The organism is Kribbella sp. WER1 (assembly GCF_054189145.1).
Window position 1 is genome coordinate 6,724,081 of the sequence record NZ_CM135186.1, and the last position, 55,171, is coordinate 6,779,251.

Annotated in this window: 58 protein-coding genes (2 of these 58 running past the window's edge); 24 read left to right on the plus strand and 34 right to left on the minus strand. The window is 69.5% G+C overall.

The window, feature by feature from the left end:
• A protein-coding gene (locus tag ACXJJ3_RS32985; protein WP_458165776.1) for a DUF2231 domain-containing protein crosses the window boundary here: on the plus strand, positions 1-223 show its 3' end. 257 nt of this gene lie to the left of the window's left edge; the window shows 223 of its 480 coding nt (coding positions 258-480); the start codon falls outside the window, past its left edge; it ends in the stop codon at positions 221-223.
• Here ACXJJ3_RS32985 and ACXJJ3_RS32990 read toward each other — a convergent pair whose 3' ends face one another.
• From ACXJJ3_RS32990 to ACXJJ3_RS33015, 6 genes are read right to left on the minus strand one after another with little or no spacing between them, the layout of a single operon-like run.
• Positions 224-970, minus strand: a complete 747-nt coding sequence (locus ACXJJ3_RS32990) for a siderophore-interacting protein (RefSeq protein ID WP_458165777.1) — start codon at positions 968-970, stop codon at positions 224-226.
• Between the two features lie 32 nt (positions 971-1,002).
• Entirely contained in the window at positions 1,003-1,974 is a 972-nt protein-coding gene (gene rsgA / locus ACXJJ3_RS32995) for a ribosome small subunit-dependent GTPase A (protein WP_458165778.1), read from the minus strand.
• On the minus strand, positions 1,974-3,245 hold the full coding sequence (aroA, locus tag ACXJJ3_RS33000) for a 3-phosphoshikimate 1-carboxyvinyltransferase (protein WP_458165779.1): 1,272 nt from the start codon (positions 3,243-3,245) through the stop codon (positions 1,974-1,976). The genes rsgA and aroA overlap by 1 nt, the downstream gene beginning before the upstream one ends.
• Before the next feature lie 40 nt (positions 3,246-3,285).
• Positions 3,286-4,395, minus strand: coding sequence for a hypothetical protein (locus ACXJJ3_RS33005; protein ID WP_458165780.1), 1,110 nt, complete (start codon positions 4,393-4,395; stop codon positions 3,286-3,288).
• A gap of 31 nt (positions 4,396-4,426) precedes the next feature.
• Positions 4,427-4,999: a DoxX family protein gene (locus tag ACXJJ3_RS33010; RefSeq protein ID WP_458165781.1), complete on the minus strand. Its 573-nt coding sequence runs from the start codon at positions 4,997-4,999 to the stop codon at positions 4,427-4,429.
• Between the two features lie 58 nt (positions 5,000-5,057).
• A complete protein-coding gene (locus ACXJJ3_RS33015; protein ID WP_458165782.1) occupies positions 5,058-5,789 on the minus strand; it encodes a DsbA family oxidoreductase in 732 nt (243 codons plus the stop codon).
• Between the two features lie 70 nt (positions 5,790-5,859).
• Between ACXJJ3_RS33015 and ACXJJ3_RS33020 the strand changes: the two genes are divergently transcribed.
• The 3 genes from ACXJJ3_RS33020 to ACXJJ3_RS33030 all read left to right on the plus strand — a co-directional run bounded on the left by ACXJJ3_RS33020 (position 5,860) and on the right by ACXJJ3_RS33030 (position 8,723).
• Positions 5,860-6,714, plus strand: coding sequence for an aminoglycoside phosphotransferase family protein (locus ACXJJ3_RS33020; RefSeq protein ID WP_458165783.1), 855 nt, complete (start codon positions 5,860-5,862; stop codon positions 6,712-6,714).
• A 104-nt stretch (positions 6,715-6,818) separates the two neighbouring features.
• A complete protein-coding gene (locus ACXJJ3_RS33025) occupies positions 6,819-7,481 on the plus strand; it encodes a DUF4097 family beta strand repeat-containing protein (RefSeq protein ID WP_458165784.1) in 663 nt (220 codons plus the stop codon).
• A gap of 18 nt (positions 7,482-7,499) precedes the next feature.
• On the plus strand, positions 7,500-8,723 hold the full coding sequence (locus ACXJJ3_RS33030; RefSeq protein ID WP_458165785.1) for a serine hydrolase domain-containing protein: 1,224 nt from the start codon (positions 7,500-7,502) through the stop codon (positions 8,721-8,723).
• 43 nt (positions 8,724-8,766) lie between these two features.
• On the opposite strand, the gene ACXJJ3_RS33035 is transcribed toward ACXJJ3_RS33030, so the two are convergent.
• The 3 genes from ACXJJ3_RS33035 to ACXJJ3_RS33045 form a co-directional block, all read right to left on the minus strand.
• Entirely contained in the window at positions 8,767-9,468 is a 702-nt protein-coding gene (locus ACXJJ3_RS33035; protein WP_458165786.1) for an alpha/beta fold hydrolase, read from the minus strand.
• Between the two features lie 114 nt (positions 9,469-9,582).
• Positions 9,583-12,117, minus strand: coding sequence for an ATP-binding protein (locus tag ACXJJ3_RS33040; protein WP_458165787.1), 2,535 nt, complete (start codon positions 12,115-12,117; stop codon positions 9,583-9,585).
• Between the two features lie 12 nt (positions 12,118-12,129).
• Positions 12,130-13,353 (minus strand): ArgE/DapE family deacylase, encoded by a 1,224-nt coding sequence (locus tag ACXJJ3_RS33045; RefSeq protein ID WP_458165788.1) that lies wholly within the window; start codon positions 13,351-13,353, stop codon positions 12,130-12,132.
• Between the two features lie 122 nt (positions 13,354-13,475).
• Between ACXJJ3_RS33045 and ACXJJ3_RS33050 the strand changes: the two genes are divergently transcribed.
• From ACXJJ3_RS33050 to ACXJJ3_RS33065, 4 genes are all read left to right on the plus strand, one after another.
• The gene (locus tag ACXJJ3_RS33050) at positions 13,476-13,940 is read left to right on the plus strand and encodes a hypothetical protein (RefSeq protein WP_458165789.1); all 465 of its coding nucleotides are present in this window, start codon (positions 13,476-13,478) and stop codon (positions 13,938-13,940) included.
• Positions 13,941-14,039: 99 nt separating this feature from the next.
• A complete protein-coding gene (locus tag ACXJJ3_RS33055; RefSeq protein ID WP_458165790.1) occupies positions 14,040-15,143 on the plus strand; it encodes a COG1470 family protein in 1,104 nt (367 codons plus the stop codon).
• Positions 15,144-15,145: 2 nt separating this feature from the next.
• Entirely contained in the window at positions 15,146-16,201 is a 1,056-nt protein-coding gene (locus ACXJJ3_RS33060) for a hypothetical protein (RefSeq protein ID WP_458165791.1), read from the plus strand.
• Positions 16,201-17,271 (plus strand): hypothetical protein, encoded by a 1,071-nt coding sequence (locus tag ACXJJ3_RS33065; protein ID WP_458165792.1) that lies wholly within the window; start codon positions 16,201-16,203, stop codon positions 17,269-17,271. Before ACXJJ3_RS33060 ends, ACXJJ3_RS33065 begins: the two co-directional genes overlap by 1 nt.
• Here the strand turns inward: ACXJJ3_RS33065 and ACXJJ3_RS33070 are convergent.
• From ACXJJ3_RS33070 to ACXJJ3_RS33080, 3 genes are all read right to left on the minus strand, one after another.
• The gene (locus ACXJJ3_RS33070; protein ID WP_458165793.1) at positions 17,258-18,112 is read right to left on the minus strand and encodes a phosphotransferase family protein; all 855 of its coding nucleotides are present in this window, start codon (positions 18,110-18,112) and stop codon (positions 17,258-17,260) included. The genes ACXJJ3_RS33065 and ACXJJ3_RS33070 overlap by 14 nt on opposite strands.
• Positions 18,112-19,395: an aspartate--tRNA(Asn) ligase gene (gene aspS, locus ACXJJ3_RS33075; RefSeq protein ID WP_458165794.1), complete on the minus strand. Its 1,284-nt coding sequence runs from the start codon at positions 19,393-19,395 to the stop codon at positions 18,112-18,114. Before aspS ends, ACXJJ3_RS33070 begins: the two co-directional genes overlap by 1 nt.
• A 250-nt stretch (positions 19,396-19,645) precedes the next feature.
• The gene (locus ACXJJ3_RS33080) at positions 19,646-22,075 is read right to left on the minus strand and encodes a sigma-70 family RNA polymerase sigma factor (protein WP_458165795.1); all 2,430 of its coding nucleotides are present in this window, start codon (positions 22,073-22,075) and stop codon (positions 19,646-19,648) included.
• Between the two features lie 261 nt (positions 22,076-22,336).
• Here ACXJJ3_RS33080 and ACXJJ3_RS33085 point away from each other — a divergent pair, with 261 nt between their 5' ends.
• Positions 22,337-23,152, plus strand: coding sequence for a hypothetical protein (locus ACXJJ3_RS33085; protein ID WP_458165796.1), 816 nt, complete (start codon positions 22,337-22,339; stop codon positions 23,150-23,152).
• A gap of 99 nt (positions 23,153-23,251) precedes the next feature.
• Here the strand turns inward: ACXJJ3_RS33085 and ACXJJ3_RS33090 are convergent, their stop codons facing one another.
• The 3 genes from ACXJJ3_RS33090 to ACXJJ3_RS33100 form a co-directional block, all read right to left on the minus strand.
• Complete coding sequence (locus ACXJJ3_RS33090) at positions 23,252-24,988, minus strand: MFS transporter (protein WP_458165797.1); 1,737 nt, start codon at positions 24,986-24,988, stop codon at positions 23,252-23,254.
• Between the two features lie 81 nt (positions 24,989-25,069).
• Positions 25,070-25,549 carry a universal stress protein gene (locus ACXJJ3_RS33095; protein ID WP_458165798.1) on the minus strand — a complete coding sequence of 160 codons (480 nt, stop codon included), beginning with the start codon at positions 25,547-25,549 and terminating at the stop codon, positions 25,070-25,072.
• Positions 25,550-25,553: 4 nt separating this feature from the next.
• Positions 25,554-26,006 carry a MarR family winged helix-turn-helix transcriptional regulator gene (locus tag ACXJJ3_RS33100; protein WP_458165799.1) on the minus strand — a complete coding sequence of 151 codons (453 nt, stop codon included), beginning with the start codon at positions 26,004-26,006 and terminating at the stop codon, positions 25,554-25,556.
• 65 nt (positions 26,007-26,071) lie between these two features.
• On the opposite strand from ACXJJ3_RS33100, the gene ACXJJ3_RS33105 reads away from it, so the two are divergent.
• From ACXJJ3_RS33105 to rsrA, 4 genes are all read left to right on the plus strand, one after another.
• Positions 26,072-26,857 carry an SOS response-associated peptidase gene (locus ACXJJ3_RS33105; RefSeq protein WP_458165800.1) on the plus strand — a complete coding sequence of 262 codons (786 nt, stop codon included), beginning with the start codon at positions 26,072-26,074 and terminating at the stop codon, positions 26,855-26,857.
• Between the two features lie 188 nt (positions 26,858-27,045).
• Positions 27,046-27,687 carry an alpha/beta hydrolase family protein gene (locus ACXJJ3_RS33110; RefSeq protein WP_458165801.1) on the plus strand — a complete coding sequence of 214 codons (642 nt, stop codon included), beginning with the start codon at positions 27,046-27,048 and terminating at the stop codon, positions 27,685-27,687.
• 103 nt (positions 27,688-27,790) lie between these two features.
• Positions 27,791-28,438: a sigma-70 family RNA polymerase sigma factor gene (locus ACXJJ3_RS33115; RefSeq protein ID WP_458165802.1), complete on the plus strand. Its 648-nt coding sequence runs from the start codon at positions 27,791-27,793 to the stop codon at positions 28,436-28,438.
• Positions 28,435-28,713: a mycothiol system anti-sigma-R factor gene (gene rsrA / locus ACXJJ3_RS33120; protein WP_458165803.1), complete on the plus strand. Its 279-nt coding sequence runs from the start codon at positions 28,435-28,437 to the stop codon at positions 28,711-28,713. Before ACXJJ3_RS33115 ends, rsrA begins: the two co-directional genes overlap by 4 nt.
• A 13-nt stretch (positions 28,714-28,726) precedes the next feature.
• On the opposite strand, the gene ACXJJ3_RS33125 is transcribed toward rsrA, so the two are convergent.
• Together ACXJJ3_RS33125 and ACXJJ3_RS33130 are read right to left on the minus strand one after the other, a co-directional pair.
• On the minus strand, positions 28,727-31,186 hold the full coding sequence (locus ACXJJ3_RS33125; protein WP_458165804.1) for a helix-turn-helix domain-containing protein: 2,460 nt from the start codon (positions 31,184-31,186) through the stop codon (positions 28,727-28,729).
• Positions 31,187-31,457: 271 nt separating this feature from the next.
• A complete protein-coding gene (locus ACXJJ3_RS33130) occupies positions 31,458-31,532 on the minus strand; it encodes a 50S ribosomal protein bL37 (protein WP_369759046.1) in 75 nt (24 codons plus the stop codon).
• Positions 31,533-31,840: 308 nt separating this feature from the next.
• Between ACXJJ3_RS33130 and ACXJJ3_RS33135 the strand changes: the two genes are divergently transcribed.
• Positions 31,841-33,157, plus strand: a complete 1,317-nt coding sequence (locus tag ACXJJ3_RS33135; protein WP_458165805.1) for an HD-GYP domain-containing protein — start codon at positions 31,841-31,843, stop codon at positions 33,155-33,157.
• Positions 33,154-34,437: an HD-GYP domain-containing protein gene (locus ACXJJ3_RS33140; RefSeq protein WP_458165806.1), complete on the plus strand. Its 1,284-nt coding sequence runs from the start codon at positions 33,154-33,156 to the stop codon at positions 34,435-34,437. The genes ACXJJ3_RS33135 and ACXJJ3_RS33140 overlap by 4 nt, the downstream gene beginning before the upstream one ends.
• Here ACXJJ3_RS33140 and ACXJJ3_RS33145 read toward each other — a convergent pair.
• From ACXJJ3_RS33145 to ACXJJ3_RS33155, 3 genes are all read right to left on the minus strand, one after another.
• Positions 34,399-35,049 (minus strand): DUF5317 domain-containing protein, encoded by a 651-nt coding sequence (locus tag ACXJJ3_RS33145; protein WP_458165807.1) that lies wholly within the window; start codon positions 35,047-35,049, stop codon positions 34,399-34,401. The two genes, ACXJJ3_RS33140 and ACXJJ3_RS33145, sit on opposite strands and share 39 nt — an antisense overlap.
• 118 nt (positions 35,050-35,167) lie before the next feature.
• Positions 35,168-36,799, minus strand: a complete 1,632-nt coding sequence (gene mctP, locus ACXJJ3_RS33150; protein WP_458165808.1) for a monocarboxylate uptake permease MctP — start codon at positions 36,797-36,799, stop codon at positions 35,168-35,170.
• The gene (locus tag ACXJJ3_RS33155) at positions 36,796-37,062 is read right to left on the minus strand and encodes a DUF3311 domain-containing protein (protein WP_380194502.1); all 267 of its coding nucleotides are present in this window, start codon (positions 37,060-37,062) and stop codon (positions 36,796-36,798) included. The genes mctP and ACXJJ3_RS33155 overlap by 4 nt, the downstream gene beginning before the upstream one ends.
• An 85-nt stretch (positions 37,063-37,147) precedes the next feature.
• Between ACXJJ3_RS33155 and ACXJJ3_RS33160 the strand changes: the two genes are divergently transcribed.
• A complete protein-coding gene (locus ACXJJ3_RS33160; RefSeq protein WP_458165809.1) occupies positions 37,148-38,116 on the plus strand; it encodes an endonuclease/exonuclease/phosphatase family protein in 969 nt (322 codons plus the stop codon).
• Here the strand turns inward: ACXJJ3_RS33160 and ACXJJ3_RS33165 are convergent.
• Positions 38,113-39,015 carry a DUF2785 domain-containing protein gene (locus ACXJJ3_RS33165; RefSeq protein WP_458165810.1) on the minus strand — a complete coding sequence of 301 codons (903 nt, stop codon included), beginning with the start codon at positions 39,013-39,015 and terminating at the stop codon, positions 38,113-38,115. The two genes, ACXJJ3_RS33160 and ACXJJ3_RS33165, sit on opposite strands and share 4 nt — an antisense overlap.
• Before the next feature lie 105 nt (positions 39,016-39,120).
• Here ACXJJ3_RS33165 and ACXJJ3_RS33170 point away from each other — a divergent pair, with 105 nt between their 5' ends.
• Positions 39,121-40,599 carry a sensor histidine kinase gene (locus ACXJJ3_RS33170; protein ID WP_458165811.1) on the plus strand — a complete coding sequence of 493 codons (1,479 nt, stop codon included), beginning with the start codon at positions 39,121-39,123 and terminating at the stop codon, positions 40,597-40,599.
• Positions 40,600-40,661: 62 nt separating this feature from the next.
• Here ACXJJ3_RS33170 and ACXJJ3_RS33175 read toward each other — a convergent pair whose 3' ends face one another.
• Complete coding sequence (locus ACXJJ3_RS33175; protein WP_130383822.1) at positions 40,662-40,913, minus strand: WhiB family transcriptional regulator; 252 nt, start codon at positions 40,911-40,913, stop codon at positions 40,662-40,664.
• A 385-nt stretch (positions 40,914-41,298) separates the two neighbouring features.
• Between ACXJJ3_RS33175 and ACXJJ3_RS33180 the strand changes: the two genes are divergently transcribed.
• The gene (locus ACXJJ3_RS33180) at positions 41,299-41,709 is read left to right on the plus strand and encodes a hypothetical protein (RefSeq protein ID WP_458165812.1); all 411 of its coding nucleotides are present in this window, start codon (positions 41,299-41,301) and stop codon (positions 41,707-41,709) included.
• A 2-nt stretch (positions 41,710-41,711) separates the two neighbouring features.
• Here the strand turns inward: ACXJJ3_RS33180 and ACXJJ3_RS33185 are convergent, their stop codons facing one another.
• From ACXJJ3_RS33185 to ACXJJ3_RS33220, 8 genes are all read right to left on the minus strand, one after another.
• Positions 41,712-42,491: an RNA polymerase sigma factor SigF gene (locus ACXJJ3_RS33185; protein ID WP_458165813.1), complete on the minus strand. Its 780-nt coding sequence runs from the start codon at positions 42,489-42,491 to the stop codon at positions 41,712-41,714.
• Positions 42,488-42,880 carry an ATP-binding protein gene (locus ACXJJ3_RS33190; protein WP_209693669.1) on the minus strand — a complete coding sequence of 131 codons (393 nt, stop codon included), beginning with the start codon at positions 42,878-42,880 and terminating at the stop codon, positions 42,488-42,490. The genes ACXJJ3_RS33185 and ACXJJ3_RS33190 overlap by 4 nt, the downstream gene beginning before the upstream one ends.
• A gap of 96 nt (positions 42,881-42,976) precedes the next feature.
• Complete coding sequence (locus ACXJJ3_RS33195; RefSeq protein ID WP_458165814.1) at positions 42,977-43,753, minus strand: amino acid ABC transporter ATP-binding protein; 777 nt, start codon at positions 43,751-43,753, stop codon at positions 42,977-42,979.
• The gene (locus ACXJJ3_RS33200) at positions 43,753-44,715 is read right to left on the minus strand and encodes an amino acid ABC transporter permease (protein WP_458165815.1); all 963 of its coding nucleotides are present in this window, start codon (positions 44,713-44,715) and stop codon (positions 43,753-43,755) included. The genes ACXJJ3_RS33195 and ACXJJ3_RS33200 overlap by 1 nt, the downstream gene beginning before the upstream one ends.
• 8 nt (positions 44,716-44,723) lie before the next feature.
• A complete protein-coding gene (locus tag ACXJJ3_RS33205; RefSeq protein ID WP_458165816.1) occupies positions 44,724-45,638 on the minus strand; it encodes an ABC transporter substrate-binding protein in 915 nt (304 codons plus the stop codon).
• A 175-nt stretch (positions 45,639-45,813) separates the two neighbouring features.
• On the minus strand, positions 45,814-46,569 hold the full coding sequence (locus ACXJJ3_RS33210; RefSeq protein ID WP_458165817.1) for an amino acid ABC transporter ATP-binding protein: 756 nt from the start codon (positions 46,567-46,569) through the stop codon (positions 45,814-45,816).
• Position 46,570: 1 nt separating this feature from the next.
• Positions 46,571-47,398, minus strand: coding sequence for an amino acid ABC transporter permease (locus tag ACXJJ3_RS33215; protein WP_458165818.1), 828 nt, complete (start codon positions 47,396-47,398; stop codon positions 46,571-46,573).
• Positions 47,395-48,231: an ABC transporter substrate-binding protein gene (locus tag ACXJJ3_RS33220; protein ID WP_458165819.1), complete on the minus strand. Its 837-nt coding sequence runs from the start codon at positions 48,229-48,231 to the stop codon at positions 47,395-47,397. Before ACXJJ3_RS33220 ends, ACXJJ3_RS33215 begins: the two co-directional genes overlap by 4 nt.
• A 201-nt stretch (positions 48,232-48,432) precedes the next feature.
• On the opposite strand from ACXJJ3_RS33220, the gene ACXJJ3_RS33225 reads away from it, so the two are divergent.
• From ACXJJ3_RS33225 to ACXJJ3_RS33240, 4 genes are all read left to right on the plus strand, one after another.
• Complete coding sequence (locus ACXJJ3_RS33225) at positions 48,433-49,632, plus strand: NAD(P)-dependent malic enzyme (protein ID WP_458165820.1); 1,200 nt, start codon at positions 48,433-48,435, stop codon at positions 49,630-49,632.
• 335 nt (positions 49,633-49,967) lie between these two features.
• Positions 49,968-50,936: a zinc-binding dehydrogenase gene (locus tag ACXJJ3_RS33230; protein WP_458165821.1), complete on the plus strand. Its 969-nt coding sequence runs from the start codon at positions 49,968-49,970 to the stop codon at positions 50,934-50,936.
• Complete coding sequence (locus ACXJJ3_RS33235; RefSeq protein WP_458165822.1) at positions 50,937-51,443, plus strand: GNAT family N-acetyltransferase; 507 nt, start codon at positions 50,937-50,939, stop codon at positions 51,441-51,443.
• 86 nt (positions 51,444-51,529) lie between these two features.
• Complete coding sequence (locus ACXJJ3_RS33240; RefSeq protein ID WP_458165823.1) at positions 51,530-51,829, plus strand: WhiB family transcriptional regulator; 300 nt, start codon at positions 51,530-51,532, stop codon at positions 51,827-51,829.
• Here the strand turns inward: ACXJJ3_RS33240 and ACXJJ3_RS33245 are convergent.
• Positions 51,826-53,055 (minus strand): sodium:proton exchanger, encoded by a 1,230-nt coding sequence (locus ACXJJ3_RS33245; RefSeq protein ID WP_458165824.1) that lies wholly within the window; start codon positions 53,053-53,055, stop codon positions 51,826-51,828. The genes ACXJJ3_RS33240 and ACXJJ3_RS33245 overlap by 4 nt on opposite strands.
• A 114-nt stretch (positions 53,056-53,169) precedes the next feature.
• Here ACXJJ3_RS33245 and ACXJJ3_RS33250 point away from each other — a divergent pair, with 114 nt between their 5' ends.
• A complete protein-coding gene (locus tag ACXJJ3_RS33250) occupies positions 53,170-53,520 on the plus strand; it encodes an ArsR/SmtB family transcription factor (protein WP_458165825.1) in 351 nt (116 codons plus the stop codon).
• On the plus strand, positions 53,520-53,882 hold the full coding sequence (locus ACXJJ3_RS33255) for a hypothetical protein (protein WP_458165826.1): 363 nt from the start codon (positions 53,520-53,522) through the stop codon (positions 53,880-53,882). Before ACXJJ3_RS33250 ends, ACXJJ3_RS33255 begins: the two co-directional genes overlap by 1 nt.
• A 51-nt stretch (positions 53,883-53,933) precedes the next feature.
• Here ACXJJ3_RS33255 and ACXJJ3_RS33260 read toward each other — a convergent pair whose 3' ends face one another.
• The 3 genes in view from ACXJJ3_RS33260 to ACXJJ3_RS33270 are tightly spaced (at most 13 nt apart) and all read right to left on the minus strand, a layout consistent with a single transcriptional unit that may run on beyond the window.
• Positions 53,934-54,650: an AAA family ATPase gene (locus ACXJJ3_RS33260; protein ID WP_458165827.1), complete on the minus strand. Its 717-nt coding sequence runs from the start codon at positions 54,648-54,650 to the stop codon at positions 53,934-53,936.
• Between the two features lie 13 nt (positions 54,651-54,663).
• A complete protein-coding gene (locus ACXJJ3_RS33265) occupies positions 54,664-54,840 on the minus strand; it encodes a DUF6104 family protein (RefSeq protein ID WP_458165828.1) in 177 nt (58 codons plus the stop codon).
• Position 54,841: 1 nt separating this feature from the next.
• Positions 54,842-55,171, minus strand: partial view of a multifunctional oxoglutarate decarboxylase/oxoglutarate dehydrogenase thiamine pyrophosphate-binding subunit/dihydrolipoyllysine-residue succinyltransferase subunit gene (locus ACXJJ3_RS33270; RefSeq protein WP_458165829.1) — the 3' end only. 3,444 nt of this gene lie beyond the right edge of the window; 330 of the gene's 3,774 nt are visible here — the last part of the coding sequence; its start codon lies beyond the right edge, outside the window; it ends in the stop codon at positions 54,842-54,844.

Below are 55,171 nucleotides of genomic sequence, written 5' to 3' on the forward strand. Positions count from 1 at the left end.
CCTGCTGCTCTGGCTGGTGCTGGCGTTCGCCGTCCTGGTCGTCGCCGCGTTCTTGTTGCTCCCGGCCACCGGAAAGGGTGCGGTGGCAATCAACAGCCGCCCGCTGCAGTTGGCGGTCAGTGCCGCGGTCGTCGTGATGGCGGTCGTCGTCATCTACCAGACGATCCGCACCGGCGACGCCGGCGCCCGGGCCGTCTGGGGCAGCATCCTTCCCAAGAAGTAGTCAGCCGCCGACCTGTCCGGCGTGCCAGTAGCCGCCGAAGTAGTGCGGCCTCGACGGCCAGCCGAGGTCCTTGGTGAGGTACCAGCGGAGGTCGCGCACCAGCGCGGTCTCCGCCGCGATCCAGGCGTACGCCGTACCGTCTGGGAACTTGCTGTCCCGGACCGCGGCGGCCAGGCCGGCGCCGATCGTCCACGTCACCTCGAGGTCCGCGGCGGTGTCGAAGTCGCGGACGTCGCCGGCGTCAGGGACCTGTACGAACGCGCGGGCCGTCGTCCCCGCGGGCAACGACTCGATGATCGTCGTGAGCGCCGGGACCGCGGTCTCGTCCCCGGCCAGCAACTGCCAGTCGGCGTCGACGGGTGTGTAGAGCAGTGTCTTCTGGTCCGCGGGCTCCGGGCCGATGATGCCGAGCTTGCTGCCGGGCCGGGCGGATCGGGCCCACGCGGACGCCGGGCCGGTGTCGCCGTGCAGCGCGAACTCGACGTCGATCAGGTCGCCACGCTGCGCCCGGATCGTGAACGTCCGCATCACCGGCCGGACGTCCTCGTCCATCGCGCAGAACACGCCGTACCAGTCCTCGGCCGGCGGCAGCATCGGTTCGTCCTGGCCGGGGCGGGCGAGCAGGATCTTGATCCGCTGGTCGTAGCCACCGCTCTGCAGTTGCCCGCAGCCGGACAGCGTGACGAGGAGGAACGACGGACTGAGCGCTTCCAGGGCGACCACGGTCGCCATCACCACGGCGGTCATGCGCCGTAGCTTAATTGATAGGTAAGGCTTGCCTAACTGGTTGTCCGGCTGGCGAGCAGCCGGCGGAACGACGCCACCCGGTCCGCGTCGGTGCGGCCGTCCGCGACCGCGTCGTCGAGCGCGCAGTCCGGCGCGTCCTCGGTGTGCGTGCAGCCGCGAGGGCAGTCCTCGGCGAGCTCGGCCAGGTCCGGGAACGCGTGGATCAGCTTGTCCGGGTCCACATGCGCCAGCCCGAACGAGCGGATGCCCGGGGTGTCGATCAGCCAGCCGCCGTCCGGCAGCCGCAGTACGACGGTGTTCGTGGAGGTGTGCCGCCCGCGTCCGGTGACCTCGTTGACGATGCCGGTCGCCCGCCCCGCGCCGGGGATGATGCCGTTCACCAGCGTGGACTTGCCGACGCCGGAATGGCCGACCAGGACGCTCGTCCGGTCGTGCAGCTGCTCGCGGAGCTCGGTCAGGTCGCCGCCCTGCCGGGTCGCCACCGACTCGACGCCGAGCGGGCGGTAGATCGAGAGCAGCGGGTCCGGGTCGGCGAGGTCGGTCTTGGTCAGGCAGAGCAGCGGCCGCATGCCGGCGTCGTACGCGGCGACCAGGAAGCGGTCGATCAGGCCGGTCCTGGGCTCCGGGTTGGCGACCGCGACGACGATCACGAGCTGGTCCGCGTTCGCCACCAGCGGGCGCTCGATCGGGTCGTCGTCGTCGGCCGACCGGAGCAGCAGCGTCTTGCGGGGGACCACCTCGACGATCCGGGCGAGGGTGCCTTCGTCGCCGCTCGCGTCGCCGTCGAGCTTGACCCGGTCGCCGACGATCACGCCCTTCCGGCCGAGCTGGCGGGCCTTCATCGCGGTGACTTCCCGGTCGTCGACCCAGCACGTGTACCGCCCGCGGTCGCGGGTGATCACGAAGCCTTCGGCGGCACCGTCGTACGAGGGGCGGTCCTTGGTCCGCGGCCGGGTGCGGCGCTTGGGCCGGTCGAACCGGGCCTCCTCGTCGTACCGCGACATCAGCCGGCGAGCCCTGACCACATGTCGGGGAACTCGGGCAAGGTCTTCGCGGTGGTACCGATGTTCTCGATCCGCAGGCCGGGGACGAGCAGGCCGAGGACGGCGGCCGCGTGCGCCATCCGGTGGTCGTTGTAGGTGTGGAAAAGCTCGCCGTGCAAGGGTTTCGGGCGGATCGCGAGCCCGTCCTCGAGCTGCGTCACATCGCCGCCGAGCGCGTTGAACTCGGACTCGAGCGCCGCCAGCCGGTCGGTCTCGTGGAAGCGCAGATGAGCGATCCCGCGCAGGTACGACGGCCCGTCGGCGAAGGCGGCGACCGCCGCGATCACCGGGGACAGCTCACCGACCTCGCTCAGGTCGAGGTCGCACCCGCGGACGGTCCCGGTGCCGCGCACGGTGAGGCCGTCCGCGTCCAGGGTGACCTCGGCGCCGAAGCGGGTGAAGATCTCCGGCAGCTGACCGCCCGGCTGGGTGGTCTCCGACGGCCAGCCGGTGACGGTGACCGAGCCGCCGGTGATGACGGCCGCGGCCAGGAACGGGGCCGCGTTCGACAGGTCCGGCTCGATCGCGGTGTCCAGCGCCCGAACGGGGCCCGGGGCAACGACCCAGCGGTTCGGCTCGGCGTCGTCGACGTGTACGCCGCGTTCGCGCAGCATCGCCACCGACATGTCCAGGTGCGGCTGCGACGGGACCGGCTTGCCGTCGTGCCGGATGTCGACGCCCTCGTCGTACCGCGCGCCGGCCAGCAGCAGCGCGGACACGAACTGGCTCGACCCGGACGCGTCCAGCGTCGCCTTGCCGCCGCGGACCGAGCCGGTGCCGGACACGGAGTACGGCATCCGCCCGGTGCCGCCGTCGTCGATCTGTACGCCGAGGGTGCGGAGGGCGCCGAGGATGACGTTCATCGGGCGCTCGCGGGCGTACTCGTCGCCGTCGAACGCGACCACGCCGTCGGCGAGCGCAGCCACCGGCGGCACGAACCGCATCACGGTCCCGGCCAGCCCGCAGTCGACGCTCGCCGGGCCCTTGAGCGACCCCGGGGTGACGGTCACCGTCGGACCGCTCTCGCTGATACCAACACCGAGCGCGACGAGCGCGGACCGCATCAGCGTGGTGTCGCGGGCCTCGAGCAGGCCGGTCAGGTGCGACGGGCCGTCGGCGAGGGCGGCGAGGATGAGGGCCCGGTTGCTGATCGACTTCGACCCGGGCACGGTCACGCGCCCGCTGACAGCACCTTCGGCCAACGGCGCCGGCCAGCCGTGATCCTCGCTCATACCACTCCCTAGGCTCGTCATGTCGAGCCCGAGCCTATCGCTACTGCACCTTCCAGCCCTGCGGCAGCAGCAGCGACAGGTACTGCGGGGAGCTGTTCAGCACCGGCGCCGGCAGCGCCTTCGGGAACGTGTAGTTGACCACCTGCACCCCGGGCGCCGGGATCGCCTTCTCGCTCCCGTGCGCGGGCGCCCCGATGCCCTTCTCGAACAGCGCGACCGGCAGCAGGGTCTTGGTGTCCAGGTAGTACACCGCGTGGACGCCGACGCCGAGCGCCCACGGGTTCGACCACGGCCAGCTCACCGGGTCCTCGCCGGTGTCGCGGAACGCCCACATCGTGATCGCCGTACCGGCGTAGCCCTGGTCGTCGCCGACCGTGACCGGCTTGAAGTCGACCACCTGGCGGATGTAGGTGCGGCCACCGGCCGAGAGCAGCGTCGGCTTGGCCGGGTTCACGAAACCGGTGTAGCTGCGCAGGGTCTTCAGGGCCTTGTCGGCCTGGTCCGGGGTCAGGCCGCTGGAGAACAGGCTGTCACCGGTCGCCGTGTACGGCTTCTTGTAGCACTCGGGGCTGTCGAACGGGACGACTTCCCACTTCTTGTTGTAGTGGCTCCAGCTGTAGCTCTTGCCGCCCTTGCAGATCGAGCTGGTCGGCTCGGTGTCGTTCGCGTTGTCGCGGAACGTCTGGGCGAAGTAGTACTTGTCGGTCTTGTGGTCGATCGCCGAGTCGACGACGGTCCACAGCTTGCTGCGGGTGAGGAACTGCTGGGCGCTGTCGAAGTACGAGACGCGCAGCCGGGCCAGCGGCTGGGTCATCTGGCGCTTCGCGACGCCTTCGAAGAACGTCGCCGGGTCGACCTCGCCGAGGGTCTGCGCGGTGACCGGCTGGCCGGGCTCGATCGTCTTGCCGTGCGGGGCGCCGCCCGCGCTCTCACGGTTGGAGAGCGCCCGCCAGCCGAAGTACCCGGCCGGTACGGCGATCACCACGAGCACTGCCAGCACTACCAGCAGGACGACCCCGGTCCGGCGCTTGCGCGGCGGCGGGGGATAGCCCGGCTGATAACCGGGTTGCTGCTGCGGATAGCCCGGCTGTTGCGGGGGCGGGTACGGGGGTTGTTGTTGCCACTGGCCATTGTTTCCGTACGCAGACACCGATCCAGACTAGAACGGGGTGAGGTCGCGATCAGCTCAACTCGGCCTTGGCGAGTCGGGCTGCGTGCTTGGCCTCACGGGCCAGCTGCTTGGCCTCGCGCTTGGCCGCCTTCGCGCTGCGCTTGGTCTCGCGCTTGGCCGCCTTCGCGCCGTGCGTGGCCCGCCAGGCGACGCCCGGCTTGCCCTCGGTGTCGACCGCGGCGAGCAGCAGCCCGCCCATCAGGCCGAGGTTCTTCATGAACTGGATGCGCTGCTGGTTGCGCACCATCTTGTCCTTCTCCTGCCAGAACGCGTGCCCGGCGAGTGTTGTCGGGACCAGCGACGCGGCCAGCAGCGAAGCGCCGAGCCGGCGGCCCTTGCCGGTCGCCAGCGCGAGACCGCCGAGCAGCTGCGCCGCGCCGTTCACCCGGACCAGGTTGGCCGTGGTGTCCGGGATGCGCTCGCCCACCTGCGGCGGCGCGACCTTCTTCACCATCGGCACCAGCTTGTCGGTCACCGGCTGGGCCTTGGGGACCAGCGGCTCCGGGTTGCGGATCGCGTTCGTGCCCTGCACGACGAAGATCACGGACAGCAACGGCCTGGCCAGTGCGCGCACGACAGTCATGCCTCCTTCATACACCACGTCTTGTACCAGGTCCGGTACCCACCGCTGAACCGTCCGATCAGATCGGGCATCCGTCCGGCCCGCACGCGGCGTCACCGTCCGTCGTCGCTCCCGGCGCGGTGATCAGCGTGACCGGCTGACGGTCCGCGTTCGCGCGCCGCAGGGCCTCCTGGAACACCTCCACCGGCTGCGCGCCGCTGACGCCGTACTTCTCGTCGATGACGAAGAACGGTACGCCGTTGGCGCCGTACGCCAGCGCCTGTGCCTGGTCCGCCGCGACCTCGTCGGTGTACGTCGTACCGGCCAGCACCTCGCGCACGCGCTCGGCGGGCAGGCCGACCTCGGTGGCGAGCCCGGTCAGGGTGTCGTGGTCACCAACGGGGAGGCCGTCGGTGAAGTAGGCCTTCAGCAGGCGCTCCTTGAGCCGGCCTTGCGTGTCTGCGGGCACCTCAGCGGCCTCGGCGAGCTCACGGGCCAGGTGCAGGACGCGGTGCGCGTCCACGGTGTTGGCCGGCTTCGCCTTCTCCAGGTGGTACTCCAGGCCGGCCTCGGCAGCCACCTCGGTGACCTGGGCGTTCGCCTGCAGGCCCCACTCACGGCCACGGCCGTACTTCTCACCCAGCCGGGTCGCGAGGTCCCGCGGGTCGTCGTTCGTCGACGACGGGTCGAGCTGGAAGCTGTGCCAGACCACGGTCGCCTCGTCGCCGCTGCCGGCGAGGGCCTCTTCGAGCCGGCGCTTGCCGATGTAGCACCACGGGCAGACGACGTCGGACCACACATCAATGCGCATACCAATCGCCAACTGACGCCTTTGTGGACCTATTCCCAACCAGGAGTCGATGTGACGCGTCTGACGCACCATGGACGAGGACCTTCTGCGGACCCTGCTGAAAGAGCAGCACCCCGATCTCGCTGACCTGGAGCTCAAGGAGGTCGAGGGCGGCTGGGGCAACCAGATGTGGCGCCTCGGCGAAGACCTCGCCGTCCGGGTACCAAGGCACGACCAGAACCCCGACCTGCTCGTCCACGAACACCGTTGGCTCCCGGAGATCGTGGCCCGGGTCCCGCTGCCCGTCCCCAACCCGCTCCGGCTCGGTCAACCGTCGGACCGTTTCCCCAAGACCTGGCTGGTCACCACCTGGATCGCCGGCGAGCCCGCCGACCACGCACCGATCACCTCGCCCCGCGCCACCGGCACCCTGGCCGCCTTCCTGCACGCCCTGCACACGGAGGCTCCCGCCGACGCGCCGCGTTCCCCAGGGCGAGGCGACGGGCTGCGTGGTCACACCGAGGGCTTCGAGAACTGGGCGGACGAGTTCGCCGTCGAGGACGCCGTCCGGGAGGTGTGGGCCGACGGGGTCGCGGCGCCGGAGTACGACGGCCCGCCGGTGTGGCTGCACAGCGACCTGCATCCCGCGAACGTGGTCGTTGCCGACGGCACCCTCGCCGGCGTGATCGACTTCGGCGACCTGTCCCACGGCGACCCGGCCACCGACCTGTCCGCCGCCTGGCTGCTGCTCCCCGACGGCTCGGTGGACCGCTTCTTCGACGCCTACCCGGTCGACGACCCCACCTACCGCCGCGCCCGCGCCTGGGCCGCGGCCCGCGCCCTCTCCCTGATCGCCATCGGCACCGCCGGCATCAAGGGCCGCCGCGGCGGCAAACCAACCTGGCTCCCCGCCGGCCACGCGGCGATCCGGCGCATTCTGGCCTGACCCGGTGACCGCCGCCGTGTCAGTACGGCGGCGGTCCGGTGTCAGCAGGCCCTTCCAGAGTGGTGTCAACAACAAGGACCACCACCACTCAGGAAGGCAACACCATGACCACGTACAACACCCCGCAGGCCATCTCCGCGGTACTGAACATCCCGGCCGGGCGGATTCAGTTCGTCGCGTCCGAGCGGGCCGACACCGTCGTGCGGGTGCAGCCGGTCGACCCGTCGAAGGGGCGGGACGTGAAGGCGGCCGAGGCGACGCAGGTCGAGTTCGCGGACGGCGTACTGCGGATCACGGTCGTCACCAAGAACCAGTACTTCGGTCCGAGCGGGTCGATCGCGGTGCGGGTCGAGCTGCCGGCCGGTTCCCAGGCCGAGGTCAAGGCGGCCAGCGCCGAACTGCGGACCACCGGGGCGCTCGGGGACGTCGTCGTCGAGAGCTCGCACGGCTCGATCGACCTCGCCGACGTGGCCGGCGCCCGGGTCACCACCGTCGCCGGGGACGTCGCGATCGGCCGCCTGAACGGGCCGGCCGAGGTCCGTACCAGCAAGGGTGACATCCGGATCGCCGAGGCCCTGCAGGGTGCGCTCGAGCTGCGCACCGACGTCGGCGAGATCGAGGTCGGCGCCGCCGCCGGTGTCTCGGCCAGCCTGGACGCCGGCACCACCACCGGCCGGATCAACAACTCGCTGAAGAACTCCGAGGCCGCCCAGCTCACGATCCGGGCGACCACCACCGTCGGCGACATCGTCGCCCACAGCCTCTGACCGGAAGGACCACCACCGATGACAACCAACGGATTCTCCGCGGCCGGTCAGCGTCGGCTGCACGAGGTCCTGGCCGGGTACGTCGACTCCGGGAAGGTTCCCGGGGTCGTCGCCCTGGTCGGCCGCGGCGACGCCGAGCCGCACGTCGAGACACTCGGGACCATGCGCCACGACGGCGGGCCGCCGATGCGGCGGGACACGATCTTCCGGATGGCGTCGACGTCCAAGCCGGTCTCGGTCGCGGCCGCGATGGTGCTGCTCGACGAGTGCAAGCTGCGGCTCGACGACCTGGTCGAGACCTGGCTGCCGGAGCTGGCCGACCGCCAGGTGCTGCGGACGATCGGCTCCGAGCTGGACGACACGGTGCCGGCCAAGCGGCCGATCACCGTCCGGGACGTGCTGACCTCGACGTTCGGGCTCGGCATGGACATGACCTCGCTCGGCACGCCGATCATGAACGAGGTGTTCGCCCAGGGCCTGACGCCGAACCTGCCCGAGCCGATGCCCGAGCAGGACGAGTGGATGCGCCGCCTCGGGACGCTGCCGCTGATGCACCAGCCCGGTGAGCTGTGGCAGTACCAGATCAGCAGCGACCTGCTCGGCGTACTGGTGTCCCGGGTTTCGGGCCAGTCGTACGGCGACTTCCTGCAGGAGCGGGTGTTCGGGCCGCTCGGAATGAAGGACACCGGGTTCTACGTACCGGAGAAGGACCTGCACCGGCTGCCGCCGCTGTACGTCCCGGACCCGGCGACCGGGGAGTTCCACGTGTGGGACGAGGTCGAGGACGGCCGGCACAGTACGCCGCCGGCGTTCCAGGGCGGAGGCGGTGGCCTGAACTCGACCGCCGACGACTATTACGCGTACTTCCGGATGCTGCTGAACCACGGCATGCACCAGGGCGAGCGGATCCTGTCCCGGCCGGCGGTGGAGCTGATGACCACCAACCGGCTGACGGCGGAGCAGCTGGCCTGGCGGGAGGCGATGGCCCGGGACAACGTGCACATCTCGTTCGGCCAGGGCCAGCACGGAGGCTGGGGGTTCGGGATGGCGGTCCGCACGTACCGCGGCGACTACGCCCCGGTCGGCCAGTTCGGTTGGGACGGCGGCTCCGGTACGTCGACGTACGCCGACCCGGACAACCAGGTCGTCGGCATCCTGCTGACCCAGCTCGGTGCGTCCACCGCGACGCCGATGCAGCTCATGCAGGACTTCTGGACCACGGTCTACCAGTCGATCGACTGACACGACTGTCCGGCTCAGGTGCTCCTGAGCCGGACCGTGTCGTTCAGCGGACGGCCTGCGCGATGAACTCGGCGACCGCCTTCGGCTGCGAGACCGCGACGGCGTGCGAGCCGTCGACCTCGAGCGTGGTGGCGCCCGCGCGGGCGGCCATCCGGCGCTGGCCGTCGGGGTGGATCGCCTCGTCCTGGGTGGCCACCAGGTCGTAGACCGGCAGCCGCTTCCAGGTCGCCGTACCGGACTTCTCGCCGAAGGCCGCGGCGGCGATCGGCCGCTGCGTCCGGCCGAGCAGCTCGGCGTCGTCGACGTCGGCCGCGAACAGCGCCGGGAACTTGTCCCGGTCGATGCTCAGCCAGGTCTCCTCGCCGTCGCCGGCCGGCAGCGCGTGCGGGACCAGGCCGGAGGCGAAGTCGTTGGCGGGGAAGCTGCCGAGCAGGTCCTGCAGGCTCTCGCCCTCCTCCGGGACGAACGCCGCGACGTACACCAGCGCGGTCACGTTGTCGGCCTGGCCGGCGGCCGCGGTGATCACGGCACCGCCGTACGAGTGCCCCACCAGCACGACCGGGCCGTCGATCTCGCGGACCTGGGCGGCCACCCGGCTGCCGTCGAGCGCGGGTCCGCGCAGCTCGTTGGCGACCGCGATCGCCGGGATGCCGCGGCTGGTGAGCTCGGCGATCACACCGGACCAGCTGGAGTTCTCCGCGAACGCACCGTGGACCAGGACGACGGTGGGGGTCTTGTCAGTCATCTTGCGCTTCCTCTCTCGGTTGATGTGAGAAGGAAACCGCCGATGCGTGCTCCAGCGGATCGAGCGAACACATGAATCCGATCGCCGCGCCTACCGACTCGGTGCACCCACATCTCATGCGTTCGGGGGAGGGGCGAACCTTTCCAGCACCAGCCGGGTGAGCTGGACCCGCGAGTTCACGCCGAGCTTGCCGAACACCGCACGCAGATGCGTGCCGACGGTGCTGGCCGACACCACCAGCTCCTCGGCCGCCGAGCGGTTCGTGTGTCCGTCCGCCACCAGCAGGGCGACCCGGCGCTCCATCGGCGTCAGGGCCTCCCACCCTTCCAGCGCCCGCGGCGGTACGGCGGCCCAGCGACGTCGGCGTACTCCGGCCGCCTGCAGCACGGACTGGATCCGCCCGGCCGGGGCTGTCGCGCCCAGAGCGGCCAGGCTGTCGAGGGCTCGCTCCAGCGCCGGTACGCCGGTCTTGCGGTCACCTGCTGCCAGAGCGGCCCGCCCGTACCGTTCTTCGGCCTGTGCGAGCAGCAACGGCCGATGCGCCGTACGGATGACTTCTACGGCCGCTGCGAGCTGCTCGACGTCATTGCCCGCTGCTACGACTGCCAGGGCGCCACGGCTCGCTGCTGACGGCTGGAGCTGCTCCAGCTCGTGGCGGGCGTCAGCCTGGAGCAGTACTGCGATGCGCTCCGGGAAGTCGGGTGGTACGGCGGCCAGCCGGTTCAGCGCGTGCTGGTCGCCGTCCGCGACAGCCAGCAAGGCGTTGATGGTCGGGTCGTTGCCCGCCAGCTTCCGTGCCTGGCTGAGGTGCCCGCGGAGCAGCGCGATCAGCGCGAGCACCTGGTCGGCAGCCGGAGCGAGCGTCTGGTCGTGTAGCTGGTCCATCCAGCGCAGACCGGACTGTGCGGCGTCTTCGGCCTCCTGCAGGTTGCCGGACGCGTACTCGAGCCGTGCGCGCAGTACGGCGAGCTGTGGCGCAGCCCAGGAGTCACCTGCGGTCATGAGCTCACGTACGCGCTCCAACGCAGCAGGCAGGTCGTCAGTCTCGGCGCGGCAGTACAGCTCGCCCACCTCGACCAGCGTCGGCGGCAAGCTCCCCAGCCCACTCGGCACCGCCCGCGCCGCCGCATACAACCCGCGCGCGTCCAGATAACGCCCCTCACCCCGCGCCAGCCCAGCAGCCGCCACCTGTTGTAGCCCCTGGGCAATCGGGTCAGTCGCCTCGCTCGGAGGCTCCGTACCCAACAAAGCGCGATAAGCAGCCAGCCGCTCAGCCAATGCGCCCGCAGCCCCCGGCACCACCAGCTCCTCAGCCGTCAGCCGGCGAAACGGTGCCAGCTGCAACCGAACCGTCGCCCGCAGCTCCGCCGACGCACCCCGCACCAACTCGTCGGCAAACGCCTTGGCCCGGTCGTACTGCCACGCGGCCAGCAGCACGCTCACCACGTCCAGCCCGACCTCGGCCCGCAGCACATCGTCCCCACGCGCCAGCTCGAACGCCTGCTGAATCACCTCCGCCGCCGTGGTCGACATCGTCGCCAGCAACTCCCGAGCAGCCTCCCGCAGCGTCTCAACAGCCGCCCTGTCACCCGGCTGCGCCACAGCAAGCACATGCGGCGCTGCAGCCGCCGCACCACGCCCCGCGGACATCAGCTGACTCGCAATCGCGCCATGCAACGCCCGCTGAGCAGACGGCGGTACGTCGGCCAGCGCCGCGGAGCGCAGCAGCTCGTGCCGGAACCGCAGGACCGAGCCGCCGTCAGCCAGCAGCCCTGCCCGGATCGCCTCCTCCAACGGTGCAGCCAGCCGCGCCACCGGGGCAGCCATCAGTACGGCGACGTCTTCCAGCCGGGACTCGCTCCCGAAGACAGCCGCCGTCCGTACGAGCTCCCGGCTGCTCTCGGACAGCTCCGCCGTACGCCGACGTACCCCTTCGACCAGCCCCGCCGACAGGTCGTCGTCGCTCAGGTACAACCCGGCAATGAGCTGCTCGGCCAGGAACGGGATGCCCTGCACCCCGGCCAGCTGTACGGCGAGTGACGGGTCGACGGCGTGGTTCAACCGATCCGCCGCGAGATCCTGGATCGCGTCGGCCGTCAACGGCGCCAAGGGGATGCTGTGCACCGGTACGTTCACCGCCTCGACCAGCTGATCCGCCGTACCGCCGGGGGAGGGGCGAGTCGCCAGCAACCACAGCACCTGCGCAGCCGGGAGCCTGTCGACCACGACCCGCAGTACGAACGCCGTCAGCGGGTCGGCCCACTGCGCGTCGTCCAGCACGATCAACGCGCGTACACCGGCCAGCCGGCGCCCAATGAGGTCGGCCAGCCGCTCAGCCAGCCACAAGGGCTGCGTGTTGAGACCAGCCAGCACCAGAAACTGGCCTGTGTCGATCAACGGCTCCGCACCGGCCCGTAGCGCCGGGGCCAGCGACGCGAGCGGACTGATGTTGTCGGTCTGATGCGCCACCGCACTGGCCACCAGGAATCCCTGCCGCTCCGCCTGCTCCATGGCAGCCGCGAGCAACGCCGACTTCCCGATCCCAGGCTCACCGCTGACAACTGCCACCGACGCCCGCCCGTTGCCTGCCGCACGCAATGCCTCCAGGAGCTTGCCCAGCTCCTCAGAACGTCCCCGCAGCGGCGCCATGGTGGATTTGTATCAACCGCAGCGTCGGACAGCCAGCAAGGCATACACCCGGGCAGCCTGCAGTACGTCGGCCAATACGACGTGTTCGTCCGCCGCATGCGCGTACCGGACGTCACCCGGTCCGTACTGCAGCGTCGGGATGCCGGCCGCGGCGTACTGCCGCAGATCAGACCCGTACGGCGCCCCCTGCACCGCCGGGGCGTCCCCGCACACGTCCGTCACCGCCTGCACCGCCTCGTCCAGCAACGGGTCCCCGTCCGGCAGCATCCCGGACGCGAACTCCCCTCCCGGCCAACTGACCCGCACCGGATGCTCCCGCAGCCACTCGTCCTGACCACACGCGACCGCAACCGCCTCCTCGAAGGCGGCCCGCGCTTCCGCCACCCCTTCACCCAGCCGTACGCCGTACCGCCCCTCCGCGACGAGATGGTCCGGGACCGTACTCGCCCAGTCGCCGGCCGCGATCGTGCCGACCGAGAGCGGGTTCGCGAGATCGAGGTGTGCGAGCAACGGATGTGGATCCCGGTTGCGTTCTCGTTCGAGCTCCCGCAGTGCCGCCTGGATCACGGTGAACTTCTCGATCGCGTTCACCCCGCGGCTGCGCGTCGACCCGTGGGTGGCGAGCCCCGGCACCTCCAGCCGGAACGTCAACGAGCCCGCGTTCGCCGGGATCACCGTGCCCGCGGTCGGTTCCGCGATCAGGCACGCGTCGCCGTGATGACCCCGCCGCAGCGTCGCGAACGCACCGGCGCCGCCGTCCTCCTCGCCGATCACCGTGTGCACGGCCAGTGGCTTCCGCAACTGGATGCCCGCAGCAACGATCGCCGCGACCGCGCCGAGGATCGCCGCGACGCCGCCCTTCATGTCGCAGGTCCCGCGGCCCCACATCACGCCGTCCGCGATCCGCGCATCGAACGCGGTCCCGGGCACCACGTCCACGTGCCCGTTGAGGATCAGCCCCGGCGTCCGGTCCCCGCCGAGCACGCCGGCACATCCCCACGCCTCGGCGCGCTCGACCTCCATCCCGGGAAACGCCGGATCGTCGACCGGCAGCTCGAGCCGCCAATGATCCACCGTCAGCCCCAGCGACCGCAGCCGGTCCGCGCACCAGGCCTGTACGTCGACCTCGGCCGCCGTCCCGTCCACGCTCGGGATCCGGACCAGCTCCCGCAGCTCGTCGACGATCCGCCGGTCGTCGACCGCCGCCAGAACGGCCCGCTCAGTCTCGAAATCCACAGCACTTGAATACCACCGATCGGCCGACACGGTCTGGCCGAACGCCCGACAGACGGCGCGCGGTGCTGCTGACAACCTTCCGGGGAGACGGCCCACCGGGGGTCGGGGGGAAGGAATCCGCCATGCACCGCAAGAAGAAGATCATCATCGCCGCGGCCGCCACGCTCGTGATCGGCGCCGGCTCCGCATTCGCCTACTGGAGCACCACCGGCTCCGGCTCGGGCACCGGCGCCACCGCCGCCGGCGGCAGCAACCTGGCGATCGCGCAGACCAGCACCATCGCCAACATGTACCCGGGCGACTCGGCCCAGACGATCAGCGGCACGGTCACCAACAACGCGACCAGCAGCGCGTACGTCAACTCCGTCACGGTCAGCATCAGCGGTGTCACCCAGGCGCAGGGCGCCACCGGCACCTGCGACGCCTCGGACTACACGCTGGCAAGCCCGACGATGTCCGTGGCCACCGACGTCGCCGCGGGCGGCACGGCGAACTTCACCGGCGCGACGATCCAGTTCCACAACAAGGCCACCAACCAGGACGGCTGCAAGGGCGCGACCGTCAACCTGGCCTACGCCAGCAACTAGTTCGCCGTCGCGGGTCCCCGGACTCCGGGTGGGGCGCCACCTCGACCCAGCGCCCCGCCCGGGCCGGGACCGCGGCAGTTCGTGGGGAGTGAGGAACAGATGCGAGGCACGCGAACGGCGCCGCGCCGGATGATCAGGTTCCTGGTCGCCGGCCTGTGCCTGGTGTTCGCCGCGGCCGGTTTGGCGTACGCCGTCCAGCCGGCGAAACCCGGTATCACGCTGGGCGTCCAGCCGGCGAGCCGGTCGGTGACGCGCGGCCAGGCGGCGGCGTACACGATCAGCGTCACCTCGACCGGTGGCTTCGCCGGTCCGGTCACGCTCGGCACGACCGGCGCTCCTCGCGGTACGTCGACGAGCTCCGGCCCGCTCACGCTGACGTCCGGGAGCACCGCGACTACGACGCTGACCGTGAGTACCTCGGCCGGTACGCCGATCGGCTCGTTCACGTTCACGGTCCAGGGCACCGGCAGCAAGGTCAGCGGGACCGCGTCGGCCGGCCTGACCGTCAACCTGCCGCTCTCGAGCTCGATCGCGCTCGCCGCGACTCCCGCGTCGCTGACGCTCGCGCCCGGGTCTACCGCGGTCTACAACCTGCAGCTGACCCGCACGAACTTCGCAGGCCCGGTCACCTTCGGCGTCCTCGGCGGCCTGCCCCGCGGCGCCACCGCGACCTTCACGCCGAACCCGACCACCGGCACGACCTCGACGCTGCAGATCACCACGCCCGCGTCGGCGTCCGACGGCACCTACACGCTCTACCTCGTCGGAGCGGGTTCGACGCACTTCGCCTACGCGGCCGTCCAGCTGGCCGTCCTCAGCAGCGGCAAAGCGTTCGGTATTAGCGGCAACCTGACCGGCCAACTGGCCCCGGGCGTCGGGCGTCCGCTCGACCTCACGCTGACGAATCCGAACAAGAAGCCCATCTCCGTCACGAACCTGACGGTCGCGCTCAGCTCGGTCACGCGGACGCCGTACGCGATCAGCCACAACCAGCCGTGCGGCCTCGCCGACTACAAGGTCACGCAGTACGCCGGAACCTATCCGCTGACCGTTCCCGGCAACGGCAGCGTCGCGCTCTCCGGTCTCGGTGTTCCGGCCGCCGCCTGGCCGCGGGTCGCCATGCTCGACACCGCCTCGAACCAGGACGGCTGCAAGGGCGCGACGGTCGGATTCACGTTCTCGGGCGCCGGACAGGGGAGCTGACCATGACTCGACGTGTGCTGCTCGTCCTCGGGCTCGTCGTCCTCGCGATGACCGGCAGCGGTCTCGCCTGGGGCTTCTGGGGTGGTACCGGCGCCGGCTCCGGAGCGGCCACCACCGGAACGTTGGCCGCACCAACACCGGTGACGGCCACCGCGCCACCCGGCGGCGGAACCGTCCACCTGACGTGGACCGCCCCACCACGCGCGACAGAGTACGACGTGGTCCGCGTCAGCGCCGGTGCGACCACCTCAGCCTGCAGTACGTCGGCAACCGCATGCGACGACCTGAACGTCGCCGACGGGACGTACCACTACGTCGTCACCGCGCACTCCGCCAGCTGGACGTCGACGGCCACGAGTACGGACGTCACCGTGCACAACACCCGCCCCGCCGTCACGGTCAACCAGGCATCCGGGCAGGCCGATCCGGCCGCGACGTCACCGATCAACTTCACCGCGGTCTTCAGCGAACCGGTCACGGACTTCACCAGCGCCGCGGTCACCGTCGTACCGGCCTCCGCGACGGTCGTGGTGAGCGGCAGCGGTCCGACGTACAACCTGGCGGTCAGCGGTCTGACCGGCAGCGGATCCGTCACCGTGTCGATCGCGGCGAACACCGTCCACGACACCGGCGGCGCGGGTAATACCGCCTCGACAAGCACGGACAACACCGTCACGTACGACGCGACCGCACCGACCGCGGGCGCACCTGTGGCGACCGCGAACGCGTCCTTCGGGAGCTTCGTCGGCAACACCGCCGTCAAGCTCACCGACACCGCCACCGACGACCTGTCCGGCGTCGCCGCGGTCGCGTACTACCGCTGCACCGGCGCCACCGGTAGCTGCACCGCCGCGAACTGGACCGCGATCGGATCATCGACGGCGACAGGCTTCGCCGTCACCACCACCGCGCCCTTCGCGGCCGACGGCACGTATCGCGTCGTCGCGGTCGCGACCGATGCCGCCGGCAACGTCAGCGGCCCGAGCCCGGCCACGGTCCTCACCGTGGACACGACCCCGCCGGCCGTCAGCCGCCCGACCGTGAACGGACACTCCTGATGAGCCTCAAACGCCTGTGGACAACGGCCTTCGCCGTGCTGCTGATCGGCGTCGGCATCGTCGCCGGCCCGGCTGCCTTCGCGGCGAGTGGCGTCAGCAACGTCAGCTTCACGCCGTCGTCGACCGTCGCCGGTGCGACGGCCGACTGGACGATCGCGTTCAAGACCAGCAACGGCAGCGGCGCGCTGGCGGCCGGCGGCACGATCGCGGTCACCTTCAACAGCAACTTCACGCTGCCGTCGAACCCAGCCGTTGCGCTGGGCAACACCTTCACCGGCTGTACGGCGAGCGCCGCCAGGTCCGGGAGTGTCGTCACCGTCACGCTCGCGACCAGCGGCTGCGCGCTGCCGAAGGGCACGAACGCGACCCTGACGCTGAGCGGCATCACCAACGCGCCGGTCGGCAGCTACGCGTGGAGCACGTTCAACGTCTCGACCTCGAGCGACACCAACGCGGTGTCACCGCCGAACGGCTCCCTCACCATCACCGCGGGAGCCGCGAGCAAGCTCGCCTTCGTCCAGGGCCCGTCCAACGGATTCGCCGGTACGGCGCTGTCGCCGGCGATCACCGTCCAGGTCCAGGACCAGTCCGGCAACGCCGTCGCGGCGTCCGGAATCTCCGTCAAGCTGACCCCGTCGGCCGGCGTGATCGACGCCGGCGACACGGCAACCACGGACGCAAGCGGCAGGGCGACGTTCGGCAACGTGGTCATCGACACCGCCGCACTCGGCCTCATGCTGACCGCGTCCGCGAACAACCTCACGTCTACCGCCGCATCGGCGTCCTTCAACGTCACCGTCGCTGTCAGCAGCGGTGCAACGCTGACTGACACGTCGTCCGACGGCAACGGCTCCGGCGTGAAGTCGGTCGCGTACTACTACTGCGCCGGCTACTCCGGCAGTTGCACGAGCACGAACTGGACACCGATCGGTACCGCGACCTCTGGCAACTACCAGGTCGTCTGGACGTCCACGCCCGCGCCCGGCGCCTATCGGGTCGTTGCCATCAGCACCGACAACGTTTCCAACGTGAGCCAGCCGAGCGCGAGCATGCCCGTCACCGTGAGCTGAGCAGCTCCAGGAGCCGCCGGCCGCCGTGGTTCACCAGGCCGTGCGAGTACGTCGAGCGGTTGTGCACGAACTCCGCGACCGACGCGTACCCCGCCGCCGCGCAGATCGCGACCGCGGGCCGTCCGCTCGCCCGCAGAGCCGCCTCGACGAACAGTTCGTCGACGCCCGGCGCGGCGCCGTCCCGGGCCGCGGACGCGGCCAGCGACACGAGGTCGTACGCCCGGGCCCCGCTGCCCGCGGCCTCGATGTCCACGATGCCGGTGATCCGGCCGCCCTCCGCCAGCAGGTTCCCGACGTTGAGGTCGCCGTGGACGAAGTCGTGCCGGGGCAGCACCTCGTCGCGGTACGGCCCGCACAGTTCGGCGTACCGGCGGACCAGCTCGGACGCCTCGTTGCCGTAGGCCAGCACGCGTTCCCACACGCCGTCCCACCCGTCGAAGACGACGCCTTGCGACCAGGCGGACCAGGTCACGTCGTGGTCCTCCGGGATCAGGTCCCGTTGGAGTTCGCAGATCCCGATCAGCTCGCGGGCCAGCGGCTCGTCGACCGTGGGCACGCTCCCCGGGACCAGCTCCTGCAGCTGGTACGGCGAGCCCGCGGCCGTCGTACCGACCGCGAGCCAGCCGGGCGTCGGGTACCCGGCCGCGCGGGCCCGGCGGACGAGCTCAGCCGCCCGCCGGACCCGCGGCGCCCAGTCCGGGTCGTCCGTCCACTTCAGCACGACGCCGCCGGTCAGCTCGTACGCGGTCGACTGCAGACCGCCGGTCAGGTGCCGGACGACCCGATAATCGGTGCCGAGGGCAACGTTCAGCTCGCCGACAACCGACGCGGTGGTCTCCACTAGGGCGTCAACCGGTGCAGGTCGCGCGGGAACAGCGTGACCTCACGGACGTTCTCCGCGCCGGTCAGCCGGGCCACGAACCGCTCCAGCCCGATCGCGAACCCGCCGTGCGGCGGCATCCCGTGCTTGAACGCCTGCAGGTACGAGCTGTACGCCGGTGCCTCCGCCGACTCGCCGCGGGCCGCCAGCGCCGCCACATAGTCGGAGTACCGGTGCAGCCGCTGACCGCCGGTGACCAGTTCCATGCCGCGGAACAGCAGGTCGAACGAGTTCGACCACCGCGGGTCCGACGGCTGCGGATGCGTGTAGAACGGCCGCTTCACCATCGGGTATCCCTCGACCGCGACGAACTCGCTGCCGTGCTCGCGCAGGGCCCAGTCGCCGATCGCCCGCTCGTCCGCGGGCGCCAGGTCCGGCTCGTCCGGGTCCGCGCCGGCGATCTTCAACGCCTCGGTGAAATGCAGCACCGGTACGTCGGCCGGGATCTCCGGCACCGTCACCCCGAGCCGCTCCAGCGCACCGGCCGCGCGCGTCTCCACCGCCGACAACATCCCGGCGATCGTGGACCGCAGTACGGCGAGCACGTCGCGGTGGTCCGCGACGAACCCGAACTCCGCGTCCAGCGAGACGTACTCCGCCAGATGCCGCACCGTGTCGTGCGGCTCGGCCCGGAACACCGGCCCGACCTCGAAGACCCGCTCGAACACCCCGACCAGCTGCTGCTTGTAGAACTGCGGCGACTGCGCCAGGTACGCCGGCCCGCCGAAGTAGTCCAGCGCGAACACGTTCGCCCCGGATTCGGTGGCCGTACCCACGATCTTCGGCGTCTGGATCTCCGTGAAGCCCTGACCGCCCAGCGCCTCCCGGAACCCCGACAGCGCGGCCGCGGCGATCTCCCACCCGGCCCGCACCGCCGGATGCCGCAGCGCGACCGGTGCGTTGTCCAGTACGACGGGCAGCCCGGCGCCCACCGTCGGACGCCACAACTCGATCGGCGGTGTTGCCGCGGGCTCCGTCAAGAGTGAGATCACCGGGTCGACGATCTCCGCACCACCGGGAGCCTGCGGGTTCGCGGCGACCGTACCGGTCACCTGGACCACGGTCTCCTCGGTCAGCTCGTCCAGCTGCTCGGGCGACCCCTTGACGACGATCTGGGCCAGGCCGGCCCGGTCGCGCAGGATCAGGAAGCTGACGGCGGCGAGCCGCCGTCTTCGGTGCACCCAGCCGGCCACCGTGACGGACTGGCCCACTGCTGAGGGGATCTCATGGCTGAGAATGCGCATTGCTGTTTCACCTCCAGGTCGTTTCTCGAACCCCGGAGGTGTGGGCGAAGGGGAATCTCGCGGTGCCACCACACCTTCACCGGACCCGACGGGCCCGGCCTCTTGCACAGCAGTCGCTCAGGAGTGTCTTCGCCACCGCCGCACGCATCGCCTTCCCAGCTACCGGCGACTCTCTCGGACGTGCAGTACGGCGCTACTTGGTTCCGTCAACGCGAACACCAACAGCATAAGGGACCGCGGCAACCCCATTTCACCGCCGCGACTGCGACGGCGGGATCTGCACGCTGTCGGTGTCCTCCCGCCCGCCGACCCGGGCGTGCACGGTGACCGAGTTGTCCGGCCCCTTGCCAGGGAAGAACGCGTTCCACTCCGAGTTGAGCGGCTTCTTGTAGTTGTTCGTCCAGCAGGTCGCGCGGCGGATGTCGCTGGTCCGGTCGCAGGTCCAGCCGAGGTCGAACGACGGCAGGAAGACCAGGTTGCGTCCCCACGAGATGTCCAGCTCGACTCGTTGCCCCTGCGCCCCGTTCACCTTCAGGAACCTGTTGTAGACAAAGGGGTTCGGATCCTGGCCGGGCGTCGGCGTGATGATCTGCAGCAGCGACTCGTCCTGCTGAACGGCCGGCAGCACCTCGGAGTCGGTGTCGCTGACCAGGTCCGCCTGCGCCGTCACCGTGAACGTCCGCGCCGCAGCCGGCGACTTGTCGGGTACGTCGAAGTCCGCCGGCAGCGGGGCGGGCTTGTCCGGGTCGGCCGCCGTACACGTCGACGCCGTCTGCGAGCACTTCCAGCCGGCCGGGTTCGCGGCGATCGGCCACTCGAGGGCGTCGCCGTACGTGATCTTCAGCGTGACCTTGGTGCGGTTGGCGCGCGGGGCGACGGTGAGGATCCGGTGGTGTACGTCCGGGTCGGTCCTGCCGTCGAGGATCTTCAGCAGGTTCTCGTCGGTGCTCGCCGTCGGCTGCAGGGTCGCCGCGTCGGAGTCGTACAGCCGTCCGGTCTTGGCGCTGACCGTGAACGTCCGGTCCGCGGCCGAGCCGCCGGTCGGCGCGTCGAACGTGACCGCCATCGGCTGCGGGTTCGCGGCGTCGGCCGCCGTGCAGCTGCCGGTCGCCTTCACACACGTCCAGCCCGGCGGATTGGTCGTCAACGGCCACTCCAGCTCGGCGCCGTACGTGAGCTGAATCACCACCGGATTGGCGTTCTTCGCCGGCGGCTTGATCGTGATCACAAACCGAACCCCGGAAGCCGCGCTTGCCGCGGCGCTCGCCTGCGACCCCCCACTCCGCTCCATCACCGGGGCGCTACCGCCCCGAGCACTGGCGGGCGCACCTCCGCCCTGCGCGCTGGCGGGGGCGCCTGCGCCGCCCTGCGTAGCCGGCGCTCCGCCGCCCGTGCCTTGGGTTGTGGGGGCTCCGCCGCTGCGGGGGATGCTGATGGTGACCATGCCGGGGTAGTGGATCGGCGTGGTCGGCGTCGGCTTCGGGGGTGTCGGCGTGGTCGGCGGCGGGGTCGGCACCGTCGTGGTCTGCGTCGGAGCCGGCGTGCTGGGTGCCGTCGTCGGCGCGCTCGTAGGTGCTGACGTGGGTGCCGTCGTCGGGTTGGACGCCGGGGGCTGCGTGGGCTTGGTTGCCGGCGGCTTCGCGGTCGGCTTGACCGGCGGCTTGACCGGTGGTTGCGTCGGCTGTTGGGTCGGGTTGGCCGGCGGTGCCGTCGGCTGGGACGGCTGCGACGGCTGGTCGATCGCCGCCGGGGGAGTGTGGTTCCCGGTCAGCGCCATCGCCGCGAGCGTCGCCGCGACCGCGACCACCACGACCGCACCGGCGCCGACGGCGGTCCGGGTGCTGTTCTCGGTGACCTTCTTCCAGCCGGTGACGAAGAACCCGACCAGCCCGACCTTCGCACCGGACGCCGCGGCCAGGTACCCGAGCCCGGCGGTACCGAGCAGCGCCGGAGCGAGCAGCGCCGGCAGCGCACTGTTGACCTCGACGAGTTCGAGGTACACCGCGGTGCACTTCGCGCACTCGTCCAGGTGCTCGCGGACGTTCTTGTTCTCCCGCTTGGTGAGCCCGCCGCGCACGTACGCCCCGAGCCGCTCGGTGGTCCAACGGCAACGATCCCCGGCCACGTCGGCCAGGTGCTGCTGCAGATAGGCCTGCCGCAGCCCCTCACGGGCGCGGTACGCGAGCGCGGACACCCCGTTCGCGGTCAGCCCGAGCAGCGGCGCGATCGCGGCCGGCTTCTCGCCCTCGACCTCGGTGTGCCAGAGCACCGCCTGCCAGCGCTCGGGGAGGCTCGCGAACGCCTTCGCCGCCGCCCCGCTCTCGAACCCGGTCACGGTCGGGTCGTCGAACGTCTCCGGCTCGCGCTCGTACGACGCGATGTCGTCGGTGGACTGCACCTTCTTACCGGAGCGGATCCGGTCGACGTGCACCCGCCGTACCGTCGTCAGCAGGTACGCACGGAAGGAGACGTCCGGGCCGCCGCCCGCGCGCAGCGCGTCCAGCACCTTCGCGAACGCGTCACTGGCCAGGTCGTCGGCGTCGTTGGCCGGCACCAGCTGACGGGCCATCCGCTCCGCCGCGTGGTGGTGCCGCGCGTACAACTCGCCGTACGCCTCCAGGTCGCCGTTGCGGACGCGCGCGATGAATTCGGCGTCACTCGGACCCTCTGGCGTCTCCATCCATCTCCCCGCTAACTCTGTGTACGACGACGTGACGGACCGTCACGTACCGCCGGAGACAAGGCTCCCACGTAGGACGGATCTGCGCACCTTCCATGACGCGGAAACTGTGCCTCTTTCCTTACGAGATCGCCAGCCCCGAAGTTACGCCGGAAAAATTTCTGGAAATCCGCGTCATGAACCGTCACGGGGTCTGTCTCTTCGGCGTACGACGCTTCCGGCCGACCGGTCGGGAGACTGACGGGACAACTGAGGAGGGCCATGTCACTGTTCGCGGACATCCGCCGACGGTTCGACCTGCGGCCCGGCAAACCGTCCCTGAACCTGGCGGGGTCGCCCGCCCGGATCGCGCCGGAAGCGTCGTCAATGGAGCCACCGTGCGGCCGGAGGGAACCGCACGGCACAGCTGGTACCGACCACAGTGCTTATCTCGCGATCGCCGAGGCGCTGCGGGACGGTGCCGATGTCGTGCCTGCATCGGACGAGACCGGACGCCGCCTCGCGGCCGACGGAATCTCGCTGGTGGAGGCACTTGATGGGCTGAGTGCGCTGTACCGCTCGATCGCCGGGGGCGAGCCGGCTTTCGCCGCGGTACGCGCACTCAGTTCCAGCTGGGCCGAGGCATCTCTTGTCTACCTGCACTCGCTGTCCTGCGAGGACCCGCTGACCGGGCTGTCCAGCCTGGCGCACCTGCGGTCCCGGCTCGGCGAGCTCTACCGAGAGGCGGAATTCCGTGGAACTTCCGTACCGCAAACCCACGCACTGGTGGTTGTCGAACCGCTCAATCCGGAAGGCACATCGCCGTTCGACCGCGAGCTCCGGCTCGTCGACGTCGCGGAATGCCTGCGGATCGTCTTCTGCGGCGGTGACGTACTGGGCCGCGTCGGCTCACGCCGCGCGGCGGCGCTCGTCGGCCGCGAGCCGAACCTGCCGGAGCAGGTCGCGACGGTACGAGCCCTGATCACGCAGTGGCGGCTGGACACCGACGTACCGCAGCTGGCCCGGATCTGGATCGAAGGCCTTCCCGGTAGCGACGCGATGGCCGGGAGGCTCCTCGACGAGCTGGCCAGAACCTGAGACCTGCGTCCGGGCGCCTACAGGGGGGCGCCCGGGCGCACTTGGACCGGCGGCGGATCGCCTAACACGGGGTGGGCGATCCGCCGCCGCTTGTCCTTGTCACGGCCGGACGGCGGCGGGCACCGGCGCGGGCTCCGGCTCGGTGTGGATGTAGCGCGGCCCGCGGAACAGCGACGCCGCCGCGCCGACCAGCGACATCCCGATCGCCACCGCGAACACGATCACCAGCCCGTGGTGGAACGGCCCGGAGATCAGCTCCGGGAAGAACTGCTTGCTGGTCAGCGTCCCGAGGTCCGCACCCTTGATCGCCGACGCCGGTACGGCGTGCAGCGCGGTCCCGATCGGGTTGTACCCGAGGAACGCGGCGAACAGGCTGCCCACCGGCGGCTGGTTACCGATGCCCGCGGCAACGGCCTGCGGTACGCCGTGCGCGTGCAGGCCGTCGGTCAGCGTCCGCGGCAGGGTGGCGGCCAGCCCGGCGATCATCATCGTGAAGAACACGCCGATCGACAGCGACGTACCGGAGTTCAGGAACGTGCCGCGCATGCCGGACGCGGCGCCGCGCCGGTTCGCGGGCACGCTGTTCATGATCGCGGTGGTGTTCGGCGCGGAGAACAGGCCGGAGCCGATGCCGTTCAGGATCAGCAGGCCGGCGAACGCCCAGTAGTGGAAGTCCGTGGGCAGCACCATCAACCCGGCGAAGCTCACCGCGACCAGCACGAGGCCGCCGGTGGCGAGGGTTCGCGCGCCGAGCCGGTCGGAGAAGTACCCCGACAACGGGCCCGCGATCAGGAACGCGATCGTCAGCGGGAGCAGGTAGATGCCGGCCCACAACGGCGTGCTCTCGAAGCTGTACCCGTGCAGCGGCAGCCAGATGCCCTGCAGCCAGATGATCAGCATGAACTGCAGCCCGCCGCGGCTGATCGACGACAGCAGACCGGCCAGGTTCCCCGCCGAGAACGCCTGGATCCGGAACAGTGACATGTCGAACATCGGGTCGGTCGTCCGCGCCTCGACCAGGCAGAACGCGACCAGCAGCACGAGTCCGGCGATCAGCCCGCCGAGGACCCACGGGCTGGTCCAGCCCATCTCGTGACCGCCGTACGGCTGGATGCCGTAGGTGATCGCGACCAGGATCGCGGTCACGCCGACCGCGAACAGCGCGTTGCCCCACCAGTCGATCCGGGCCGCGGACTTCGTGCTGGTCTCGCGCAGGCTGTGGTACGACCAGACCGTGCCGAGCAGGCCGAACGGGACCGAGACGAAGAACACCAGCCGCCAGTCGACCGGCGCCAGCACGCCGCCGACGATCAGCCCGATGAACGAGCCGCCGATCGCGGCCACCTGGTTGATCCCGAGCGCGAAGCCGCGCCGGTCGGCCGGGAACGCGTCGGTGAGGATCGCGGTCGAGTTCGCGAACAGCATCGCCGCGCCGACCCCCTGCACCACCCGCCAGAGGATCAGCCAGAGCGCGCCGGCGCCCGCTGTCAGCGGGTCGAACACCAGCGCCACGGACCCGATCGTGAAGACCAGGAAGCCGAGGTTGTAGATCTTGACCCGGCCGTAGATGTCGCCGAGCCGGCCGAGCGTGACGACCAGCACCGCGGTGACGACCAGGAAGCCCATCAGCATCCAGAGCAGGTAGCTGACGTTGCCCGGCCGGAGTGGGTCGAGCTTGATGCCGCGGAAGATGTCCGGCAGCGAGATGATCACGATCGACGAGTTCACCGTCGCCATCAGGACGCCGAGCGTGGTGTTCGACAGCGCCACCCACTTGTAGTGCGGGTGGTCCTTCTCGACCGCGAAACGACGGACGGAGTTGTCGCTTGAAGTCACAGCAGCACTTCCCCAGAGAGAGATTTGCTTAGCAATGCTAAGTATATCTCGCTACCCGGAGGCCGACCTCCGGTGGGGTGTCTACGGCACCACGACGACGACCGGGGCGTCCTTGCGGCAGGTGAGCCGATGGCCGAGCGAACCGGTCAGCCGGTGCCAGCGCTTCGCGGACCGGCCGACCACCACCAGCCGCGCGTCGACCTCGCGGGCCACGCCGGACAGCGTCCCGATCGCGTCGCCGTACTCGCTGACGAAACTCAGCTGTACGCCGGTCTCCTGCGCGCGGCGCTCCGCCTCCGCCTCGATCTCCGCGGCCAGCTCCTGGCGGTTGTCCTGCGCGGCGGCGTAGTCGTACGGAACACCGAGGGCGGCGGTCGGATCGGAGTACGGCATCACGTAGACCGCGACCAGGCGGCCGTCGGTCCGTAGTGCCTCGCCGGCCGCCCAGGCGAACGCGTCCCAGCTGGTGCCGGAACCGTCCAGGCCGACGACGATCGCCGGTTCGCCGAGGCGGCGTTTCGGCGGGAGGGGGGTGCGCCGGGCTTCGGCGTCGTAATTCATCTGGTCACCTCTTCGGCAACGGGGTACGGCTGTCCTGGTCCTCGCCGGCCAGCTGGATCAGCCGGAGGAGTGCGGGGGCGGCGTCATGCAAGGCGTCCGCGTCGGAGTCGTCGAGCTTGTCGATCAGGTCCGCGATCGTGGCCGCGCCCTCGGCCCGCATGTCGCGGAGCCGGCGGCTGCCGGCGGCGGTGATCGCGACCAGTACGACGCGGGCGTCCGCGGCGTCCCGGCGACGCTCGGCCAGGCCCTGGCCGGCGAGCTGGGTGACCAGCGCGGTCATCGACGGCTGCGTCACCTCCTCGCTGACGGCGAGGTCGGTCAGCCGCCGCGGGCCGGTGCGCTCCAGTGTCGACAGCACCGAGGCCGCGGTCAGGCTCAGCGTCCGCGGCCGGCGCCGGATCGCGACCGTCGCCAGCCCGAACAGTGCTTCGCCGATCGTGGCGGTCCGGGTACTCATACGACAAGTATAGGCACAGTTATATAGATCGGCCTATATGATCTGCGCCGGTCTAGGGTGGGGCCATGTGCGGTAGGTATGCCTCCAGCAGGGCGCCGTCGGACCTCGTCGCCGAGTTCGAGATCGAGGCCGGCAACGTGCGCGAGTCGGTCGAGGAGCTCGGCGAGAACTACAACGTCGCGCCGACCAACCAGGTGATCGCGGTCGTCGAACGCAAGGACCGCGAGCAGCCGGACGCCACGGTCCGGAAGCTGACCACGGTCAAGTGGGGGCTGGTGCCGTCCTGGGCCAAGGACACCTCGATCGGCAGCCGGCTGATCAACGCCCGGATGGAGACCGTCGCGGAGAAGCCCGCGTTCAAGAAGGCGTTCGCGACCCGGCGCTGCATCCTCCCCGCCGACGGGTACTACGAGTGGTACACCGCCGAGGAGAAGATGAACGGCAAGCCGGTCAAGCAGCCGTACTTCATCCACCCGCCGGACGGCAGCGTGCTCGCGATGGCCGGGCTGTACGAGATCTGGCGCGACAGGTCGGTCGCCGATCCCGACCAGGACGCCGCCTGGCTGTGGACCTGCACGGTGCTGACCACGTCGTCCACCGACGACCTCGGCCGGATCCACGACCGGATGCCGCTGCTGGTCGAACGCGAGCGGTACGACGCCTGGCTCGATCCGCTGTCGTCCGACCCCGACGACCTGCTGGAACTGCTGGTCCCGGCCGCACCCGGCCGGCTCGAGGCGTACGCCGTCTCCAAGGCGGTCAGCTCCGTGAAGAACAACGGCCCGCACCTGCTCGACCCGCTCCCGCCCGACGGCGAAGACCCGCAGGACGCCCCGACCACGCTCTTCTGACCCCACCCACCCCTCCCCGCACAACCCTTCAGTTGAGGGGTTGCCCACTGAACTGCCGGGTTGTCCCCTCGGATTTCCGGCCGGCAACCCTTCAGTTGAGTGGGCAACCCCTCAACTGGGGAGGCGGATGGGGGTGCGGGGCGACCCACCGTGTACGGGGTGGGGATTAGCGCGGTGTGGATGACAGGATGGGGCGGGTGACCGACGAACGGATTGTGGGGACGCCGCACGGCGAGGCCCGGATCGTGGCGCACCGCGCCCGCCGCCCGGTGGCGACGCTGGCCCTCGGTCACGGTGCCGGGGCCGGGATCGAGTCCGGCGACCTGGCCGCACTGGCGAGCCGGCTGCCGAAGCAGGACATCAACGTGTTCCTGATCGAACAGCCCTGGCGCCGCGCGGGCCGCAAACTGGCCCCGGCGCCGAAGATCCTCGACGAGGCGTGGATCGCGATCATCGGGCAGCTCCGGGTCCGGACGCCGCTGGTGATCGGCGGTCGCAGCGCCGGTGCCCGGGTCGCCTGCCGTACCGCGAGCAGCCTCGGCGCGTCCGGCGTACTGGCGCTCGCGTTTCCGCTGCATGCACCCGGGAAGCCGGAGAAGTCCCGCGTGGACGAGCTCCGCGGCGCGGGGCTGCCGACCCTGGTGGTGCAGGGGGAGCGGGACCCGTTCGGTACGCCGGAGGAGTTCCCGCCGCTGACCGAGATGGCCGTCGTACCGGACGCCGATCACTCGTTCAAGGTGCCGAAACGGGCCGAGCTGGACCAGCAGGAGACGTACGACCTGCTGGTCGAAGCTGTGTTCGAATGGGTCGGCCGCGAGGTGTCCGGCTAGCCACGGGAATGCCCCCGCGGCCGGGCGTGTTGTTACCGGCATGATGGCAACGAGAGAGGCTCCGGCGCGGACTTCTGGGAAGACCCCGGTATTCTCGATCCCGATGCCGACTCCCACCACGACCGAGACACCCGAGCAGCGCACCGCGCGGTTCGAGCGCGAAGCGCTGCCGTTCCTGGACCAGATGTACGCCGCGGCGATGCGGATGACCCGTAATCCGTCGGACGCCGAGGACCTGGTGCAGGACACCTTCGCGAAGGCGTACAGCTCGTTCCACCAGTTCACGCCGGGCACGAACCTGAAGGCCTGGCTGTACCGGATCCTGACGAACACCTTCATCAACGGATACCGGAAGCGTCAGCGGCAGCCGACGCAGTCGCCCACCGAGGAGATCGAGGACTGGCAGCTGACCGCCGCCGAGTCGCACACTCCCGGTGGCCTCAAGTCGGCCGAAGCGGTCGCGCTCGAGCACCTGCCCGACTCCGACGTCAAGTCCGCCCTGCAGGCCATCCCGGAGGACTTCCGGCTGGCCGTGTACCTGGCCGACGTCGAAGGCTTTGCCTACAAGGAGATCGCCGAGATCATGGGCACCCCGGTCGGCACCGTCATGTCGCGGCTGCACCGCGGCCGGCGCCAGCTGCGCGACCTGCTCGGCGACTACGCCCGGGATCGCGGCCTGATCCCGCCGGACGACAGCACGGACGCAGGCCCGTCGGACTCCGACGCGACCGCGAAGAAGGAGGAGTCGTGAGCTGCGGCGAGCCCCACGACGCCGACTGCGGGGAGATCCTGCAGCGGGTCTACGTCTTCATCGACAACGAACTCGAAGACGCCAGTTCGGAACAGATCCGCCAGCACCTCGAAGAGTGCGCCCCCTGCCTCGACGAGTACGACCTGGAACGCTGCGTCAAAAAACTGGTCCACCGCTCCTGCGGCTCCGACCACGCCCCCGACGCCCTCCGCCAGAAAATCCTCCTCAAACTAACCCAAATCCAAATCGAAACCACGATCACCACCACCGACTGATTTGACCGTTTGATCAAATCGAGCTGACGACGATCTCATATCGGATGTCTTCGCCCCGGTCGAGTTTGTCGAGGAGTTCGCGGGCACTCGCAGGGTAGATCTCAGGCCCATTCCGGAGGATCGTCAACGCGGTATTGAGCTGCTCGGCCGCGGCGGCACGGTCGCCGCGCGCGGCATTGATTCTCGCGAGTTCGACGTAGAGCCGTCCCTCCCGCTCTGCGTCCCGGACGGCCCGCGCAAGGCGCAGACCGGATTCGATATGTTCCGCTGCCAGGGCGAAGTCGCCATTGGCGGCATGCGCGATCGCAAGCAGGTGCTGGCTCTCGCTCTGGTAGGTGAGGTCGCCGGCTTGCTCTGAGACCCGCAACGCCTCCCGGCTCATCCGGATGGCATCGTCGTATCGTCCGACCTGGACGTGCGCCAGCCCGGCGTTCAGGTTCCGCTTGAAGATGCCGCGGCTGTCGTCGGCAGCCACCGCTAGTCCGATGCCCTCGGCAAACGCCTTGTCAGCCGCCGCGAAGTCGCCGAGCCGGTCGTAGAGACCGCCGACCGCGATCAACGAGACGCCCTCCAGGGTCGGGTCACCGATCGTCCGGCTCAAGGACAGGGCGATCCGCCCGTACGCCAACGCGTCGTCGACCTCGCCTTCCATACCGAGCAGGTAGGCGAGCGAGGACGAGCAGCGTGCCTGGCCGAACGGGTCGCGGATCGCGGCGAACATTCGGAGGGCGACCTGGATCCGGGCGATCGCTGCCGGGACCGCGCCGGTCTCGGCGTCCGGGATCGCGCCGTCGTGCTGCAGCCAGGCAGCGGTCGCAGGCCGGTTGTTTCGTTGCGCGAGCTCGACCGCGCCGGCGCCGATCTCGCGCATCTCCTGCCATCGACGTCGTGACTCGTGATACCCGAACAGCGACAGCGCCAGCTCTGCGAGGAGCACGCTTTCGGCCAGGCCGGATTGCTGTGCCTGCCGGAAGCGGTCCGTCAGATTTCGCTGCTCGGCGTCCATCCAGCGCAGACTGGCTTCCCGGTTGCTGAACGTCGGGAGGAGCCCACTGATCCCGACCGTCGCGAGCGGAAGGCGTGGGCTGGTCGAGTGAGTCAGCTCCTGGCAGCGCCACCCCGCCTCCGCGTAGTACTGGAGAACGCGGGTCATGGCCGCGTCCCGATCGGCCTGAGACAAGGTCTGGTCGGCGACCTCCCGGCCGTACGCACGGATCAGATCGTGGAACCGATAGCGCCTGGGAGCAGCGGATTCCAGAAGGTTGAGATCGACAAGTCGCTCGACGATCGCGTCAGCCCGGCGCAGCGGCAGGTCGAGAGTCGCGGCGGCGACTCCTGTCGTCATGTCCGTGCCGTCCGGGACGGCCAGCCACGGGAGGGCCGCGGCTGCCTGCCTGTCGAGGTCGCGGTCGCTGGTTTCCAGGAAGTGGACCGAGCTGGCGATGCTTGCGCGGACGCCGGTTTCGTCGGAGCCGAGGCTGTCCAGGCGGCGTTCCTCGTCGTGCAGCAGGTCGACGAAATGCTGGATGGGCCAGGTCGGGCGGGTGGCGAGCCGGCCTCCGACCAGCCGGATCGCAAGCGGGAGGCGGCCGGCGTACCTGGCCAGGACCTGGGTGGCGCCTGGCTCGGCGACGACCCGGGACTGGCCGATCACGCCGGCCAGGAGGTCGACCGACTCCGACTCGGACAGGGCGTCGAGGAGGATCTGGCGGGCGCCGGGCAGCGTCGCGAACGAGCCCCGGCTGGTGATGATCGCCGAAGAACCCGCATTTCCTGGCAGCAGCGGCAGCACCTGGGCGATGTCCGCGGCGTTGTCGAGCAGCATGAGCACGCGCCGGCCGGCCAGCTGGCTGCGCAGCAAGGCCGTTGCCTCGTCGACGTTGTCGGGGATCGACGCGACGTCGGAACCGAGCGAACGCAGCAGATGACGCTGGGCGTCCGCCGGTGTCATCGGCTCGCCTGGGCCGTAGCCGCGCAGGTTCAGGTAGAGGTGACCGTCCGGGTAGTTGCCGGTCAGTTTGTGTGCGGCGTGCACCGCCAGCGTGGTCTTGCCGATGCCGCCCATCCCGGTGATGGTGACCAGACCGACCGTGGACGGATCCCGAAGTACAGAAAGGATTGCGCCGACCTGGGCCGAACGGCCGGTGAAGTCGGCGGCGGCCGGTGGCAGCTGCCACGGGGTCGGCAGCTGATCGGCGGAGGAGTCCTTCGCCGCCGCCGGTTTGCGTGGTGCGCCGAGCTTGCCGCGGGCAACGGTGCGGAACTGTTCGGCCTCGGCCGGGGTGAGCGCCAGCACCTGGATCAGGGCGCGGACCGTATCGGCGCGCGGGCGGCTGCGGGTGCCGCGTTCGAGCACGCTGATGGCTTGCTCGCTGAGGCCTGCCCGCTCGGCGAGGGCGGCCTGGGTGAGGCCGGCACGGGCACGGAAGGTACGGAGCAGCTCGCTCAGGGTCGGCGTGGCCTGCTCGTTCACTGCCCACCCTCCTCGGAGCCCATATCGGTCAGTACCGGAAACTTGCCGGGGCCAACTCTAGAGGGATCCGCCGCCGGGTGGTGGCCGTTGTCCACAGGTCCGGGTTCCGGTGAAGCGAATACCCAACGATCGTTTGAAAGATCGCATTCAGTATGCGGCTGAAGACTCTCCGAATACAGGACCTCTGATTAGCTGGTCTGGTGTAAACCTGTGACCAAATCGCAAAGACCCCGGATTTCTCCGAGGTCCTCGCTGTCTGTAGCCGCCTGAGTCAGGCGTTCGGGCGCTTGCCGTGGTTCGCGCCCTTCTTCTTGCGTGCACGGCGCTTCCGGCCAGTCTTTCCCATTCCTAAGCCTCCTTGAAACAACTGCAAAGAGTCACAGTCTCTCATACCACAGCCGATGACGCCGCAGTCGGCGGCCAGTCGCGTTGGGGCTTACAGTGTTTCGGCGCAGCTCGTAGGAGCAAAATACATATCAGTCAGCGGTGTGCTGTCGGCCCCCTACGTCCCCGCCCGAGCTGCGGGGCGTAAGACTGCGAACGCTGATAGGAGGTGACCTATGCTAGGCGACTACTGGGACTGGTGATCCGGCATTCCGGACGGGAGCAGGTGGTCGCGACATGAGGCATCACGCGCTTCGTGTCTTCGTCTCTGTGGCGACCGTTCTGGCCCTGTTCATTCTTGCGCTCGCTGTTGGACACGTAACGGACTTCTGGACGCTCTGGGCGCTCTGCCTGCTGATGCTGATCGGCGGCTTCCTCCGCTTCTCCGTGGGCAGGACCTATCTAGCCTCTCTGGATTCGGTCGTACTGATGACCGTCTATGTCATCAGTGGTCCGTGGGCAGCCGTGATCGCCACCGCGGTCGCATACCTGCCGCAGGTTCGCCGGCGGCTGCCCTGGGAGAGACGAGTCTTCAACGGTGCACAACGTGTGCTGGCTACCGCAGCAGGTGGAATCGCCTACACGCTGGCCAACGGTCCGGTCGGGGATGGCGCGCTCGATCACGAGTTCCGAGCGATCGCTGCCACGATGGCAGCGACTGTTGCGCAGCACATCGCCAATGCTGCGTTGGTGTCGCTCGTGATCTGGATCGACGGCAAGGCCAGCCCGACCGACTTCCTTCGCCAGGTGGTCGTTCCGACATTCCTGCCGATGGCGGGGTACGGGTTTCTCGGTCTGCTGCTGGCGGTCGTGTGGCTCGGCGGACTCGGGCCGGTGGCCGGGCTGCTGGTCCTCGTCCCGTTGCTGTTCGCCCGCTGGGCGCTGTCCCAGTACGAAGTGGAGAAGAACGCGCAGGCTGCGACGCTCCGGGCGTTCATCCAGGTCATCGAGACCAAGGACCTCTATACCCGCGGTCATTCCGAACGCGTCAGCGAGGGCGTCGGGATGCTCGGACGGCAACTGCGGCTGTCACCCGACCGGCAGGCCGCGCTGGAGAACGCCGGGCTGCTGCACGATGTCGGCAAGGTCGGCGTACCGACGCGGATCATCCGCAAGCCGGGCAAGCTCGACGACACCGAGATGGATGCGATTCGCTTGCACCCGGCCCGTGGGGTCGAGCTGATCGGCAACATCCCGTTCCTCGAGGAAGTGAAGTCCGCGGTTCTGCACCACCACGAGAAGTACGACGGAACCGGGTATCCGGCCGGCCTGAGCGGGACCAACATCCCGTACTTCGCGCGGATCATCGGCATCGTTGACGCCTTCGACTCGCTGACCTCGACCCGGTCGTACCGGCCGGCGCGCTCGGTCGACGAGACGCTCGCGATCCTGGTGAAGGACAAGCTCACGCACTTCGACCCCGCCTTGGTGGACGCGTTCGTCGAGGTGATCAATCAGCACGGTTGGAAGGTGCCCGTGGCCGAGCAGCCGGCGCCCGACACGGCGGTGCAGATGGCGGTGGACCACGACGACCTCAGCCTCGGAAGCGGTGGCGGCGCGTCGGGAACAGCTGCGGGGCCCGTGTGACGAGCCAGGAATCGCCGAGCGACCTTGATGTCCGGCGGATGGGCAGTGGCGCGGTCATCGTCGTGGCGGGGCTCATGGTCGGGCTGGTGTCCGCTGTGGTCACCGCCCGCGAGGGCGTGACCGAGTGGGAGTTCGGTCTGACGTTCGGTGCGTTGATCGCGATCGGTGAGATGGTGCAGTTCAACGTCGACCGGAGCCGCAACCGGGCGCCGATCGCGACCAGTGCCGCGTTGGCGTACGCGATGCTCAGGGGCCCGTCGCTGGACACGCCCCCGAGCGTGTCGCAGATCATCGTGGTCACGACGCTCGCGACGATGATCGGCATCATCCCGCGGGCGATCGCCGGACTTCGCTGGGACATCGTCGTCTCCAGCCGGCGCGCATTGTCGGTGGCCTGCACCGCGCTGGTCTTCTCCGCGGTGATCCCTGCCGACCTCGGGTGGAACGGTTCCTGGCGCCATGCGGCGTTGTTGTGCCTGGCAATGATCCTCGGTGTCCTGACCGCCGGCGTCGTCGATGCGCTCGTCGGCGCCGGTCAGGCGACCGAGTTGGAGAACAAGCCGTTCCCGGCGGCGCTTCGCGACGAGCTGACGGTGATGGGGCAGATCGGGATGGCAATGGGCCTGGGCGGCGTTCTGCTGGCCGCCGGCACGTCGTTGCTAGGGCTCTGGGCGGTGCCGTTGGTTGTTGTGCCGTTGTTGTTGACGCAGTTTGCGTTTCGGCGGTATGCGTCGGCGCAGCGGACGTATCGGACGACGGTGCGGTCGATGGCTCGGAGTACGGAGATTGCGGGGTTCAGTAGTCCGGGGCAGAACGCGCGGACGGCGGCGTTGGCGGTGGCTATTGGCAACGATCTGGGGTTGACGCCGGGGCGGATGGAGGCGTTGGAGTATGCGGCGTTGCTGTCCGGGGTGGGGCAGTTGGCGTTGGCGGATCCTAGTCCGGGTGGGGCTTCGTTGTTGCGGACGCGGGAGGAGCGGCAGCGGGCGGCGGAGATCGGGGCGGCGGTGATCGAGCGGTCGGGGGTGCTGGATCATGTCGCGGAGATCGTGCGGCACTCCAACGATCCGTATCGGCACGGGCGGGCGAACGACTCGTCGATTCCGGTGGAGAGTGGGATCGTCAACGTTGCGCTGGCCTACGAGCAGCTGGTGGGGGAGGGGTCGGGGCAGTCGCCGGACAAGGCGATGGAGTCGATCGGGCTGGGGATCGGGGCGGAGTACGACCCGGTGGTGGTGGAGTCACTGCGTCGGGTCGTCGGGCGCGGCTTCCGGTTCTGAGGCGAGTTCGCGGCCGGCCCGCGGGGAGAGCTGGAGCAGGGCGGGGGTGCCGGCGCAGGGTTCGAGGTCGTCCCAGACGGGGGCGGTCGAGGCGGCGACGCGTCCGTTGGCGCCCATGCCGGCGTACAGCAGGAGGCCGGCGCCGGCGGCGATCAGGAGGTCGCCGGGGCTGATCGCCTGGCCGAGGCCGGGGAGGGCCACGGGTACGACGTCTCCCAGCCAGGGCAGGGTGGTGGTGGCGTCGGCGACTTCGTGGCGGGCGTCCGTGACGGGGGTGCCGCCGACGCCGGCACGTTCCAGGGCCCGTAGGGACACGGGCATCGCGCCGTTCAGGGCGACGACGACGGCGTTGGAGAAGAAGCCGAGGGCCAGCAGGCCGACGCCGGGGCGGCGCAGGTTCTGGCGGAGGAAGACCGCGATGCAGATGGCCGATCCGACCAGTCCGATCGGGTACGCCGTACCGCCGACGATCGAGCCGAGCAGCTGGCCGATCGCGGCCGCGGCGAGCCAGTGCACGCCGGTCAGGGTGTTGCCGGCCAGACGGCCGAAGCGGCCGCCGGTCGCGAGGGCCGCCCCGGCAGCGAGAACCATGACGAGGAGGACCAGCAGCACGGGTGTGATTCTGCCGAATCAGCGGCCCGAAACCGGGCAAGCTGACCCCGCAGCGTGTCGACTTAACCGCAAAAAGTAGCGGCGGCCCGGGAGTCCCGGACCGCTGCTGTCACCAGGTTCAGGACTTGGCCGGCTCGACCACGTCGGCCACACCCGGGTCGCCGCGGTCCGCGGTGTAGTCCGACGGGTGCGTGGTGTCCTCCCCGTCCGCGACCTTGAGGGCCCGCAGGACGAACGTCAGGACGACGACCACGATCACGTTGATCACGAAGGCGGTCAGCGCGATGTACGCCTGCGTGTTGGTGAACGGGATGTTCGCCAGCGATCCGCCGAAGTGCTTCTTGGTCGCCGGGTTCACCACGTTGTACGCCGACACCGTGCCGAAGATCATCGCCACCGCCCAGCCGGCCAGCAACGCGTATCGGTGGAACCAGCGGGTGTAGAGCCCGACCACGATCGCCGGGAACGTCTGCAGGATCCAGATCCCGCCGAGCAGCTGCAGGTTCAGCGCGATCGTCTTGTCCATGCCGAGCACGAACACCAGCGCGCCGACCTTCACCAGCAGGGAGGCGAGCTTCGACACCTTGGCCTCCTCCTTCGGCGTCGCCGACGGCTTGATGAAGGCCCGGTAGATGTTGCGGGTGAACAGGTTCGCCGCCGCGATCGACATGATTGCGGCCGGCACCAGCGCGCCGACCGCGATCGCCGCGAACGCGATGCCGGCGAACCAGGACGGGAACTCCTGGTCGAACAGCCGCGGGATCGCGAGCTGCGGGTTCGCCAGCCCGTCCAGGCCCTTCACGTTCACGTTCGCCTTGATCGCCATGAAGCCGAGCAACGCGAGCAGCCCGAGCAGCAGCGAGTACGCCGGGAGGATGGCGGCGTTGCGCCGTACGACGTTCCGCGTCTTGGTGGACAGCACCGCCGTCACCGAGTGCGGGTACATGAACAGCGCCATCGCGGACCCGAGCCCCAGCGTCCAGTACGACACGTAGCCCGCGTCGCCCGGGATGAACGACCCGGTCGGCTTGCCGGTCACCGGGTTCGGCTTGGCCATCTTCTCCTGCGCCGCGTTGAAGATCCCGTCCCAGCCGCCGAGCACGTGCGGCAGGTAGAAGATCGCGACCAGGATCACGACGTAGATCAGGAAGTCCTTGACGAACGCGATCATCGCCGGCGCCCGCAGCCCCGACGAGTACGTGTACGCCGCCAGTACCGCGAACGCGATCAGTAGCGGCAGATCCTTGGCGAGCGTGTTGTTGCCGCCGAGTCCCATCGTCTCGAAGACCGCCTGCATACCGACCAGCTGCAGCGCGATGTACGGCATCAGCGCGAGGATGCCGGTGATCGCGACGGCCAGCGACAGCAGCTTGCTGCCGTACCGCCCCTGCACGAAGTCGGCCGGTGTCACGTACCCGTGCCGGTGCGAGACCGACCACAACCGGGCCATGAACACGAACACGATCGGGTACGCGACGATCGTGTACGGCACCGCGAAGAACCCGCTGATTGCGCCGGTGGCGTACATCGCGGCCGGTACGGCGATGAACGTGTACGCCGTGTAAAGGTCGCCGCCGAGCAGGAACCAGGTGATGAACGTGCCGAACCCGCGACCGCCCAGACCCCACTCGTCGAGGTTGTCGAGGTGACCGCCGCTGCGCCAGCGGGCCGCCATGAATCCCATCACGGTGACGCCGGCGAAGATCACCACGACGATGATCAGCTGCACCCAGTCGACCTTGGTGTTCACTGGTCACCGTCCTTGTCCGGGTCGCCCAGGCCCTGCTCGGCCCGGCGCCGGCGCTCCTCGGCGCGGAGCAGGCGGTAACTGATGCTGACCAGGATCGCGGACAGGAAGACCCAGAGCAGCTGGTACCAGTAGAAGAACGGGAAACCCCACAGGTGCGGGTCCTTCTTGGCATACGTCGGCACCAGGAGCGGTACGACGACAGCCACCACCAGGAGCACACCGGAGATCCAGTACGCGGGTCTGATCGCGGACAATCGGGACACTGCAAACCTCCTCGGAGGGACATACAGGCGCAACGGAGCACGCTACCGTTCGTCCGGACAAGCGACCAGACCATCGGGTGAGTGCATGGGTAACGAAAAGGCATGGTTCGTACGGCGGCTCGTGCTGTCCGTACTGTTCCTGCTCGTCGTCGCCGTACCGCTGTTCCCGGAGCTGTTCGGGCTCGACGAACTGACCCCGTTCACGCAGGTCGCGGCATTCCGCCCGCAGGTGCTGGTGGCGGTGCTGGTCCTCGCGCTGCTGATGCTGATCCGTCGCGGCTGGCGGATCGCGGCGGCGATGATCGGCGTACTGGCGCTGATCGGTGCGGCCCTGACCGCGCCGCGGCAGTTCTCCGCCGCGCGACCGGCACCGGCCGGTTCGCGGGTGCTGACGATCATGGTCTCGAACCTGTACGGCGGTGGCGCCCGGGCCGCGGACGTGGCGCAGCTGATCCGCGACCGCAAGCCCGACCTGGTGTCGTTGCCCGAGGCACAGTCCGACGTCCGCGAGCAGATCCGCGCGCTGCTGCCGGACCTGCAGTACAAGGGATACACGGACCAGCCGAGCCCCGCGGCGCCGAGTGCGACGAGTGTGCTGGTGTCGCCGGCGCTCGGCGCGGTGACGTTCGCGTCAGAGCCCGGGACGACGTTCGGGAACATCGTGGTGACCGGCGGGAACCTGGGGGAGATGCGGCTGATCGCGTACCACGGCTACCCGCCGCTGCCGGACTCCGTGGCGACCTGGGCGCACGACCTGCTGAAGGTCCGCGAGTGGTGTTCGCAGGACCCGCCGACGGTGATCGCGGGCGACTTCAACGCGACCGTCGACCACGCCGACTTCCGGGCCGCGCTCGGCGGCTACTGCCGCAGCGTCGGGCCGTCGGTCGGCGGTGGTCTCGAGGGCACCTGGCCGGCGGACCGGCCCGCGGTACTGCGGACGCAGATCGACCACGTGGTGGTGACCCGGCAGTTCGAGCCGGACACGTTCACGACGTACGCGATCCACGGCACCGACCACCGGGCCGCGGTCGCGACGATCGCGCTGAAACCCTAGGAGGTCGCCGCGGGCCGGTAGATGTACGGCTGCGAGGCCTGCACCGCCTCGGTCAGCATCAGCAGCATGTCCGCGCGGGCCTGGATCGGGCGGCCGAACAGCTCGTCGTCGCCGGGGATCGGGAAGCCCTTCACGCCGATCGCGAGCTGGCTGAGCAGCACGTGCAGGACACCGCGGGCGTTGAACACGTTCGGCGACGGCCACTCCGGCAGCGTCTCGTGCATCAGCGGCTGCTGGCCGGCGGTCGCCGCGATCGGCTTCAGCCAGCGCTCGAGCTCGTCGCTGGACAGCATGTTCCGGTGCAGGATCGTCATCACCGCATGCGCCACCCGGTCGTGCTCCTCGTGCACCCAGCGGTACGGCGTGTCCTTGACGATCCGGTCCGCGAGCACGTCGAGCAGTGCCCGCAGGACGCCGGCGTCGCAGTGCCGCGACCGCGCCAGCGCACCGATCGCGTCGGCGCCGTGGGCAACGGCATGCGCCCACCCGCAGTCCGGCACGTAGCCGCGCAGGTCCCGTTCGCGCAGCAGCCAGGTCGCCAGCCGGTCGCCCCAGCGCATCACCACCTCGTCGTGCACCAGGAACTCGGCGTTGTCGCGGTGGATCACCTCCGCCAGGGTCAGCGCGGTGAACGAGCGGCGGAAGACCGTGTCGGTACCGTCCTCACCGAGCCCGTAGTTCAGTCCGGCGCACAGGCCGTCCCCGAAGCCGGGCAGCAGATCGTCGTACACCCCGCGCTCGAGCCAGGTGGCGAGCGTCGGGTACGCGAGGGCGTCGCGGACCTGGGGGTTGGTGCTGGCCAGGCCGCGGACGAGCTCCTCGGTGAGATCGGTCAGCGTACGGTCGTGCGGTACCGCGTAGTCCGCGGCCATCACGTCCTGCCAGTACGTCGACTCCACCCGAGCATCCTTTCATCTGTCGCTGCTCAATCAACACCCACACACGCCAACTTGTCGAGCGGACCAGTAATCAGCCTGGTATAAGCCGATCGGTAGCATCGGACCGTGCCGTCTTTGACCGATGTGGCGCGCAACCACACCACGCTCGACCAGGCCGACCTGGACCGCCTGCAACTGCTCGTCTCGGACTGGCAGATGCTCGCCGACCTGTCGTTCGCCGACCTGGTGCTCTGGCTTCCCGACACCGAGGGGCTGGGCTTCTGGGCCGGCGCGCAGATGCGCCCGACCACCGGACCCACGGCGTACCTCGACGACATCGTCGGGAGCTTCATCCCGCGCGGCCGCCGGCACCTGCTCGACCAGGCGTACGACGGCGGCCGGATCTGCCGCGAGGGCGACCCCGAATGGCGCGACGACGTCCCGGTCCGGGTCGAGACCATCCCGGTACGCCGGGGCTCCCGGGTGATCGCGGTGATCGCGCGGAACACCAACCTGCTCGGCGTCCGGACCCCGTCCCGGCTGGAGATCGCGTACCTGCAGAGCGCGACGGACCTGGCCCGGATGATCACCGACGGCATCTTCCCGTACGGCGGCGAACGGCTGCTGTCCACCACCCCACGGGTCGGTGACGGCTGCATCCGGGTCGATCGGCACGGCATGGTGACGTTCGCCAGCCCCAACGCGTTGTCCGCGTACCGCCGGATGGGGCTGGTGACCGATCTGGTCGGCTCCCGGCTGAAGGACGTCACCGCCGAGTTGCTGCATTCCGGACACAAGGTCGACGACGTGCTCGCGTCGGTGGTCACCGGGCGGGCCGCCAAGGAGATCGAGATCGAGAACGCCGACGCGACGCTGTTCCTGCGCGCGATCCCGCTGCGCTCGGACGGCCAGCACGTGGGAGCGCTGATCCTGCTCCGGGACGTGACGGAGCTGCGTAGCCGGGAACGGGAGCTGGTCACCAAGGAGGCGACCATCCGGGAGATTCATCATCGCGTCAAGAACAACTTGCAGACGGTCGCCGCGTTACTGCGGATGCAGGCCCGGCGGATCACGGTGCCCGAAGGACAGGACGCGCTGGCCGAGGCGGTCCGCCGGGTCGGGTCGATCGCGATCGTGCACGAGACGCTCTCGGAGTCGTTCGACGAACACGTGGACTTCGACGACGTCGCGGACCGGGTCGGCGCGATGGTCGCGGACGTGTCGACGGTCGCGACCACGGTGGAGATCCGGCGGACCGGGTCGTTCGGCGTACTGGACTCCGACGTCGCGACGCCGCTGGCGATGGTGCTCACCGAACTGATGCAGAACTCGGTGGAGCACGCGTTCGGGGCCCGGGACTCCGGCGCCGCCAGCGGGACGATCGAGCTGGTCGCGGAGCGGGCGCTCGGCCGGCTGCACATCGACGTGATCGACGACGGCAAGGGGTTGCCGACGAACTTCGACACCGAACTGTCCGGCAACCTCGGCCTGTCGATCGTCCGCACACTGGTGCTCGGCGAACTCGACGGCACTCTGGAGTTCGGCGCCCGCCACGACGGCAAGCCCGGCACGCAGATCACCCTGGACATCCCGGTCGGCGAGTGAAGAACGCGGGTGAAACACAAAGGCCCCGCGGAGCGTTCCGCGGGGCCTCGAAGAGGACTTGCTCAGGCGGTGCGGATGCGTTGCCGGGCGTTGCGGCGCTTCAGCGCACGACGCTCGTCCTCGCTCAGGCCGCCCCACACACCGTGGTCCTGGCCGGCTTCCAGCGCCCACGCCAGGCACTGCTCACGCACGTCGCAGCGACGGCACACCTGCTTGGCCTCCTCGATCTGCATGATCGCGGGCCCGGTGTTGCCGATGGGGAAGAACAGTTCCGGGTCCTCGTCGAGGCATACGGCCCGGTGGCGCCAATCCATGGCGGATCCCATCTCTCTCAGTAGTTGACGTATGCTGCCGGGTAGGTCTGTGCCCGATCAGCGGTGCTGTACTCGTCGGTTCGTGAGGCACGGGGGTTTGGTGCAGCGTCTGTTGTGAACGCTTTCACGAACGAGACCATGTTCCCAATCTTGGCGGATCGAAACAAGGGTTATTGAGTTGTCGATCCGATCACAACGCTTCCTTAACACTCCGAACTGGCACACAGCGGCGTTCTTCATCCGGTTATCGGACGAAGCGGCCCATCTGCAAGTACCCGTTCACTGCAGGTAACCGTTCCAACCATCTTTTGGTTACGCAGAACCTCAAATCCCTGTGGGGCCGGGGCTCGCGCGGCTCCCGGGGCGCCGGCACTAAGCTGGTGAAGTGCCGACCGACTCCCCAGTTGCCGCAGTCCCGAGACCGCTCAAATTAGCGGCGGCAGTGGTCGCTGTGGAAGGGCTCGTGCTCATCGTTCTCGGAATTGCCCAAGCCTTGACGGTCGACAGCTCCCGGCTCGTCCTCGGACTCACCACCACCGGCTTCTTTCTGGTGTACGGCGTGGGCCTGGTCTTCGTCGCCGTCCGTGGTCTCTGGAAGGCCGCGCGCTGGAGCCGTGGGCCGACGGTGTTCACCCAGCTGATCCAGCTGCTGATCGCGTACAGCCTGTGGGACGGCGGATCCAAGGCCGTTGCCGCCGGCCTCGCAGTACTGGCCGTCGCCATTCTGGTGTGCGTTTTCCAGAAGGCGTCGACCGAAGCGCTGACCGCTGGTGACTCCAACGATCATGTGCTTTAGCCCTACTCCTTGAGCAGGCCGGTCCGCAGTTCGGTGAGGGTGCGGGCGAGCAGCCGGGAGACGTGCATCTGCGAGATCCCGATCTCCTCGGCGATCTGCGACTGCGTCATTCCGCGGAAGAACCGCAGCGTGAGGATCCGCTTCTCCCGGGTGTCCAGCTGGGCCAGCAACGGCTTCAGCGATTCGCGGTACTCGACGCTCTCCAGCGCCTCGTCCTCCCCGCCGAGCCCGTCCAGGACCGTGGTCGCGTCGGTCTCGTTCTGATCGGGAGCGTCCAAGGACAACGTGTTGTACGCGTTCGCGGACTCCAGGCCCTCGATCACCAGGTCCGGCGAGAGTCCGAGCCGGTCCGACAGCTCGGCCACCGTCGGCGCCCGGCCGAGCTCCTGCGTCAGCTCCGCGGTCGCGGCGGTCAGCGACAGCCGCAGCTCCTGCAGCCGCCGCGGCACCCGGATCGCCCAGCCCTTGTCCCGGAAGTACCGTTTGATCTCGCCGAGGATCGTCGGCGTCGCGTACGTCGAGAACTCCACCCCGCGGTCGGAGTCGAACCGGTCGATCGCCTTGATCAGCCCGATCGTCGCCACCTGGACGAGGTCGTCGTACGGCTCGCCGCGGTTCCGGAAGCGCCGGGCCAGGTGCTCCACCAGCGGCATGTGCAGCGCGACCAGCCCGTCACGCGCGACCGGGTACCCCGGATCCTGCGAACCGGCCGCCATCTGCTGGAAGAAACCGGCGGTACGGGTCCGAAGATCAGGCGATTCCGGAGTCTGTTCGTCACTCACAGGCTCTCCGTGGCGGTGGCGGTGGCCGTCACGGTGATCGTCAGCCGGCCGTCGATGGTCTCCGCGGCCGCCGACTCCACCAGCGCGGTCAGCACGGTCCAGCCGAACGACGTGGTGTCCGGCCGCCAGCCGTTCGGTACGACGGCGCTCGTCCGCACCGTGAGCTGCGGCGGAGCGATCTGGAAGACGCACTCCAGTACGCCGTCGGCCGACTGCGGCAGCAACAGCGCGCACGCCTCGTCGACCGCGATCCGCAGGTCGTCGATCGCGTCCAGCGTGAAGTCGTTGCGGGCCGCGAGGTTGCCCACCACCGACCGCGGTACGGCGATGTACGCGCTGTCCGCCGGGATGCTCAGGCGAACCTCGGCGGCTCCTCCGGTGCTGCTCACATCGTCTCCCTCGTATCGACCCACCACGCCGTACATCATCCAACCTCAACGGGTTTGATGCACGGCGAACGGGGGTCGATCGAGGCGAGAAAGTGACTACGGGTGTTCGTGCTCGGAGCGCAGGCGGGTCAGGAACGCCTGGGTCCGGGCGTGCTGCGGGTTGCCGATCACGTCCTTCGGGTCGCCGGCCTCGACCACGACGCCGGCGTCCATGAACACCACGGTGTCCGCGACGTCCCGGGCGAACGCCATCTCGTGGGTCACCACGATCATCGTCATACCGTCCAGCGCGAGCTCGCGCATCACCGCCAGCACCTCACCGACCAGCTCCGGGTCGAGCGCGGACGTCGGCTCGTCGAACAGCATCAGCTTCGGCTGCATCGCCAGCGCCCGCGCGATCGCCACCCGCTGCTGCTGCCCGCCGGACAGCTGCGCCGGATACGCGTCGCAGCGGTCCGCCAGGCCGACCCGGTCGAGCAGCTTCATCGCCCGCTCCCGGGCGCTCTTTCGGCCTTCGCGGCGTACCTGCGTCGGCGCCTCGACGATGTTCTCCAGCGCGGTCATGTGCGGGAACAGGTTGAACCGCTGGAACACCATCCCGATCTCGCGCCGCTGCGCCGCGATCTCCTTGTTGGTCAGGCGGTACAGCTTCCCGTTCCGGTCGGCGTACCCCATCAGCTCGTCGTCGACCCAGATCCGGCCGCCGTCGATCGTCTCGAGCTGGTTGATACAGCGCAGGAACGTGGTCTTGCCGGACCCGGACGGGCCGAGCAGACAGACCACCTGCCCGCGCTCGACGTCGAGGTCGATGCCCTTCAGTACCTCGTTGTGGTGGAACGACTTGGTCACGTTGACCGCATGCACCAGCGGCATCAGGCGCCTCCCGCCCCGGCCGGGCGCGCGGCTCGCGGCGCCTTCGTGGTCCCGAAGCCGCGGCCGAAGTGCCGCTCCAGGAAGTACTGCCCGACCATCAGCACGCTCGTCGCGGCCAAGTAGTACAGCGTGGCCGCGACCGCGATCGGGAACGTCTTGTAGAAGTTGCTGCCGATCGACTGCAGTTGGTAGAAGAGCTCGCCGATCACCGGCACCGCGACCAGCAGCGAGGTGTCCTTCAGCATCGCGATGGTCTCGTTGCCGGTCGGCGGCACGATCACCCGCATCGCCTGCGGCAGCACCACCCGGCGCATCACCTTGCCGCTGCCCATGCCGAGCGCCTGCGCGGCCTCGGCCTGGCCCTTGTCGACACTCATGATCCCGGCCCGGGCGATCTCCGCCATGTAAGCCGCCTCGGACAGGCCGAGCCCGATCACACCGGCGACCAGGCCGGTGAAGACCTGGTTCGCGTCCAGGTTCAGGAACCGCCAGTCGCCGGACAGCCCGAACCACTCGATCAGCTTCCAGTCGAACGGCACCCCGAACGCGATGCCCTTCGGGAACAGGATCCCGAGCGTGCCCATCGTGAACAGCAGGATGTAGCGCGGGATGCTCCGGAAGAACCAGGTGAACACCCACGAGACACCGGACAGGATCGGGTTGTCCGAGAGCCGCATCACGGCGAGCAGTACGCCGCCGCCGACCCCGACGATCATCGACAGCGCCGTGACCAGCAGCGTGCCCTTCAGGAAGCCGTTGATGACCGGCTGCTGGTTCATCGCCTGGAACACGAACTTCCAGTCGAAGGCGCTGTTGGTCACCAGCAGGTGCAGCAGCATCGCGGCCAGCACCGCGATCACGGCGATCGCGACCCAGCGGCCGGGATGCCGGACCGGGACGGCGTCGATCGCGCCCGGCCGCCCAGGAGCGTCCTGCGGCCGGGCTTCGGTTTCGGTACTCATGTCTCAGCTCACGGGTTGACGGCGAAGTTCGAGATCGCGCCCGAGTCGTTGTTCCACTTCTGCAGAACCGACTTGTAGGTGCCGTCGGTGTTCAGCGCCTGCAGCGCGGTGACGATCGCCTGCGCGAAGGCGGTTTCCGACTTCGGGATCACGTACCCGTAGGGCGCCGCGTCGTAGATCTGGCCGAGCTGCTCGAGCTGGCCGTTGGTCTGCTTGATCGCGTCCAGCACGACCGGGGAGTCGGCCAGCATCGCGTCGGTCTTGCCGGACGCGAGGTCCGCGGTCGCCTGGTCCTGCTTGTCCCGTGGCAGCACGTTGATCGCGGGCTTGCCGGCGTCCTTGCACTTCTTCTGCCGGATCGGCAGGTCGTCCTGCTGCTGCGTCGTACCGGTCTGCACGCCCACGTTCTTGCCGCACGCGTCGTCGGCGTTCACGCCCTTCGGGTTGCCCTTCTTGACCGCCCACAGGGTGCCGGCGCTGAAGTAGCTGACCATGTTGACCTGCTTCTTGCGCTCGGCGTTGATCGTGAACGACGAGATGCCCATGTCGTACTTGCCGCCCTGCACGCCGGTGATGATCGTGCTGAACGTCGCGGGCTGCCACTCGACGGTGACGCCGAACTTCTTCGCCACGGCGTCGAACAGGTCGACGTCCATGCCGACCACGGTGTTGCCGCCCTGCAGGAACTCGTTCGGCCGGTAGGTGGCGTCGACGCCGACCACGATCTTGCCGGCCGCCTTGATCTTCGGCGGCAGCGCGCCGCTCAGCGCCGGGTCGACGCTCGCCGGGGCGCTGGAGGGGGCGCTCGACGGAGCGGTCGACGGGGACGTGGACGAGCCGTTTTCGAGGGAGTTCGAGCCGCACCCGGCGGCTGCGAGAACCAGGACGCCGGACAGCACCAGCGTCCTTCGCAGGACAGACATCTGGTCCTCCAAGACCGGGCACCGGTCGGCCCGGTGCCATGTGTCCGCATCTTGACACAACGCCCCGCGGGCCGCGCACGGACCAACCCGGAACAGAGACCGATTCGTAGTCTGACCGCCGTACCCGCTGCGCGCCCGGCGTCCGGCCGGACACGCAGCGTCACTGAGAGTGCTCTCAGTCGGCCGGTTCCACGTGTGTCGGGTCCAGCACCCGGCGCAGGAACGTCCGGGTGCGCTCCTCCTTCGGGGCGCCGATCACGTCCGCGGGCGGGCCCTGCTCGACGATCACGCCGCCGTCCATGAACACCACCCGGTCCGCGACCTCGCGGGCGAACGCCATCTCGTGGGTGACGACCAGCATCGTCATCCCGTCCAGCGCCAGCTTGCGCATCACGGTCAGTACGTCGCCGACCAGCTCCGGGTCGAGCGCGGACGTCGGCTCGTCGAACAGCATCAGCGCCGGGTCCATCGACAACGCCCGGGCGATCGCCACCCGCTGCTGCTGACCGCCGGACAACTGGGCCGGGTACGCGTCGATCTTGTCGTGCAGTCCGACCCGCTCCAGGTTCGCGCGGGCGATCCGGTCCGCGTCGGTCTCGCTGCGCTTCAGAACGGTGCGCTGGGCAACGGTGCAGTTCGCCAGCACGGACAGGTGCGCGAACAGGTTGAACTGCTGGAACACCATCCCGATCTGCTGCCGGGCGGCGTCCAGGTGACAATCCGGGTCGGTGATGTCCTCACCGCGGACGATCACCTGCCCCTCCTGCGGGGTCTCCAGCAGGTTGACGCAGCGCAGCAGCGTGGACTTGCCGGACCCGGACGGGCCGATCACGCACACCACCTCGCCCTGTTCGACGCTGAAGTCGATCCCGCGCAGGACATGGTTGCTGCCGAACGACTTGTGCAGGTTCTTGATCTCTACCAGGGCCATGTCAGCGCGTCCTCGCCGTACGGGCTTCGAGCCGTCGGGCGAGAATGCCCAGCGGCAGGGTGATCACCAGGTAGCAGAAGCCGCAGACCACGATCGGTGTCAGGTTCGAGTCCGTGTTCGCCAGGTCCCGGCCGAAGCCGGTGAGCTCGTACCCGTCCGCGGCCACGCCGATCATGAACACCAGCGACGAGTCCTTCACCAGCAGGATCAGGTCGTTGGTCAGCGGCGGCAGCACGATCCGGAACGCCTGCGGGAGCACGATCTTCCGCATCGCCAGCCCGGCCGGCATGCCGAGCGACCGGGCCGCCTCGACCTGCCCCTTCGGGACCGCCTGGATACCGGCCCGGATCACCTCGGCCATGTACGCCGAGGCGACGATGCCGAGCGCCAGCCAGACCACGCCGTACGGGTCCCACGGGATCGTCAGCCCGGGGAACGCCAGCGGCAGCAGGCTGAACGCGATGAACACCACGATCGCCGGCAGCCCGCGGAAGAACTCGATGTACGCCGTCGCGATCCAGCGGTACGGCGCCACCTGGCTGAGCTTCATCAACGCGAGCAAGGTGCCGCCGGTGAGGCCGATCACGAACGCGCCGGCCGTGTACTCGAGCGTCTTCACCAGCGCCAGCAGGACGCCGTTCTCGAAGGTCGACCTGATGAACGACGGCCGGAAGAACACGCTCGCGATCTGGTGCCAGTTCGCCGCGAACGCCGCGGCGACGATGAGCACGACGAGGATCGCGTACTGGATCCAGCGGGAGCGCTGGGCCCGCCGGCGCGGGCTCAGCCCCTTACGTTCGGTGAGTTTGGTTTCCGTCGAAGTACTCACTTCTTCGGCTCAACCCCGAACCACTTCTTGTAGATCTCGTTGTACTTGCCGTCGGTCTTCGCCTTGGCCAGCAGTTCGTTGAACTTGGCCACCAGCTTCGGGCCGCTGCCGTCCTTCAGCGCGCCGAACCCGTACTGCTCGCCGGTGTTGAACTCGGCGACCACGCCCAGGTCCGGGTTGTCCTTCACGTAGTCGTACAGCACGCCGTTGTCGTTGATCGCGGCATCGACCCGGCCCGACTTCACGTTGTTCTCCTGCAGCGCGAGGTCGTTGAACGGGATCACCGTGTAGCCGTTCGCCTGGGCGTTCTTGTCGGCGTACGTCTTGCCGGTGGTGTCGGCCTGCGCGCCGAGCTTCTTGCCGCGCAGGTCGGCCAGCGACTTGATGCCGGAGTCCTTCTTGGCCAGCAGCACCTGGGTGGCGTCCATGTACGGGTCGGTGATGCTGATCGCGGCCTGGCGGGCCGGGGTGATCGTCATCGCGCCCATGCCCATGTCGCACTTCTTCGCCTGGAACGCGGCACCCGAGGTCACCTGCGACCACTCGATGTTCACCACGTCGGACTTCACACCCAGGTCCTCGGCGACCAGGTCGAGCAGGTCGACGTCGAAGCCGACGACCTTGGTGCCGTCCTTGTACTGGAAGGGCTTGTACGGCAGGTGCGTGCAGATCGTCAGCTTGCCGGGCTTGACCAGCGTGATGCCGGCCGCCTTCGCCTTGTCGTCCGATCCGCCGCTGCCGGAGCCGCCGCAGGCCGTCAGCGCGAGCGCGAGGACGGCGACCGAGGCGACAGCCTGCGCCCGGCGCGTGCGGAGAGTGGGGACGATGTTCATCGCGGATTCTCCTCGACAGGGGTTGTGAATCCCCGCATCCTGGCACACGCCAGGACGATGTGGGGCCCCTCACAGCAGACCAGTTGGCACTGTGGTTTACTCGTCGCAGACGGGTGACCCCCTGGCAACGGCGCCGTTCGACGCACCCTCATCGAACGCCCACCACAACACGTTCCGCTCTCTGCCCCGAAGGGTCCCCGCATGGTCGCCCAAGCTGTCGAGCCCGTTGTCCCCTCCGACGCCCACGCCGGTGATGCCGTCTTCGAACTGCATCGCGGCGGCAAGATCGAGGTCACGTCGTCGATCCACGTCCGCGACGCCGACGACCTCTCCAAGGCGTACACCCCCGGCGTCGCGCGGGTCTGTACCGCGATCGCCGAAGACCCGTCGCTGGTCCGGCGGTACACCTGGAAGTCCAACGTGGTCGCGGTCGTCACCGACGGCACCGCGGTCCTCGGGCTCGGCGACATCGGCCCGGCCGCGTCGCTGCCGGTGATGGAGGGCAAGGCGCTGCTGTTCAAGGAGTTCGGCGGCGTCGACTCGGTGCCGATCGCGCTGGACTGCACCGACGTGGACGAGTTCGTCGAGACGGTCGCGCGGATGGCACCGACGTTCGGCGGGATCAACCTCGAGGACATCTCCGCGCCGCGCTGCTTCGAGATCGAGCGCCGGCTGAAGGAGCGGCTCGACATCCCGGTCTTCCACGACGACCAGCACGGTACGGCGGTCGTCGTACTCGCGGCGCTCCGCAACGCGCTCCGGGTCACCGGCAAGGCGATCGGGGACATCCGGGTGGTGATCTCGGGGGCCGGCGCCGCCGGGGTCGCGTGCGCGCGGATCCTGCTGCAGGCCGGGGTCGGCGACCTCGCGGTGGTCGACAGCAAGGGCGTCCTGCACGAGGACCGCTCCGACCTGAACCCGGTCAAGCTCTCGCTCGCCCGCGACACCAACACCGGCGGCCTGTCCGGCCGGCTGGTCGACGCGCTGGCCGGTGCCGACCTGTTCCTCGGCGTCTCCGGCGGTACGGTCCCCGAGGAGGCCGTCGCCCGGATGGCCCCCGGCGCGATGATCTTCGCGCTGGCGAACCCGAACCCCGAAGTACACCCCGACATCGCCCACCGGCACGCCGCCGTGGTCGCCACCGGGCGCTCCGACTTCCCGAACCAGATCAACAACGTCCTGGCCTTCCCCGGCATCTTCCGCGGCGCCTTCGACGCCAACGCCTCCCGCATCACCGAAGGCATGAAACTGGCCGCCGCCAACGCCCTCGCCGACCTGATCGCCCCGGAAGACCTACGCCCCGACTACATCATCCCGTCCCCCTTCGACGAACGGGTCGCCCCCGCCGTAGCAACCGCGGTCGCCGCAGCCGCGCAAGCCGACGGCGTAGCCCGCCCCTGACCCCACCCACCCTGCCCCCACCGCGACGCCCACCACCTGCGCGGCGCCACGCTCGCCCGGCCCAACGTGAGGGGATATCCCCGCGAGTGTTGCCTTATCCGCTCGTATACCAGGGGATAAGGCACAACCCGCGGGGATATCCCCTCACGGGAGGTGGGCAAACCCTCCAACTCGGGGGCTGCCCGTTGAAGTGGAGGGTTGCCCCCTGAGATTTTCGGTGGGCAACCCTCCAGTTCGGGGGCTGCCCACTGAGGTGGAGGGTTCGCGCGGTGGGTGGGGTGGTGGGTGAGGTCGGACACTGACGGTTGGGAGGACCAGCGCTTAGGGTGGTTCGCATGCTTGCTGCCTACGCTGCCAAGTTCGACGCCGAGGATCCGATTGCCGCGTTGGAGGTGGGGGAGCGACCGGAGCCGACCGTGCCGGACGGGTGGGTGACGATCGACGTACGGGCGACTGCGCTCAACCACCATGATCTGTGGTCGTTGAAGGGTGTCGGGCTCGCCGAGCAGAACCTGCCGATGATTCTCGGGTGTGACGCGGCCGGCGTGGACCCGGACGGGAACGAGGTCGTCGTGCATGCGGTCGTCTCGGATCCGGCGTGGAAGGGTGACGAGACGCTCGACCCGAAGCGGTCGCTGCTGAGCGAGCGGTACCAGGGCACGCTCGCGCAGAAGGTCGCCGTCCCAGCGCGGAACGTCGTACCGAAGCCGGCCGGGATGTCCTTCGAGCAGGCCGCGTGCTTGCCGACGGCCTGGTTGACGGCGTACCGGATGTTGTTCACGCAGTCGGGGCTGAAGCCGGGCGACACCGTGCTCGTGCAAGGCGCCGGCGGTGGGGTCGCGACCGCGCTGATCACGCTTGCACGCGCGGCCGGGATCCGGGTCTGGGCGACCAGCCGGGACGAGGGCAAGCGGTCGCGCGCGGTCGAGATCGGCGCGCACGACGCGTTCGAGTCCGGTGCGCGGCTGCCGGAGCGGGTCGACGCGGTGATGGAGACCGTCGGCCAGGCCACCTGGTCGCACTCGCTGAAGTCGCTCAAGCAGGGCGGCACGCTGGTGATCTCCGGCGCGACCAGCGGCCAGGCGCCGAAGTCCGCCGAGCTGAACCGGATCTTCTTCCTGCAGCTCCGCGTCCAGGGCTCCACGATGGGCACCCGCACCGAGCTCGCGGAGCTGGTGCAGTTCATGGCGAACGCCGGGATCACCCCGCACATCGACACCGTCCTGCCGCTCGCCGACGCCCGCACCGGCTTCGAGAAGATGAATACGGGCGACGTGTTCGGCAAGATCGTCTTTACTGTCTGAGTGCATCAACCCGAGATCAGGCCCGCCACGGTCGACGACGCCGAGGCGGGCGCGTGGTGCCACCTGCTGTGCTGGCGCGAGGCGTACGCCGGCCTCGTACCGGCCGACGTGCTCCTCGAGCGGACGTCGAACCTCGAGCGCCGGATCGAACGCTGGCAGACGTACCTCGCCACCGGAGGGCAGCGCTGGATCGCGCTGAACCCCGACCCGTCGGCGCCGGTCGAGGACCGGGTCGGCGGCTTCGTCGGCACCGGTCCGGGCCGCGACGACGACGCGCCGGTGGCGTTCGAGCTGGAGGCGATCTACACCCGCCAGGCGTTCTGGAAGACCGGTCTCGGCACCCGCCTGCTGGAGGTTGCCGTCGGCAAGCAGCCGGCGTTCCTCTGGGTCTTCGAGGGCAACGCGCAGGCCCGCGCCTTCTACCGGCGGCACGGCTTCGAACCCGACGGCACCGCGAAGCACGACCCGTACTTCGACCTCCGCGAGATCCGCATGGTCCGTCACTAAGTTTCACGCCTGAAACATTCGCGTCGCATCGGGGCAACGAGCCGGAGCGAGGCTGTTCCTACCGCCTGAGCGACGAGGAGCAGCTGATGAGGCCTACTTTGACGGTGATCGTTGACCCGGCCGACAACTGGATGGCGAAGGCCGCATGCGTCGGCCGGGCGCCGTCGTACGACGAGACCGCCAGCCAGTGGGAGCAGCGGAAGGCGCAGGCGATCTGCCTGACGTCGTGCCCGGTGATCGACCAGTGCCGGGAATGGGCCCGCCGCACCAAGTTCACCGGCACCGCGGCCGGCGAGAAGTTCCTCTCCGGTCGCCGCCGCGGCCGTCCCGGCCCGCAGGAACGCCGTACCCGCCCGACCATCATCGAGGAACAGCAGGCGAGCTAGACGTTCTGCAGCTCGCGCTCGGCGTCCACGGTCGCCGGCGTACGCCGGAACGGGGCGGTGATCGTGGGGATCAGCTGCTTGCGGTTGTGCACGGTGGCGCCGATCGCGAGCAGCAGGTAGATCGCGCTGATCACGTACCGCCCGGTCTGGCCGGGGACGGCGAACTGGACCGCGAACAGGCCCAGGAGCGTGAAGGCCGCCCAGCGGGGGAAGCGCAGGTTCAGCAGGATCGCGATACCGAGCAGGGTCTGCGTCGCGGTCAGCAGGAACTCCTCGATCTGCCGCCCGTCCAGGTGCAGCGCGGCGCCACCGCCGCCGATGCCGTACGCGATCGGCAGGCTGCCGATCAGCAGGGTCCACTGGTTCACCTTCGCGGAGATCAGCAGGCCGAGCGCGGCCGCGCCCTTGCCGCGCCACGCGAACAGGATCGCGACGATGAACTCCGGCGCCTCGGACGCCAGCGGGGCCAGCCACTGCACCAGCAGGAACTGGTCGATCCCGAGCGCCCGACCGCCCTGCACGAGCGAGTCGGCGAACGGTTCCGCGGCTGCCAGGATCACGCCGGCGGAGACCAGGAACATCGCGGTCACCAGGATCCGGCGCTGCAGCTGCGGCAGCGCGCCGATGGTCGCGGCCGGGCCGATCAGGTCCGGCTCCTCGTCGTGCCCCGAGGTGGCCGCGCGATACAGGTAGAACGCGAAGAACGCGAGCAGCAGTACGCCGAGCACCAGGTGGATCTGCCCGGTCACCGGGATCACGAACGCGACCACACCGGCGACCGCGAGGAAGCCGAGCTCGCGGCGGTACCCGGACTCCAGCACCAGGGACTTCACGGTGCGGCCGCTGCGCCGGGAGGCGACGTACAGGCTGATCAGGACGACGGCGGACCAGCCGAGGCCGAGGAGCAGCCGGTTCGACCCGGTCATGTTGGCGGCGGCGTACTGCACGTAGTCCGGGTTGGAGCCGGCGGTGTGCGCAAAGTACAGGTCCACCGCGTACTCCGGGAGGACCGCGATCACCGCGAGCAGCGCGATCGCCAGGCCGCCCGAGATGTCCATCTCCGCGGCCTCCGCGGCCCAGGCGAGGACGAACGACGCTGCCACCACCGCGAGGCCGAAGATCGCGATCGAGGCGGCGGCCGGCGGGTGCGTGCCGGTGAGGCGCAGCACGACCGCGGGAATCGCCACCAGGAGCAGCAGGAGCACGGGGCGGATCGCTCGGAACATGGTTCCAGCCTGCCACCGTTTTGATACTTTCGCAATTGCGAAAGTGTGAGACCGTGCTCACCTCGGCACGCCGGACTGCCCACAGGCCGCTCGACCGGTCACAATGACTGCGCGATGACCAACCCAGAACCGACGAAGGCGCAGCTCGAATCCGCCGCGGGCACCTTCGCCATGCTCTCCGCTCCGGTCCGGCTGCACCTGGTGTCGCTGGCCGCCCAGGGGGAGTACGACGTCGGCACCCTGGCGGAACGGGTCGGCGTGAGTATCGCCACCGCCAGCCAGCACCTCGGCAAACTCCGCCTGGCCGGCATCATCACCGCCCGCCGCGAAGGCCGCCGCCACATCTACACCGTCGACGACCCACACGTGCTGAACCTGGTCGACCAGATCTTCGAGCACATCGCCCCGGACGGCTCCCTGGCCCCGGACCCACCACGGCGCATCAGGCCGCCGCACACCGACTGATGCAGCGCGCCGAGCTGGTGGCCGCCGTCCGCGCTGCCCTGGAGTCCTGCTGCGACGGGTCGTCGACCGGCCTGCTCGGCTCGCTGGCCACCGGGACCGAGGATGCGTACAGCGACATCGACGGATCTGCTGCATTCGGACCGACGTCGGCTGATGTTCGTCCAGTTCGCCGATCTGTCGCCAGCGCGCTCGCGAACGCGGTCGGCGCGATCAAGGCGGTCGCCCGGCAGCGGCCCGAGGATGCGCGCGGGCTGCTGGATCGCGGATTCGAGCGGATCGGTGTCGTGGATCGGCCACCGGTGCCTGGAAGGCCGACGTATGGCGGCTCGCGGACGCGGCAGCGCGTCAGGACGAGACGCTGACCGACCTGGCGGCCCGCGTCACGGCATTGGCCGACCGCGAACTGACCTGAGCTACAAGACGTGCCGTAGGTACTGCTCGGGGGTCTGGAGGTAGGCCTTCCAGTTCTGGACCAGCCGCAGGTCGTCCCAGGTCGTACGGCGGATGCCCCAGTCGCCGACCTCGAGGATGGTGGCGCCGGGGAGGGCGGCGATGACGGGGGAGTGGGTGGCGCAGAGGACCTGGGAGCCGGATTCGGCCAGGCGGTTGAGGACGCCGACGACGGCGAGGCTGCTGGAGAACGAGAGGGCTGACTCGGGTTCGTCCAGGCAGTAGAAGCCCGGGCGGACGAAGCGGTCGCTGATGAGGCTCAGGAAGCTCTCCCCGTGGCTCATCTCGTGGAAGACCGGCTCTGGACCGCCTGGGTTCTGCTCGAGGTAGGTGTAGAAGCCGTGCATGGTTTCCGCGCGGAGGAAGAAACCGCGGCGGATGCCGCCGACGCCGCGGGTCAGCTGCAGGTCGCCGGCGAGCGACGACTCGCTGACCCGGGTGCTCAGGCGGGCGCCGGTGGAGCCGCCTTCGGGTGAGAGGCCGAAGGCGACGGCGACCGCCTCCACGATGGTGGACTTGCCGGCGCCGTTCTCGCCGACCAGGAACGTGACGCCCGGGTCGAGGTCCAGGCCGTCGGTCAGCAGCTGGTGTACGGCGGGAATCGTGTGCGGCCAGGCCCCGGACACACGAACGCCCTCCGCCGCGGCGACCCGGCGTACGGGCTGCTTGGCGAAGGGCATTCGCTCAGGATAACTACTCGTCCTCGTCGTCCAGTCGAGCCAGCCAGGTGGCGAAGCGCTCGATTGGCGTCTCGAACTCGGGGTTCAGGTCGACGAACTCGCGGAGGCGGTCCGCGACGAAGGCGAGGGAGACCTCTTCCTCGCCGCGGCGCTTCTCGAGTTCCTCGATCCCGCGGTCGGTGAAGTACATGTCAGCTGAACGCCTGCTTCAGCAGCGTGGCCTGCTCGGTGCCGTGGACGCCGTGCGAGCCGACCGCCGGAGCGGACATCGCCGGCCGGGACACCCGGTAGAACGGCTTGCCGCCCAGGTGCTCGGTCAGGTTCAGCGCCATGAACGGCCACGGACCCTGGTTCGCGGGCTCGTCCTGCACCCAGCGGATCTCGCCCGCGTTCGGGTACTTCGCCAGCTCGGCGGTGATCTCCTCGTGCGGCAGCGGGTACAGCTGCTCGACCCGGAGGATCGCGGTGCTGATCTTGTCCGGCTCGACCTTCTTCCGCTCGGCGAGCAGGTCGTACACGAT

Bases quoted from the DNA above. Each gene is read 5' to 3' on its own strand.
- ACXJJ3_RS32990 (WP_458165777.1), bottom strand. From the start codon at position 970: ATGACCGCCGTGGTGATGGCGACCGTGGTCGCCCTGGAAGCGCTCAGT.
- rsgA (WP_458165778.1), bottom strand. From the start codon at position 1,974: ATGTCGCGGTACGACGAGGAGGCCCGGTTCGACCGGCCCAAGCGCCGC.
- aroA (WP_458165779.1), bottom strand. From the start codon at position 3,245: ATGAGCGAGGATCACGGCTGGCCGGCGCCGTTGGCCGAAGGTGCTGTC.
- ACXJJ3_RS33010 (WP_458165781.1), bottom strand. From the start codon at position 4,999: ATGACTGTCGTGCGCGCACTGGCCAGGCCGTTGCTGTCCGTGATCTTC.
- ACXJJ3_RS33015 (WP_458165782.1), bottom strand. From the start codon at position 5,789: ATGCGCATTGATGTGTGGTCCGACGTCGTCTGCCCGTGGTGCTACATC.
- ACXJJ3_RS33020 (WP_458165783.1), top strand. From the start codon at position 5,860: ATGGACGAGGACCTTCTGCGGACCCTGCTGAAAGAGCAGCACCCCGAT.
- ACXJJ3_RS33025 (WP_458165784.1), top strand. From the start codon at position 6,819: ATGACCACGTACAACACCCCGCAGGCCATCTCCGCGGTACTGAACATC.
- ACXJJ3_RS33030 (WP_458165785.1), top strand. From the start codon at position 7,500: ATGACAACCAACGGATTCTCCGCGGCCGGTCAGCGTCGGCTGCACGAG.
- ACXJJ3_RS33035 (WP_458165786.1), bottom strand. From the start codon at position 9,468: ATGACTGACAAGACCCCCACCGTCGTCCTGGTCCACGGTGCGTTCGCG.
- ACXJJ3_RS33040 (WP_458165787.1), bottom strand. From the start codon at position 12,117: ATGGCGCCGCTGCGGGGACGTTCTGAGGAGCTGGGCAAGCTCCTGGAG.
- ACXJJ3_RS33050 (WP_458165789.1), top strand. From the start codon at position 13,476: ATGCACCGCAAGAAGAAGATCATCATCGCCGCGGCCGCCACGCTCGTG.
- ACXJJ3_RS33055 (WP_458165790.1), top strand. From the start codon at position 14,040: ATGCGAGGCACGCGAACGGCGCCGCGCCGGATGATCAGGTTCCTGGTC.
- ACXJJ3_RS33060 (WP_458165791.1), top strand. From the start codon at position 15,146: ATGACTCGACGTGTGCTGCTCGTCCTCGGGCTCGTCGTCCTCGCGATG.
- ACXJJ3_RS33065 (WP_458165792.1), top strand. From the start codon at position 16,201: ATGAGCCTCAAACGCCTGTGGACAACGGCCTTCGCCGTGCTGCTGATC.
- aspS (WP_458165794.1), bottom strand. From the start codon at position 19,395: ATGCGCATTCTCAGCCATGAGATCCCCTCAGCAGTGGGCCAGTCCGTC.
- ACXJJ3_RS33080 (WP_458165795.1), bottom strand. From the start codon at position 22,075: ATGGAGACGCCAGAGGGTCCGAGTGACGCCGAATTCATCGCGCGCGTC.
- ACXJJ3_RS33085 (WP_458165796.1), top strand. From the start codon at position 22,337: ATGTCACTGTTCGCGGACATCCGCCGACGGTTCGACCTGCGGCCCGGC.
- ACXJJ3_RS33095 (WP_458165798.1), bottom strand. From the start codon at position 25,549: ATGAATTACGACGCCGAAGCCCGGCGCACCCCCCTCCCGCCGAAACGC.
- ACXJJ3_RS33100 (WP_458165799.1), bottom strand. From the start codon at position 26,006: ATGAGTACCCGGACCGCCACGATCGGCGAAGCACTGTTCGGGCTGGCG.
- ACXJJ3_RS33105 (WP_458165800.1), top strand. From the start codon at position 26,072: ATGTGCGGTAGGTATGCCTCCAGCAGGGCGCCGTCGGACCTCGTCGCC.
- ACXJJ3_RS33110 (WP_458165801.1), top strand. From the start codon at position 27,046: ATGGGGCGGGTGACCGACGAACGGATTGTGGGGACGCCGCACGGCGAG.
- ACXJJ3_RS33115 (WP_458165802.1), top strand. From the start codon at position 27,791: ATGCCGACTCCCACCACGACCGAGACACCCGAGCAGCGCACCGCGCGG.
- ACXJJ3_RS33160 (WP_458165809.1), top strand. From the start codon at position 37,148: ATGGGTAACGAAAAGGCATGGTTCGTACGGCGGCTCGTGCTGTCCGTA.
- ACXJJ3_RS33175 (WP_130383822.1), bottom strand. From the start codon at position 40,913: ATGGATTGGCGCCACCGGGCCGTATGCCTCGACGAGGACCCGGAACTG.
- ACXJJ3_RS33195 (WP_458165814.1), bottom strand. From the start codon at position 43,753: ATGCCGCTGGTGCATGCGGTCAACGTGACCAAGTCGTTCCACCACAAC.
- ACXJJ3_RS33200 (WP_458165815.1), bottom strand. From the start codon at position 44,715: ATGAGTACCGAAACCGAAGCCCGGCCGCAGGACGCTCCTGGGCGGCCG.
- ACXJJ3_RS33205 (WP_458165816.1), bottom strand. From the start codon at position 45,638: ATGTCTGTCCTGCGAAGGACGCTGGTGCTGTCCGGCGTCCTGGTTCTC.
- ACXJJ3_RS33210 (WP_458165817.1), bottom strand. From the start codon at position 46,569: ATGGCCCTGGTAGAGATCAAGAACCTGCACAAGTCGTTCGGCAGCAAC.
- ACXJJ3_RS33220 (WP_458165819.1), bottom strand. From the start codon at position 48,231: ATGAACATCGTCCCCACTCTCCGCACGCGCCGGGCGCAGGCTGTCGCC.
- ACXJJ3_RS33225 (WP_458165820.1), top strand. From the start codon at position 48,433: ATGGTCGCCCAAGCTGTCGAGCCCGTTGTCCCCTCCGACGCCCACGCC.
- ACXJJ3_RS33230 (WP_458165821.1), top strand. From the start codon at position 49,968: ATGCTTGCTGCCTACGCTGCCAAGTTCGACGCCGAGGATCCGATTGCC.
- ACXJJ3_RS33240 (WP_458165823.1), top strand. From the start codon at position 51,530: ATGAGGCCTACTTTGACGGTGATCGTTGACCCGGCCGACAACTGGATG.
- ACXJJ3_RS33245 (WP_458165824.1), bottom strand. From the start codon at position 53,055: ATGTTCCGAGCGATCCGCCCCGTGCTCCTGCTGCTCCTGGTGGCGATT.
- ACXJJ3_RS33250 (WP_458165825.1), top strand. From the start codon at position 53,170: ATGACCAACCCAGAACCGACGAAGGCGCAGCTCGAATCCGCCGCGGGC.
- ACXJJ3_RS33255 (WP_458165826.1), top strand. From the start codon at position 53,520: ATGCAGCGCGCCGAGCTGGTGGCCGCCGTCCGCGCTGCCCTGGAGTCC.
- ACXJJ3_RS33260 (WP_458165827.1), bottom strand. From the start codon at position 54,650: ATGCCCTTCGCCAAGCAGCCCGTACGCCGGGTCGCCGCGGCGGAGGGC.
- ACXJJ3_RS33265 (WP_458165828.1), bottom strand. From the start codon at position 54,840: ATGTACTTCACCGACCGCGGGATCGAGGAACTCGAGAAGCGCCGCGGC.